The 56,606-nt window shown below is 62.7% G+C and carries 53 protein-coding genes and 1 tRNA gene (1 of these 54 running past the window's edge); 28 read left to right on the forward strand and 26 right to left on the reverse strand.

Annotated elements, in window-relative coordinates:
- Positions 1–76 precede the first annotated feature (76 nt).
- Positions 77–730, reverse strand: a complete 654-nt coding sequence (locus tag ABF757_RS05610; RefSeq protein WP_415481289.1) for a ribonuclease D — start codon at positions 728–730, stop codon at positions 77–79.
- 237 nt (positions 731–967) lie between these two features.
- Between ABF757_RS05610 and rlmB the strand changes: the two genes are divergently transcribed.
- Positions 968–1,774 carry a 23S rRNA (guanosine(2251)-2'-O)-methyltransferase RlmB gene (gene rlmB / locus ABF757_RS05615; RefSeq protein WP_415481334.1) on the forward strand — a complete coding sequence of 269 codons (807 nt, stop codon included), beginning with the start codon at positions 968–970 and terminating at the stop codon, positions 1,772–1,774.
- Here the strand turns inward: rlmB and ABF757_RS05620 are convergent.
- From ABF757_RS05620 to ABF757_RS05630, 3 genes are read right to left on the reverse strand one after another with little or no spacing between them, the layout of a single operon-like run.
- Positions 1,738–3,108, reverse strand: coding sequence for a purine-cytosine permease family protein (locus ABF757_RS05620; protein WP_415481290.1), 1,371 nt, complete (start codon positions 3,106–3,108; stop codon positions 1,738–1,740). The two genes, rlmB and ABF757_RS05620, sit on opposite strands and share 37 nt — an antisense overlap.
- Positions 3,109–3,160: 52 nt before the next feature.
- Entirely contained in the window at positions 3,161–3,979 is an 819-nt protein-coding gene (locus ABF757_RS05625; RefSeq protein WP_415481292.1) for an SDR family NAD(P)-dependent oxidoreductase, read from the reverse strand.
- Between the two features lie 7 nt (positions 3,980–3,986).
- Positions 3,987–4,262 (reverse strand): hypothetical protein, encoded by a 276-nt coding sequence (locus ABF757_RS05630; RefSeq protein ID WP_234395278.1) that lies wholly within the window; start codon positions 4,260–4,262, stop codon positions 3,987–3,989.
- Between ABF757_RS05630 and gmk the strand changes: the two genes are divergently transcribed.
- The 4 genes from gmk (at position 4,159) to ABF757_RS05650 (ending at position 8,987) form a co-directional block, all read left to right on the forward strand.
- Entirely contained in the window at positions 4,159–4,761 is a 603-nt protein-coding gene (gmk, locus tag ABF757_RS05635) for a guanylate kinase (RefSeq protein WP_415481335.1), read from the forward strand. The genes ABF757_RS05630 and gmk overlap by 104 nt on opposite strands.
- Positions 4,762–4,767: 6 nt before the next feature.
- Complete coding sequence (rfaE1, locus tag ABF757_RS05640) at positions 4,768–6,213, forward strand: D-glycero-beta-D-manno-heptose-7-phosphate kinase (protein WP_415481293.1); 1,446 nt, start codon at positions 4,768–4,770, stop codon at positions 6,211–6,213.
- Positions 6,214–6,218: 5 nt separating this feature from the next.
- Positions 6,219–7,421 (forward strand): AGE family epimerase/isomerase, encoded by a 1,203-nt coding sequence (locus ABF757_RS05645; protein ID WP_415481294.1) that lies wholly within the window; start codon positions 6,219–6,221, stop codon positions 7,419–7,421.
- Between the two features lie 66 nt (positions 7,422–7,487).
- Positions 7,488–8,987, forward strand: a complete 1,500-nt coding sequence (locus tag ABF757_RS05650; protein ID WP_081773590.1) for a replicative DNA helicase — start codon at positions 7,488–7,490, stop codon at positions 8,985–8,987.
- Between the two features lie 69 nt (positions 8,988–9,056).
- On the opposite strand, the gene ABF757_RS05655 is transcribed toward ABF757_RS05650, so the two are convergent.
- From ABF757_RS05655 to ABF757_RS05670, 4 genes are all read right to left on the reverse strand, one after another.
- On the reverse strand, positions 9,057–11,537 hold the full coding sequence (locus ABF757_RS05655) for a mechanosensitive ion channel domain-containing protein (protein ID WP_415481295.1): 2,481 nt from the start codon (positions 11,535–11,537) through the stop codon (positions 9,057–9,059).
- Between the two features lie 108 nt (positions 11,538–11,645).
- The gene (locus tag ABF757_RS05660; protein ID WP_199897888.1) at positions 11,646–11,789 is read right to left on the reverse strand and encodes a hypothetical protein; all 144 of its coding nucleotides are present in this window, start codon (positions 11,787–11,789) and stop codon (positions 11,646–11,648) included.
- Positions 11,790–11,890: 101 nt separating this feature from the next.
- Positions 11,891–12,667: an ABC transporter ATP-binding protein gene (locus ABF757_RS05665; RefSeq protein ID WP_415481296.1), complete on the reverse strand. Its 777-nt coding sequence runs from the start codon at positions 12,665–12,667 to the stop codon at positions 11,891–11,893.
- Positions 12,668–12,691: 24 nt separating this feature from the next.
- The gene (locus tag ABF757_RS05670; RefSeq protein WP_025861527.1) at positions 12,692–13,477 is read right to left on the reverse strand and encodes an MlaE family ABC transporter permease; all 786 of its coding nucleotides are present in this window, start codon (positions 13,475–13,477) and stop codon (positions 12,692–12,694) included.
- 210 nt (positions 13,478–13,687) lie between these two features.
- Between ABF757_RS05670 and radA the strand changes: the two genes are divergently transcribed.
- The 3 genes from radA (at position 13,688) to ABF757_RS05685 (ending at position 16,772) form a co-directional block, all read left to right on the forward strand.
- Entirely contained in the window at positions 13,688–15,076 is a 1,389-nt protein-coding gene (gene radA, locus ABF757_RS05675; protein WP_415481297.1) for a DNA repair protein RadA, read from the forward strand.
- Between the two features lie 70 nt (positions 15,077–15,146).
- Positions 15,147–15,220 (forward strand) — tRNA-Gly (locus ABF757_RS05680).
- Positions 15,221–15,413: 193 nt separating this feature from the next.
- Complete coding sequence (locus ABF757_RS05685; protein WP_025861528.1) at positions 15,414–16,772, forward strand: amino acid permease; 1,359 nt, start codon at positions 15,414–15,416, stop codon at positions 16,770–16,772.
- Between the two features lie 53 nt (positions 16,773–16,825).
- On the opposite strand, the gene ABF757_RS05690 is transcribed toward ABF757_RS05685, so the two are convergent.
- On the reverse strand, positions 16,826–17,521 hold the full coding sequence (locus ABF757_RS05690) for a YoaK family protein (protein ID WP_415481299.1): 696 nt from the start codon (positions 17,519–17,521) through the stop codon (positions 16,826–16,828).
- Between the two features lie 525 nt (positions 17,522–18,046).
- Between ABF757_RS05690 and ABF757_RS05695 the strand changes: the two genes are divergently transcribed.
- Positions 18,047–18,478, forward strand: a complete 432-nt coding sequence (locus ABF757_RS05695) for a DUF2501 domain-containing protein (protein WP_415481300.1) — start codon at positions 18,047–18,049, stop codon at positions 18,476–18,478.
- A 242-nt stretch (positions 18,479–18,720) separates the two neighbouring features.
- On the forward strand, positions 18,721–20,658 hold the full coding sequence (acs, locus tag ABF757_RS05700) for an acetate--CoA ligase (protein WP_415481302.1): 1,938 nt from the start codon (positions 18,721–18,723) through the stop codon (positions 20,656–20,658).
- A 60-nt stretch (positions 20,659–20,718) separates the two neighbouring features.
- Here the strand turns inward: acs and ABF757_RS05705 are convergent, their stop codons facing one another.
- Positions 20,719–21,063: a DUF1653 domain-containing protein gene (locus ABF757_RS05705; RefSeq protein WP_234395253.1), complete on the reverse strand. Its 345-nt coding sequence runs from the start codon at positions 21,061–21,063 to the stop codon at positions 20,719–20,721.
- Here ABF757_RS05705 and ABF757_RS05710 point away from each other — a divergent pair.
- On the forward strand, positions 21,062–21,580 hold the full coding sequence (locus ABF757_RS05710; protein ID WP_415481336.1) for a hypothetical protein: 519 nt from the start codon (positions 21,062–21,064) through the stop codon (positions 21,578–21,580). The genes ABF757_RS05705 and ABF757_RS05710 overlap by 2 nt on opposite strands.
- Before the next feature lie 47 nt (positions 21,581–21,627).
- Here the strand turns inward: ABF757_RS05710 and ABF757_RS05715 are convergent, their stop codons facing one another.
- On the reverse strand, positions 21,628–22,590 hold the full coding sequence (locus tag ABF757_RS05715) for an SAM-dependent methyltransferase (RefSeq protein WP_415481303.1): 963 nt from the start codon (positions 22,588–22,590) through the stop codon (positions 21,628–21,630).
- Entirely contained in the window at positions 22,587–22,973 is a 387-nt protein-coding gene (locus ABF757_RS05720) for a DUF423 domain-containing protein (RefSeq protein WP_415481304.1), read from the reverse strand. Before ABF757_RS05720 ends, ABF757_RS05715 begins: the two co-directional genes overlap by 4 nt.
- A gap of 151 nt (positions 22,974–23,124) precedes the next feature.
- Here ABF757_RS05720 and ABF757_RS05725 point away from each other — a divergent pair, with 151 nt between their 5' ends.
- From ABF757_RS05725 to ABF757_RS05735, 3 genes are all read left to right on the forward strand, one after another.
- Positions 23,125–23,718 (forward strand): cob(I)yrinic acid a,c-diamide adenosyltransferase, encoded by a 594-nt coding sequence (locus ABF757_RS05725; protein WP_415481305.1) that lies wholly within the window; start codon positions 23,125–23,127, stop codon positions 23,716–23,718.
- Between the two features lie 297 nt (positions 23,719–24,015).
- Positions 24,016–24,678: a hypothetical protein gene (locus ABF757_RS05730; RefSeq protein WP_415481306.1), complete on the forward strand. Its 663-nt coding sequence runs from the start codon at positions 24,016–24,018 to the stop codon at positions 24,676–24,678.
- Positions 24,679–24,743: 65 nt separating this feature from the next.
- Entirely contained in the window at positions 24,744–25,229 is a 486-nt protein-coding gene (locus tag ABF757_RS05735; protein WP_415481308.1) for a hypothetical protein, read from the forward strand.
- Positions 25,230–25,247: 18 nt separating this feature from the next.
- On the opposite strand, the gene ABF757_RS05740 is transcribed toward ABF757_RS05735, so the two are convergent.
- The 4 genes from ABF757_RS05740 to cysQ all read right to left on the reverse strand — a co-directional run bounded on the left by ABF757_RS05740 (position 25,248) and on the right by cysQ (position 29,203).
- On the reverse strand, positions 25,248–26,690 hold the full coding sequence (locus ABF757_RS05740; RefSeq protein ID WP_415481309.1) for an FAD-binding oxidoreductase: 1,443 nt from the start codon (positions 26,688–26,690) through the stop codon (positions 25,248–25,250).
- Positions 26,691–26,782: 92 nt separating this feature from the next.
- Positions 26,783–27,340, reverse strand: a complete 558-nt coding sequence (locus ABF757_RS05745) for a hypothetical protein (protein WP_415481310.1) — start codon at positions 27,338–27,340, stop codon at positions 26,783–26,785.
- Positions 27,337–28,347, reverse strand: a complete 1,011-nt coding sequence (locus tag ABF757_RS05750; RefSeq protein WP_415481311.1) for an L-threonylcarbamoyladenylate synthase — start codon at positions 28,345–28,347, stop codon at positions 27,337–27,339. Before ABF757_RS05750 ends, ABF757_RS05745 begins: the two co-directional genes overlap by 4 nt.
- An 85-nt stretch (positions 28,348–28,432) precedes the next feature.
- On the reverse strand, positions 28,433–29,203 hold the full coding sequence (cysQ, locus tag ABF757_RS05755; protein ID WP_415481312.1) for a 3'(2'),5'-bisphosphate nucleotidase CysQ: 771 nt from the start codon (positions 29,201–29,203) through the stop codon (positions 28,433–28,435).
- A 116-nt stretch (positions 29,204–29,319) separates the two neighbouring features.
- Here cysQ and ABF757_RS05760 point away from each other — a divergent pair, with 116 nt between their 5' ends.
- Positions 29,320–30,792 (forward strand): leucyl aminopeptidase, encoded by a 1,473-nt coding sequence (locus tag ABF757_RS05760; RefSeq protein WP_415481313.1) that lies wholly within the window; start codon positions 29,320–29,322, stop codon positions 30,790–30,792.
- 90 nt (positions 30,793–30,882) lie between these two features.
- Here ABF757_RS05760 and ABF757_RS05765 read toward each other — a convergent pair whose 3' ends face one another.
- The 8 genes from ABF757_RS05765 to ABF757_RS05800 all read right to left on the reverse strand — a co-directional run bounded on the left by ABF757_RS05765 (position 30,883) and on the right by ABF757_RS05800 (position 40,441).
- Complete coding sequence (locus ABF757_RS05765) at positions 30,883–31,329, reverse strand: DNA polymerase III subunit chi (RefSeq protein WP_415481314.1); 447 nt, start codon at positions 31,327–31,329, stop codon at positions 30,883–30,885.
- Between the two features lie 161 nt (positions 31,330–31,490).
- On the reverse strand, positions 31,491–32,627 hold the full coding sequence (locus ABF757_RS05770; RefSeq protein ID WP_415481338.1) for a S1C family serine protease: 1,137 nt from the start codon (positions 32,625–32,627) through the stop codon (positions 31,491–31,493).
- A 448-nt stretch (positions 32,628–33,075) separates the two neighbouring features.
- Positions 33,076–35,640 carry an ATP-dependent helicase HrpB gene (gene hrpB / locus ABF757_RS05775; RefSeq protein ID WP_415481315.1) on the reverse strand — a complete coding sequence of 855 codons (2,565 nt, stop codon included), beginning with the start codon at positions 35,638–35,640 and terminating at the stop codon, positions 33,076–33,078.
- Between the two features lie 170 nt (positions 35,641–35,810).
- On the reverse strand, positions 35,811–36,719 hold the full coding sequence (locus ABF757_RS05780; protein WP_415481316.1) for a hypothetical protein: 909 nt from the start codon (positions 36,717–36,719) through the stop codon (positions 35,811–35,813).
- 122 nt (positions 36,720–36,841) lie between these two features.
- A complete protein-coding gene (gene hslO, locus ABF757_RS05785) occupies positions 36,842–37,834 on the reverse strand; it encodes an Hsp33 family molecular chaperone HslO (RefSeq protein ID WP_415481317.1) in 993 nt (330 codons plus the stop codon).
- 80 nt (positions 37,835–37,914) lie between these two features.
- On the reverse strand, positions 37,915–38,232 hold the full coding sequence (locus tag ABF757_RS05790) for a hypothetical protein (protein WP_025860942.1): 318 nt from the start codon (positions 38,230–38,232) through the stop codon (positions 37,915–37,917).
- Positions 38,232–39,236, reverse strand: coding sequence for an ornithine carbamoyltransferase (gene argF / locus ABF757_RS05795; protein ID WP_025860941.1), 1,005 nt, complete (start codon positions 39,234–39,236; stop codon positions 38,232–38,234). The genes ABF757_RS05790 and argF overlap by 1 nt, the downstream gene beginning before the upstream one ends.
- Complete coding sequence (locus ABF757_RS05800; protein ID WP_415481318.1) at positions 39,233–40,441, reverse strand: aspartate aminotransferase family protein; 1,209 nt, start codon at positions 40,439–40,441, stop codon at positions 39,233–39,235. The genes argF and ABF757_RS05800 overlap by 4 nt, the downstream gene beginning before the upstream one ends.
- A gap of 364 nt (positions 40,442–40,805) precedes the next feature.
- Here ABF757_RS05800 and ABF757_RS05805 point away from each other — a divergent pair, with 364 nt between their 5' ends.
- The 12 genes from ABF757_RS05805 (at position 40,806) to ABF757_RS05860 (ending at position 53,250) form a co-directional block, all read left to right on the forward strand.
- On the forward strand, positions 40,806–41,582 hold the full coding sequence (locus ABF757_RS05805) for a RecX family transcriptional regulator (protein ID WP_415481319.1): 777 nt from the start codon (positions 40,806–40,808) through the stop codon (positions 41,580–41,582).
- A 23-nt stretch (positions 41,583–41,605) separates the two neighbouring features.
- Complete coding sequence (locus ABF757_RS05810; RefSeq protein WP_025860938.1) at positions 41,606–42,091, forward strand: CHAP domain-containing protein; 486 nt, start codon at positions 41,606–41,608, stop codon at positions 42,089–42,091.
- 134 nt (positions 42,092–42,225) lie between these two features.
- The gene (locus ABF757_RS05815) at positions 42,226–42,480 is read left to right on the forward strand and encodes a twin-arginine translocase TatA/TatE family subunit (protein WP_025860937.1); all 255 of its coding nucleotides are present in this window, start codon (positions 42,226–42,228) and stop codon (positions 42,478–42,480) included.
- 95 nt (positions 42,481–42,575) lie between these two features.
- Positions 42,576–43,196 carry a methylthioribulose 1-phosphate dehydratase gene (locus tag ABF757_RS05820; RefSeq protein ID WP_415481321.1) on the forward strand — a complete coding sequence of 207 codons (621 nt, stop codon included), beginning with the start codon at positions 42,576–42,578 and terminating at the stop codon, positions 43,194–43,196.
- Positions 43,193–43,738 (forward strand): 1,2-dihydroxy-3-keto-5-methylthiopentene dioxygenase, encoded by a 546-nt coding sequence (locus ABF757_RS05825; RefSeq protein WP_415481323.1) that lies wholly within the window; start codon positions 43,193–43,195, stop codon positions 43,736–43,738. The genes ABF757_RS05820 and ABF757_RS05825 overlap by 4 nt, the downstream gene beginning before the upstream one ends.
- Positions 43,739–43,751: 13 nt before the next feature.
- Positions 43,752–44,501, forward strand: coding sequence for an acireductone synthase (gene mtnC, locus ABF757_RS05830; protein WP_415481325.1), 750 nt, complete (start codon positions 43,752–43,754; stop codon positions 44,499–44,501).
- Positions 44,498–45,439, forward strand: a complete 942-nt coding sequence (locus ABF757_RS05835) for a bifunctional riboflavin kinase/FAD synthetase (RefSeq protein WP_035370898.1) — start codon at positions 44,498–44,500, stop codon at positions 45,437–45,439. Before mtnC ends, ABF757_RS05835 begins: the two co-directional genes overlap by 4 nt.
- A 139-nt stretch (positions 45,440–45,578) precedes the next feature.
- Positions 45,579–48,482 (forward strand): isoleucine--tRNA ligase, encoded by a 2,904-nt coding sequence (gene ileS, locus ABF757_RS05840; protein ID WP_415481326.1) that lies wholly within the window; start codon positions 45,579–45,581, stop codon positions 48,480–48,482.
- Positions 48,479–48,994: a signal peptidase II gene (lspA, locus tag ABF757_RS05845; RefSeq protein WP_025860933.1), complete on the forward strand. Its 516-nt coding sequence runs from the start codon at positions 48,479–48,481 to the stop codon at positions 48,992–48,994. The genes ileS and lspA overlap by 4 nt, the downstream gene beginning before the upstream one ends.
- A gap of 55 nt (positions 48,995–49,049) precedes the next feature.
- Entirely contained in the window at positions 49,050–49,580 is a 531-nt protein-coding gene (locus ABF757_RS05850; protein WP_025860932.1) for a DUF3035 domain-containing protein, read from the forward strand.
- A 34-nt stretch (positions 49,581–49,614) separates the two neighbouring features.
- Positions 49,615–51,600 carry a DNA mismatch repair endonuclease MutL gene (gene mutL, locus ABF757_RS05855; RefSeq protein WP_415481327.1) on the forward strand — a complete coding sequence of 662 codons (1,986 nt, stop codon included), beginning with the start codon at positions 49,615–49,617 and terminating at the stop codon, positions 51,598–51,600.
- Positions 51,601–51,717: 117 nt separating this feature from the next.
- Positions 51,718–53,250 (forward strand): complex I subunit 4 family protein, encoded by a 1,533-nt coding sequence (locus tag ABF757_RS05860; RefSeq protein ID WP_415481328.1) that lies wholly within the window; start codon positions 51,718–51,720, stop codon positions 53,248–53,250.
- Positions 53,251–53,482: 232 nt separating this feature from the next.
- Here ABF757_RS05860 and parE read toward each other — a convergent pair whose 3' ends face one another.
- Positions 53,483–55,507 (reverse strand): DNA topoisomerase IV subunit B, encoded by a 2,025-nt coding sequence (gene parE / locus ABF757_RS05865; protein WP_415481329.1) that lies wholly within the window; start codon positions 55,505–55,507, stop codon positions 53,483–53,485.
- Between the two features lie 72 nt (positions 55,508–55,579).
- On the reverse strand, positions 55,580–56,101 hold the full coding sequence (locus tag ABF757_RS05870) for a hypothetical protein (RefSeq protein WP_415481330.1): 522 nt from the start codon (positions 56,099–56,101) through the stop codon (positions 55,580–55,582).
- Positions 56,102–56,482: 381 nt separating this feature from the next.
- On the opposite strand from ABF757_RS05870, the gene ABF757_RS05875 reads away from it, so the two are divergent.
- Positions 56,483–56,606: the 5' end (the start) of an Ig-like domain-containing protein gene (locus tag ABF757_RS05875; protein WP_415481331.1), read on the forward strand. It continues 428 nt past the right edge of the window; the window shows 124 of its 552 coding nt (coding positions 1–124); the start codon lies at positions 56,483–56,485; the stop codon falls past the right edge of the window.

The raw sequence follows: 56,606 nt of genomic DNA on the forward strand, positions 1-56,606 counted from the left end.
GTATGGGTGAGGGGGCGGGCTGGGTCATGAGTTATGCAGTTCGCTTACACGCAAAAGGCGGGGGGCGTGAAGGTTTTCATGCCCGGTGCGCGAAAATATCCGGCTCGTCATAGCCCAGACCGTCCAGTCTGGCCCGGCTGGGCAGGAAGTCGAAACAGGCCTGTGCCAGTTCGCGGCGCTCTTCTCGTTCCAGCAGGGCTTCCAGCCGTGCCCATAGCGCGTGCAGGTGCAGCACATCCGAGGCGGCATAGGCAAGCTGTTCGGGTGTGAGGGTGGGGGCACCCCAGTCCGAACTCTGTTGGTGCTTGCTCAGATCCACCCCGAGCATTTCCCGGCACAGGGCCGCAAGGCCATGGCGCTCGGTAAAGGTGCGAACCAGCTTGGCGGCAATTTTGGTGCAGATAACAGGGGCAACCGTAATCCCCAGCGTATGTTGCAGGATACCGACATCAAACCGGGCAAAATGCATGATTTTTGTCAGCGCCGGGTCGGACAGAACCCGCCTGAGGTTGGGGCAGGCATAGCCGGTGCCGCCAAGGCGGGTGGGGATAATCTGCACCAGATGGGCCTTGCCATCCCCTGCGGAAAGCTGGACAAGGCACAGCCGGTCGCGGTGGGGGTTGAGCCCCATGGTTTCGGTATCCACGGCAACGGAGCCGGAAAAGGTCAGCCCGTCAGGCAGGTCGTTCTTGTGCAGGGTAACGGCATTGTCCGAATAAGCTGAGGTCATGGCCCGCTCCCCGGTTGCGTGGTGTCGTCTGGTGTCTGGCCGGTGCCGCTGGGGCGGGGCCTCTGGTCATTCCGTGGTGAATGGGCACCGAATACAACCCGCAACGCGGCTTGTCCATTCCTGCCGCCTCTTCGGGTTTACCGGCTTTCGGGCAAACACGGGTGGGGGGATAGGCGAAAGCCCCGCACATGCGCTAGGGGAGAGAGCAGAATGACCAGAAAACCGGACACCTCATCCATGCGTTCTCCCCGCCCATCCCGGCCTGCGCGCCGCTCCCGTTCTTCAGGCTCGGCCGGTGGGGGCCGTGGTGCCGCGCCGGGAGGTGGGCTGTGGCTGTTCGGCACGCATGCGGTTGGGGCGGCGCTGGCCAACCCGCAACGTGTGTGCGACCGCCTGCTGGTAACGGAGGCGGAGCACCCTGCCGTGCAGGAGGCCATGCAGGCCGGGGGGCTGCGGGTCGCTCCTGAAGTGGTGCAGCGCGTCCGGCTGGATGACCTGCTGGGGCCAGACGCGGTGCATCAGGGTGTGGCGCTGCTGGTGCGCCCACTGGTCTCGCCCGCGTTGGATGAGGCGCTGGAGCGCCCCGGCCCGGTGCTGGTGCTCGATCAGGTAACGGATCCACGCAATGTGGGGGCTATCCTGCGTTCGGCGGCGGCGTTCGGGGCGGCATGTCTGGTGGTGCAGGACCGTAACGCCCCGGAGGAAACTGCCGTGCTGGCCAAGGCCGCATCCGGTGCGCTGGAAACGGTGCCTATCGTGCGTGAGGTCAATCTCTCCCGCGCTATCGAACAGTTGCAAAAGGCGGGCTGCTGGACAGTCGGGCTGGATGCGGGCGGCGGCGTGCTGGATGGTGCCGCGTTTGAAAACCGGCGCGTGGCGCTTGTGCTGGGCGCGGAGGGGCGCGGCCTGCGGCGCCTGACGCGTGAAAGCTGTGATGAAATCGCCGGACTGTACATGCCCGGCGATATGGAAAGCCTGAACGTATCGGTTGCGGCAGCCGTCGGGCTTTATGAACTCGCCCGTTTGGGGCGGCTGAGCGCGTAACCCGCAAAAGCTGCGAAAAACCCGACATAATAGCCAATATCGGCCCCGCCCATCCACGCGGCTACGGGGCCGGTATACAGGCTGCTGGTGGAAAACAGGCCGATGGTCAGCACGGTAATGACCACAAACAGCGTGGCCCCGCGTGTCCAGCCGGGCGGGACGGCGTGCACCGTGCGGTCGCCCAGATACCAGTCTGCCAGCACAATGCCGATCCACGGCGCTATCCAGTAGAGGGTTACCAGCAGGTAATCGGTATAGAGCGTGGTGTAGCGACCGGCTCCGGCTACGGCCAGCGCATAGCCCAGCAGGGCTGTCAGCACGGCGGCGGCCACGCGCGGGATGTGCAGCCCGGCTGAAATCAGGCTGTAGCTTGCGGTGTTGTCGTTAAAGGAATTGCCGGTGATAGACGATAGCGCAATGGCCGCAAGAGCCACCCCGCCCAGTGGCCCCATGGCCTGACGTAGCGAGGCAATAACCGCTGTGGGGGAGGGGTCAGCAACGCTACCCGCGCAGATCAGCCCAAGAATCTGGAAGGGAATGGCCGAGCAGAGCAGCCCCGCCAGTGCCAGCAGCACCACTTTGGTAGGGCTGGAGCGGGCAGGCAGATACCGCGTGTAGTCCGATGAGTAGGAAGCCCAAGACAGGTTGAAGCTGACCAGAATACCCACCGCCAGCATGAATGTGCCAAGGCTTACGGCATGGTGCGTGGCCAGTGGTGCCTGCCCGCGCAGCGCGAATACAATGCCTATCAGGGTAAACACCACCAGCAGCAGCCCCCCCAGATATTTCTGCAAGGCCTGCACCATGTGGTGCCCGTAGATGGAGGCCACCATCTGCACACCGGCCAGCACGGCCAGCGCCAGCCAGAACGGTGTGTGCAGCCCCATGGCCAGCAGAAGGGTCAGCAGAGCAGTGGCAGCGGGCACGTTGTTCACCGCGTCCCAACCCACGCAGTAAATCCAGTTCAGCAGAGCGGGCGGGCGCACGCCCAGTCGCCCCAGAGCCCGGCGCGAGGCCTCCATCTGTGTCAGGCCGGTGGGTGGGCCGATGGCAGCGGCCAGGGCAACAGGCAGTGCTCCGATCAGGTTGCCCAGCAGCACGGCGGCCACGCCCGCGCGGAAATCCAGCCCGAGGCTGACCAGCAGCGCGCCCGTTACCCAGCCGCCGGGGCCGAGATTGGGAGAAAAATGGCTCCAGAACACCCGGTCCATTTTCATGGTCTTGAGCGCATCCGGCACGGGCTGGCTGACGGAGGCCGCCGAAAGTTCCTCCATCCAGCCCCTGTGGGGCGTATTGGCGGCAGCCTGAACGGGTGGGGGAGTATCCTGAGTCATGCGTGGTTCCACAAAGCGCGAGGAGCAGAGGCCCGGCGTGGCCGGTTTCGGTTCAGGAAAGGTCGGGCTCGGGCATGCTGCCCGGAGCGCCCGTGGGCTGGCGCGTGTAATAGGCCTCAGCCACGCGGGGGGGCAGAAGGTCCATCAACCGTGAGCCCGCCGCCAGCCAGCGCGGAAAGGTAATGCGCCGCTCGTTGCGGCCCAGCCCACGCAGGATACGATGGCACGCCGTGTTAACGTCTGTCAGCCCCGGCATGGAAAAGCGGTTGCCCGCGACCATGGGTGTATCCAGAAAACCACAGACGACAGAGCTGAGCAGAATGCCCTCGCGCCGTGCGCTGGAGCCGCTGGCGACCATAAAGCGGTCCACCGCCGCCTTGGCCGCGCAATAGGCAGGCGTGCCGGGAAAAGATACAAGCCCCGCGACCGATGAAATGGCGCAGATCCGCCCGCGCAGGCCATCGGGCTGGCGTGGTTGACGGCGCATGACATCCATGGCGGGCAGCACGGTGTTGAGCACGCCCATCAGGTCGGTTTCAAAAATCCGGCGCACCTGTTCGTGGGGTTCATGCGGGGCCTGTATCGTGGTGCTGGGTTTGCGGGTGCCCCCGGTAATGCCCGCACAGGCCAGAACCAGATTGAGCGGCCCCGCCTGATGCACCCATGCTTCGATACGCGCGCGGTCCGTTACATCCGCCAGAAGGGTGGAGACCTCGGCCCCTTTTGCCTGACAGCGTGCGGCGGTGTCGTTCAGGCGTTCGGCGCAGCGCCCCCCCAGCCAGAGCCTGCGACCGGGGCGCGCAAGCGTGAGGGCCAGCGCCTGACCCAGTCCAGAGGAAGCACCGGTAATAAGGGCAGAAGGATGGAGCATTGAAAAATCAGTCTTCAGCATCGTGTTGCGGGCTGTGGCGCAGCATGGCGGCTTCTGGCATGAAGGGGCAAGACCGGAAGCGCAATACGGTGGCATACCGAGGGAGCATTGAGGGGAGCATGGAAGGCGGCATGGTGGAAAACGGAGCAGACTGTCCGGCAAAAATAAACCGCAGGGGTGTGTGTTTTGTCATATCCGCACCCTCAGGGGCAGGAAAATCGACGATTGCCAATGCCTTGCGGGCTTCGGACACACGACTGCGGCATTCCGTATCCGTGACCACGCGCCACCCCCGGCCGGGCGAGAAAGAGGGTGTGCATTACTACTTCCGCAGCATGGAACAGTTCGAAAACATGGCCGCGGCGGGCGAAATGCTGGAATGGGCGACCGTGTTCGGGCGCGGCTACGGCACCCCCCGCGCTCCGGTGGAGCAGACGCTCGCTGCCGGGCATGACATGGTGTTCGACATCGACTGGCAGGGGCACCAGCAGATCAGGCAGGCGCTGCCGGGCGATGTGGTGAGCCTGTTCGTGCTGCCGCCTTCCATGGCCGAACTTGAACGCCGCCTGCATGGCCGGGCCTCAGACCACCCGGACGAAATCGCCCGCCGCATGGCCGCCGCGCGTGACGAAATTTCGCACTGGCGCGAATTTGACTACGTGATTGTCAACACCGAACTGGACCGCGCCATAGCCGAGGCCCGCGCGGTGCTGACAGCCGCTCGTCAGGCGGTGCCCCGTCAGGCTGGGCTGGTGGATTTTGTCGGCACCTTTGGGGTCTGAAATCTGATGGATTTTTCCACCATTACCGTCCTGTGCGTGGGCGATGTCATGCTCGACCGTTTTCTATACGGTCGCATGGAGCGTATCTCGCCCGAAGCGCCAGTGCCTGTGCTCCTGCTTGATAACCGGCGCGAAATGCCGGGCGGTGCGGGGAATGTCGCCAGCAACATTCTCTCGCTCGGCGGGCGGGCGGTGCTGGTAGGGCTGACCGGACAGGACGAGGCCGGGGCCACACTGCGCGGCGCGCTAGCTGACAGGGTGGGCTTGCAGGATGCAACCTGCGCCAGTGCCGTGCGCCCCACAATCTGCAAGACCCGTTTTATCGCAGCACACCAGCAGGTGGTGCGGGTGGATGAGGAAAGCCGCACCCGGCTTGCCACGCAGGAGGCTCAAAGCCTGTGCGCTGCCATAAGTGCTCATATGGCGCAGGTGCAGGCGGTTGTGGTGTCGGATTACGGCAAGGGGGTTTGTGCGCCCGCTGTGCTGGAGTACCTCTTCGCGCAGGCGCGGCAGTTTGGCGTGCCGGTTTTTGTTGACCCCAAAAGCACCGATTACAGTCTGTATCGCGGGGCTGCGTGCATTACCCCCAATGCGCGTGAACTGGCGGCGGCCTCGGCCATGCCGGTTGAGAGCGAAGCACAGGTGGAAGCCGCTGCCCGCACGGTTATGGAACAGGCCGAGGCACAGGCCATTCTCGCAACCCGTTCTGAAAAAGGCATGATGCTGGTGCGGCGTAATGGCCCGGCCCTGTCCGTGCCAGCGCGCGCGCGTGAAGTGTTCGATGTCTCTGGTGCGGGGGACACCGTTATCGCCACCATGGCGCTGGCGGTGGGCTCGGGCATGAGCTTCGAGCAGGCCATGCGTGTGGCCAATGCAGCCGCGGGCGTGGTGGTGGGTAAGCTCGGCACGGCCACGGCGGATATTGGCGAGGTCCTGCGCGAACTGGATGATCAGGAGGCACCGGGCGAGGGCGAAGGGGCCATGGCTCCGCTGCTTTCTCTCGAGGCCATGCGCGCGCAGGTGGATCGCTGGCGGGCGCGGGGGCTCAAGGTCGGCTTTACCAATGGCTGTTTTGATATCCTGCATCCGGGGCATGTCAGCCTGCTGGCACAAGCCCGTGCCGCGTGCGACAGGCTGGTGGTGGCACTGAACACGGATGCCAGCGTGCGCCGCCTGAAAGGCGAGACCCGCCCGGTCAATACGCTGGAGGCGCGCGCGACCGTTATGGGGGCGCTGCGGATGGTGGATGCCGTTGTTGCCTTCGATGCCGATACGCCGCTTGAAACAATCCGTGCCCTGATGCCCGATGTGCTGGTGAAAGGGGCGGATTACACGCCTGAAACCGTTGTCGGGGCGGATCTTGTTCTGGGGGCCGGAGGGCGGCTGGTGCTGGCTGATTTGCGTCAGGGCCATTCCACCACGGCCATTATCGGGCGAGCCCAGACTCCGTGACGGGCATGGGTAACGCCCCTTCTGTATCGTCGCAGGGTGGGGAGGCGGCGCTCAGAGCCGTGCATGCGCGCTTTACCGACTGGCTGTTCGGGCAGGCGCTGCCATTCTGGGCAGATACCGGGTGCGATGGTGTTGCGGGCATGCCAGCAGCCCTTGGCGCACAGGAGCATCTGACCTGCGAGGGGGTGCCCGCGCACCCGGCTTTCAAGCGGGTGCGGGTGCAGGCCCGCCAGCTTTTTGTGTTCTCATGGGCGGCCCTGCGTGGCTGGCCTGAAGCCCGTGCTCGGGCCGATGCTCTTTTTGAGTTTCTGCTCAGGGCGCGTCGGGCCGATGGAGGCTGGGTCTGCCGCCTGACGCGCTCGGGCGAGGTGCTGGACAGCACGGCGGATCTGTATGATCTGGCGTTCGTGGTGTTTGCGCTGGCGTGGTACGCAAGGCTGGATGGCGTGGGTGAGCCCCCCGTGGCTCTCGCGCGTGAAACCCTGCGCTGGATCGAAACGGAAATGCCCCGGGCAGAGGGCGGGTTTTTGAACCGCCTGCCTGATGAGGGCGGAGCATGGCAGCAGAACCCGCACATGCACCTGTTTGAAGCCGTGCTGGCCCTGTACGATGCCACAGGGCAGGCCGATGACCTGACACTGGCCCACAGGCTGCATGATCTGTTCAGAACCCGTTTTCTTGACGCCACAACCGGGTGTCTGGGCGAGTATTTTCAGGCAGACTGGGCTCCGGCAGCGGGTGAGGCCGGGCAGTGGACAGAGCCGGGGCACCATTTTGAATGGGTGTGGCTGCTCCACGCCTATACCGCCCGCAGCGGGGTCGAAACCCGTGCGGAGGCCGACAGCCTATACCGCTTTGCCCTCGCACATGGCGTGCAGGGTGATACGGCGCTGGTGCGCGATGCGGTCAGCCGCAATGGGCAGGTGCTCAGCAATGCCGCGCGCCTGTGGGTGCAGGGCGAGGCCCTGCGCGGTATCCTCAGCCATGACGCACAGGGTAATGTCTCGCTGGCTGCCCGCGTGGGTGAGAACCTGCTTGAATACTATCTGCACGGCCCCAAAGCCTGCCCCAGCGCGCAGGCCACATGGACAGACCAGCTTGACGCGCAGGGCCAGCCTGCGGCCGAGCGTATTCCCACCAGTTCCCTGTATCATATCGTCACCGCGTATGATGAACTCGATCGGGCGGTGCGTGAGGGGGGGGGCTGAAAAGACCCCCGCGTAATGACGGCGGACTCTTACGGGGTGCGCGGGAAATCTGCTATGGTTGCAGGCATGAACACGACCGAAGCCGACCAGCAGAAAGAAGAAGGGCCTCTGGCTCTTGGCCTGCGCCAGCCCCCCGCCAACATAGAAGCCGAGCAGGCGCTGCTTGGCGCCTTGCTGACCAATAACCGTGCCTATGACCGGGTTTCGGACTTTCTGGCCGCCGAGCATTTCGCCAACCGGGTAAATGGCCAGATTTTCGAGGCCATAGCCCGACGGGTTGAAGCCGGGCAATTGGCCGACCCCGTAACCATGCGGGCCGAGCTTGAACATTCAGGCGTGCTGCAAAGCGTTGGCGGCATGGGCTACATGGCCAAGCTTCTGGGCTCCATGGTGGGTATCATCAATGCGGGTGACTATGGTCGCGCCATTCATGATGCGTGGATACGCCGCCAGTTGATCGATATTGGCGAAACCGTCGTCAACAACGCCTTTGGCATATCGGGCGGGCTATCCGGGCCAGACCAGATTGAGGCCGGGGAAGAGGCCCTGTTCAGGCTTGCCACCGAAAAAGGCAAGGAAGGAGATTTTGTCTCGTTCAATCACGCACTGGCCGGTGCGATCGAGGTTGCGGCAAAAGCCTTCGAGAATGATGGCCATGTTACGGGCCTGACCTCGGGCCTGCGGGATATGGACAAAAAAACCGGTGGTCTGCACCCCTCCGATCTGCTGATTCTCGCAGGGCGTCCCGCCATGGGTAAAACGGCGCTGGCAACTAAAATGGCCTTTTCCGCCGCCCGCGCCATTATGGAAGACAGCTCCGACAAGGGCGGTAAGCCTAAAGGCAGTGTCGCTATTTTCTCGCTCGAAATGTCGGCCGAACAGCTTGCCACCCGTATCCTGTCTGAACAGGCCGAAGTTTCGGGTGAGCGGATTCGACGGGGTGATATCGGGCAGAAGGAATTTGACCGCTTTGTGCGGGTCAGCCACGAGCTGTCATCCCTGCCACTGGTGATTGACGATACCCCCGCCATCAGCCTTTCGGCCATGCGCACACGCTGCCGCCGGCTTAAGCGCACGCAGGGGCTCAGTCTTGTTGTGGTGGACTATCTCCAGCTCATGCGCCCGTCAGTCGGCACCCGTCCTGAAAGCCGCGTGCTGGAAATTTCTATGATTACACAGGGGCTCAAGGCCATTGCCAAGGAGCTTGAGGTTCCGGTGCTGGCGCTGTCCCAGCTCTCGCGTCAGGTTGAAAGCCGCGAGGACAAGCGGCCCATGCTGTCGGACCTGCGTGAATCCGGCTCGATCGAGCAGGACGCCGATGCGGTGATGTTCGTCTACCGCGACGAATATTATCTCCAGCAGCGCCAGCCCAAGGAAACAGCCTTTGATTCCATGGATAAATATCAGGCGGCTATGGAAGACTGGCAGCGCCGTATGGGGCTTGTCCATAACAAGGCCGAGCTGATTCTGGAAAAACAGCGTCATGGGCCTACCGGCACCATCAATCTGTTTTTCGAAGGCGAATACACACGCTTTGCCGATCTGGACACCATGCACGACCATTAAGGGCGTGCCCTGTAAGCCCTGTCTGTAGCCATGCTCTACGCAAGACTACTGACAGGGTAAGGGTGTTTTTCAGCTCGATGGTGTTTCCGTGTCGCGCACCAGCAGTAACTGCCGTGATGCGACGGCAATTCCCTGTTCATGAAAAGCCTGCCAGAGCGCGCGCAGGGCTACGGGTCTGGCCAGCTTGATTGTCAGGTCGGCCCGTGCGGTGGCGGTGCCGGTCAGCAGCACGGAGCCATCTTCCACCGAGGTCATGTCCACCGTAACAGGGGCCATGCCATCCACCGCGTCGCAGGCGGTCAGTGTATCGGCCATAACCTGCATGGCCCGGTCGAGATCGGAGGTGAACGGCAGGTCGAGTGTTACAGTAAACACGCCGGGTTTCTGGGCAGCCGTTGCGTTCTTGACCGCAGAGGTAATGAACTGCGAGTTCGGCACGATCATGATGGATTTGTCGTCCAGCAGGATATCGGTGGAGCGTACGCTAATCCGTCCGACCTTGCCCGTTACCCCGGCGATCGTCACCGTATCTCCAACCGAGACAGGGCGCTCAGCCATGAGGATGATACCGGAGACGAAGTTCTGCACAATGGATTGCAGGCCAAAGCCGATCCCCACTGACAGGGCGCTGACAACCCATGTCAGGCTTTTGACCGTAACCCCCAGCACCGACAGCATGGCCAGCCCGATGAGAATCCATGCCGAATAGCCCAGAATGCCAAGAATGGATGCCTGAGCGCCCGTATCCAGCCGGGTGGTGGGAAAGAATTTCTGGCTGAACCAGCTTTTGACCAGATTGATGACATAGTGCCCGGCAATCAGCAGCCCGACACAGAGCAGAACGGCGTTGAGCGAGACAAAATGTGTGTCGGCATTGGTCTGGCCATTGAACAGGAAACCAAGCTGCGTCCAGACCTGCGAAGGGTCGAACCCGCCGCCCGAACTCGCGACAGCAAACAGCACTACCAGCAAAAGCAGGTTGACCGCGCCGGGAATAAGTACGCTGATCTGGTTGACCAGCCGCGCCGGTATGCCAAGTGCTGTCAGGCGCTGGCCCAGACTGCCATGCGCGCATAGTGTTGTAGCGCAGAGCGTGCTGGACAGGAGCGAGACCAGCAGCAGGCCCGCCAGCGTGATGCTCATCATGCTCAGCCAGGAGATGATGGTATAGGCCAGCGGAATATAACCCGAAAACACCGCCAGCCAGCAGACGATTGCAACCGTCATGGCCAGACTGCGCAGCAACTGCGCAAGGGGCGGGTTGTCTTCGTCTTCCGTATTGGCCGTTACCCGCAACTCACGCGGGATGGCAAACAGTAGCGGGCTGACAGCCAGCGTAAAGGCAGCATCCATCAACTGCACGGAAAGCAGGGATAGGCCGCTATGGGTATCCATGTAACGCAACGCGCCGCGCACAAGCATGGCCCCGGCCAGCCATGCAGGGAACAGGCGCAGGTTTCTGGCCAGTTCGTCGGGTATGGTGAAAACCCGCCATTCCTTCGCGCGGGAAAACAGGCACCAGCCCAGTTCCAGCACAAAACCGCATAAGGGGGCCTGTGTCGCCACCATGTCGGCCAGAACAGCCAGATCACCCTGGGCTGCCGGGTTGTCGAAAGACAGGATATTCCACAGGATCTGGCACGAAAAACCCCATGCCGCCGTGGCTATGGCGGCGCAGGCGAGGGTAGCGGTAATCGGGCGCAGGCGGCCAAAAGGCACAAAGCGACTCACCAGCCTGCGCACAGGGCCGTGGCAGCACAACCACATCGCCATAAGCAGGGCCGTACCCGCAATCCCCCCTAGCGTGATGAAGACGCGCGAGCCGCTAAAGGCAACGCCTGTCAGGGCTACGGTCTGTTGGGCCAGTTCATGCAGGTGGGTGCTGTCCTGCCGGAACGCCCCCGCCAGACCGGACCAGAAATTGATACCCAAGGGTGAGGGAAAACGCTGCCAGAGTGTCGCCTGCTGAATGGCGCTCCCATGCTGGCGCAGAGCGCTGATAAGCTGCTGGGCTTCGGCCTGATACAGCTTCAGCCGCATCATGCGTGCATCCACCTCTTTTTGGCGGCGTGTCAGCGTGTTGCGCTGCTCGGTAATGGAGGCGGCCTCGGCTGGGTCGCCCGCGGCTGGGGGCTTGCCCAGAATGTCCAGAAAATTCTGGTACATGGCGTGGTAGGGCTTCAGCCGTGTCATCAGTGTATCGGCCTGCGTGGCCACAGCCGTTGCCCGTTGCAGCAGGGCGGCCAGATCGGCGGAAGTATGGCCCGTATCGTGGTCCTGCAGGCCGGTATCGTAAATGGTGCGGATTTCCGCTTCCATGTCGTCCAGCGTCTGGTCAGGTGCGCTGTTTTCCGCGCGGGCGATAAAGGCGCTGGCCAGCCCGCCGGGCACATTGCCGCTGGCTGCGGGCTGGGTGGGGTTGGCCGTATCGGTGCGCGCTGTGGCTGTGGCAGCGTGGGCCTGCTGCCCATGGCCCGCAATCAGGGCAAGAACCAACCCTGCAAGCAAGGGCAGACGGCGCAGGGAGGAGAAAAAAAGCTGATGGCGCATTGGGCTGTCGTAGCTCCGCTTTACCGTATGCCTTGCGTGGCTGCCTCGTGCGTGAACCTCCCGAAAGAAAGGGGAATGATGTCAGGGAGTTTCAGGCCGGGCGGCGGGTCAGGTGCCGCTGTTCTGGATATGAGCGCGGAACCCCAGTTTTTCCAACTGAGCGGGGGAGGTAATGTGGCGGGGGGTCGAATGGAACATCCCGCACGCGGAAAGGCCCAGCGCACAAGCCAGTAACAGGACTGCACGTTTCATGATGTTGTCTTTCTCCACGGTTGAACGGGCCGTTTCTCTTTCGTCTTTCTATCTCACCCGCACGCAGCGCGGGCAAGCCAAGAAGTGCGCCTGCGCGCCCGCTAGCGCCGCAGTTCCATGGTGATAGGCCCTTCGCGGCGACCGTGGGTGAACTGGTCTACATACGGGTTGCCGCTGTCCATCAGGGTGCTGGCGGCCCCCTGCCAGACCAGTTGCCCCCGATAGAGCATGGCCGCCTGATCGCCTATGCGCTGGGCGGAGGCCATGTCATGCGTAATGGCTATGGCGGTGGAGCCGAGCGTTTTGACGCAGTTTACAATCAGCCCGTCGATAACGGCCCCCATAATGGGGTCCAGCCCGGTTGTAGGTTCATCAAAAAACAGCATGTCAGGCCGGGCGGCGATAGCGCGTGCAAGGCCTACGCGTTTTTGCATGCCCCCGGACAGTTCCGCCGGATAGAGGTCTCCCACCGAAGGATCGAGCCCGACTTGCGCCAGAATGCCACCAGCCTCGCTCCGGGCATTGCGGCGTGACAGGCGCTTGCGCGCCAGCAGCCCGAAGGTGACATTTTCCCATACGGGCAGGCTGTCAAACAAGGCGGCGTTCTGGAACAGCATGCCTATTTCGCCACGTAGGCTTTCGCGGCGGCTGTCCGGGGCGGTCAGGATATTTTCGCCGTCGATTTCAATACTGCCGGAATCGGGGGTCATCAGTCCCAGAATGCAGCGCAGCAGAACGGATTTTCCAGAACCTGAACCGCCGATGATCACGCATGAGGTGCCCTGCGCCACATCCAGCGTGACACCATCGAGCACCTTTTTGCTGCCGAAAGACTTGTGCAGGTCGCGGATACGGATTTTCGGGGGCGCATCTGTCATGCGGGGCGGCGGTCCTTATGGTGTTCAGTGCGAGAAAAACAGGTCCGTTATCAGGTAATCGAAGGCCAGCAGCAAAATGGAGGCCGCGACCACGGCGGCTGTGGTGGCGGAGCCCACACCTTCGGCCCCACCCTTGCTGTTATAGCCATGGTAGCAGCCCATGAGGGTTATCAGAAACCCGAAGAGTGCCGCCTTGACCAGCCCGACCGTAACATCCTCGGTTTTCAGGGCGTTGAGTGTGGCGGTAATATACGCAGTGGCGGAAAAATCGAGCTTGACCACCGCCACCAGAAAACCCCCAGCAACCCCCAGCACGTCGGCTATCAGCACCAGCAGGGGCAGGGCGACCAGCCCGGCCAGCAGCCGTGGGGCCACCAGATATTTCATGGGGTTGGTGGACAGGGTATCCAGCGCATCAATCTGGTCGGTCACGCGCATGGTGCCAATCTGGGCCGCCATGGCCGCACCCACACGCCCCGCGACCATAAGCCCCGCCAGAACCGGGCCCAGTTCACGGGTAACGGCCAGCACCACAATACCGGCAATGGCACTTTGCGCATGATACTGGGCAAAGCCCGTATAGGATTGCAGGGCAATCACCCCGCCCGAGAACAGCGCTGTCAGTGCTACCACAGGCAGTGAGAAAAACCCGGTTTCGAGAAAACTGCCCCAGAACACCCGCCCGTAAAAAGGCGGGCGGACAATATGCGACAGGCCCGAGAGAGCAAAGAGCGTGATCGCCCCTGTTGCGCGGAGAAGGGAAAGGGTGGCGCGGCCTATACCGGCCACGAGATCAAGCGCCATATCCATGGATCGGGGCTGTCTGCTCCTGCGCGTGTGGGTGGGTGCGGTATCGCTCTGCTGGCCTAGCGTGGATGGAGGGGGTTCGTCAAAGTGCCTGTGCGCGTCATGGGGCGTGGGCTTGAGTTTGTTCCTGTTTTATTCCATTTTGTGCTGGGGCGGATAACAGCCGCGCCATGCCGTGCCGGGCTGTGCCGCGCGGAGTAGCAAGGAGTGGCCGTGGCCAAAAAACCAGCCCGTCAGTACGGATGCACCGCTTGCGGGGCCGTGCATGCCAAATGGGCCGGGCAGTGCGATGCCTGTCAGGAATGGAACACCCTTGAGGAACTGCCAGTGGAGCCACTGGCGGCATCTTCCGCCGCGCGGGCCGTGCCGGGGCGGCGTGTCAAGCTGGAGGCGCTACAGGGGGTCGTACAGCCACCGCCGCGCGTGCGCTCAGGCATTGCGGAGCTTGATCGCGCACTGGGCGGTGGGCTGGTGCCTGCCTCTGTCGTGCTGGTCGGGGGTGATCCGGGTATTGGCAAATCCACGCTGCTGTTGCAGGCGGCCAGCCGTCTGGCCGAGCAGGGTGAGCGGGTTTTGTATATTTCGGGCGAAGAGGCGGTGGATCAGATCCGCCTGCGCGCCCGGCGGCTGGGGGTGGAAGGTGCGAAGCTGGAACTGGCCGCCTCCATCAACGTGGCTGACATTATCGCAACCGCCGAGGCAGAGGCCGATGTGCGGGTGGTTGTAATCGATTCTATCCAGACCATGTGGCTGGAAACGGTGGAAAGTGCGCCGGGCACGGTTTCGCAGGTCAGGGCCTGCGCGTTTGAACTGATCCGCTCGGCCAAGCGCCGGGGCTTTTGCCTTATCCTTGTGGGGCATGTCACCAAGGAAGGTGCACTGGCAGGCCCGCGCGTGCTTGAGCACATGGTGGATGCCGTCATGTATTTCGAGGGTGACCGTGGGCACCAGTTCCGCATTTTGCGGGCCGCCAAGAACCGTTACGGCGCAACGGATGAAATTGGTGTGTTCGCCATGACGGATCGCGGGTTGGAGGAAGTCAGCAATCCTTCAGCGCTGTTCCTAGCCGAGCGGCGCGGCAATATTGCGGGGTCTGCCGTGTTTGCTGGGCTTGAAGGCTCACGTCCTGTCCTGCTGGAAGTGCAGGCCCTGCTGTCGCCCAAAGGGGGAGATGGTGCGCCCCGCCGTGCCGTGGTGGGGTGGGATAGCGGGCGGCTGGCCATGCTACTGGCCGTGCTGGAAACACGCTGCGGGCTGAAACTTTCGGGCATGGATGTCTATCTGAACGTTGCCGGAGGGCTGAAAGTGGCCGAACCGGCGGCTGATCTGGCTGTGGCTGCCGCACTGGTTTCAGCCGCGACTGGCGTGCCAACCAGCCCCGGTGCGGTCTATTTTGGCGAAGTCGGGCTTTCGGGAGAGATCCGTCAGGTTGCGCAGGCAGATTCCCGCCTGAAGGAAGCTGCCAAGCTGGGCTTTACACAGGCTGTTCTGCCGCGCCGGGTTGCACGGGGCAGCGCGCCTGCCCGGCCGCCTGAAGGGTTGACCCTGCGCGAGAGCGGGCATGTGTCTGATCTGGTCAGCCCAGACGCGCAGGGTGAGTAAGCGGGAAAATACACCCTTCGGATTGCCAGTCCGCTGATCCGGGGTTATAAGGCAGCCACTGGTTCGCCACGCGGATGTAGTTCAATGGTAGAACGGCAGCTTCCCAAGCTGCATACGGGGGTTCGATTCCCCTCATCCGCTCCAGTTTCCCCCCGATTCTGATGACGTGCCGGACAAGACCATGCACTGGGCATGGTTCTGCCTCGTGGCGCTGTCTGTCCCCTTTGTGTTCGGCAGGGCCGGTGCGCTTTGGATATTGTTCCGTTTCAAGTATGATCGATCAGTTCGATCACGCAGGGACACTATAGAGATCGGGCGACAGTAAAGGATTTTCCGCATGGCACAGGCAAAGACCGCACAGCCCGTCAAATCGGGCGCGGGTCTTCGGAACCGGCATATCGCTATGATCGCCCTTGGCGGCACGATTGGCGCGGGGCTGTTTGTTGGGAGCAGTGCTGCCATAGTAGCCACGGGGCCAGCGGTGCTGCTGGCCTATCTGGGCGTTGGCGCGCTGGTTATGCTGGTTATGCGGATGCTTGGCGAAATGGTGGTGAACAACCCGCGTCAGGGGTCGTTTGTGGCCTATATCCGCATCGCCCATGGCGACAGGATCGGTTTTACCGCTGGCTGGCTTTACTGGTTTTTCTGGGTGGTGGTGCTGGGCAGCGAGGCGATAGCAGGGGCCATTCTGTTGCAGGACTGGGTAAACCTGCCGGTCTGGCTACTGGCCCTTATACAGCTGGCCGTGCTCAAGGCGATCAATTTTGCTGCACCACGTGTTTTTGGCGAATGTGAGTTCTGGCTTTCCGGTGTGAAGGTTTTCAGCATTCTCGCCTTTGTGGGGCTGAGCCTTTTATATGTGCTGCATGTTTTCGGGCCGGGTGTTTCGGTGCGCGATAATCTTGTGGGGCATGGCGGTCTGGTACCTCATGGTTTGCTGACGGTGCTGTCCATCGTCCCAACCATTCTGTTCAGCATGATGGGGGCGGAAATTGCTACCGTCGCAGCGGCGGAATCCAGTGAATCAGAAAAAAGCATAGACCGCGTTACGCGTAGTCTGGGGCTGCGTGTAACGCTGTTTTATGTTCTGGCTGTAGGCATGATCCTGATTGTGGTGCCGTGGGATACGATTATTTCCGGCCGGTCGCCTTTTGTCGCGGCCATGGACCGTATGGGCGTGCCCGGTGCCGGGCTGATGATGCGCGTTGTGGTGCTGAGCGCCATTCTGTCATGCATGAATTCCAGCCTGTATATTACCTCGCGCGTGCTGCGTGAACTGGCTGAACAGGGCGATGCCCCCGCACCGCTGGGCCGCTGTGCTGCATCCGGTGCGCCGCGTCTGGCCATTACGGTCAGCGGTCTGGCGGGCGCTCTGGTGGCGTTTTCCTCCATTCTCGCGCCGGATACGATTTTTGCCTTTTTGCTCAGTTGCAGCGGCGGCGTGATCCTGTTGATCTACAGCCTGATCGTGACAGCCCATGTCGTCACCCGCAAAGCCGCCGAGCGTGCGGGGCAGGGCCGTTTTCGGCTGCCGCTTTTTCCGCTCACCAATTACGCTACCATTGCAGGGGTTGCGGTTGTATTCGGGGCCATGCTGTTCAATCCGGCCGAGCGTATGACGGCTGTGGCCTCGCTGGGCACATCAATTGTGTGTTTTGCTCTGGCGTCGTTCTTCATGCTCCGCCGCGCGGACTGAACCCACCGGCGGCTTCTACCCGAATGAGGGGGAGCCGGTGTGGCCGGGTCGGCTCAGGGAATGCTGATCCGGTCTAGACGCACAACCAGTGGTAACCGCCCTACCAGCAGCACCACTCCCGCCATCATGATGATGAAGGCTGTCAGGGCGATACCCTGCGCAACGCTATGGGCTGAAATCAGCGTGCCCATGACCGCGCCGAAAAAAAGCGCGCCAATGGCTGCGGCCCTGCGCCAGCTTCCCCGGTTGTCTCCGCCCGCTGCGGAACTGTTATGCGCCAGCCCGTGTAAAACAATGGTTGCGGCGGGCAGTGTCATGTCCGGCAGGCTGGCATGGCGCGTGGCGGAGGTCTGCACCCCCATGGCGAAAGCCAGAAGCCCCAGTGTTATATAAGGAGCGCCCGGCGGTGCCGCAGACCAGATCCACGCTGCCAGTGCAATCAGGCTGGCCACGCCCAGCAGCATGTCTCCAATAATCAGGCGCTGGTGCCGCCTGCGCCGGACAAGGCGGCCCCCCAGCACGGCTCCGACATAAAAGCAGCCGATAGCTTCCAGCCCGGACAACACAATGGCCTGCGATGTGGCGATGTTGACTGCAATCAGGATGATGCTTGCAGTCATGTAACCCGCGAACATTTTCAGATGCAGCAGGGAAATGGCGTCCAGCATGCCCATCGCCATCGTGACGAGAATGATCGCTACAACCAGACGGGCATCATGCCCTTTTTGGATTGGGGGAGTGTGTTCCATTGATACAGAAATAGGGTGAGTGGATCGGGTAAGTGAAACGGATAGCATTAATTGTTATAACGCAGAACATGCCTTCTGATGGGGGCAGCCATGACCTCCTGCCCGCTAACGGGAGGACAAAAGACGGGGCAAAGGCTTCATCACCAGATCGTGATACGCTTTGAAAGCCCTGCGCAAGGGGGTGTGCAACAGGGTGTTGACCATGCGGGAAAGGGGTTCCGGCGGGGATGGACATGCTGTTTTATCAGGTGGATAGACCACCCCACCCGTCAGTGTCTGTTGTGTGTGAATGCAGAAAAAACAGACAGGTTAACGAGCTTTTGCGTTTTTTCATTCAGGGCCCTGCGCGGTATCCGCTGCCGCAGACATGTGCCGCCTGCGGTGTTGGTGTTTTTGCGCGACACTGCCCGGCGGCATGGCGATAGGCGCGTGTGGTCTGCCATGTTTTTTGTGCGCCCGGCGGCTGCTTGATCTTTGTGCGGATTACGGGGCAGTTTGGCGCATATTCCGCTAGGGAGATTCTTGATGAAACTGACAGCCGTACGTGCCCTGTCGGCGCTGGCCCTTACCACCTCTCTCCTGGCTGGCGCTCCGGTGCTGGCTCACGCGCAGGAGCTGAACATTCCCGTCGTGCGTGGGGGGGACACGTCCTCTCTGACCACTGTTGACCCGTCCGATCAGGTCGCGGCCATCAACCCTGCTGAAAATGCCGGGCTGCTGAACTACTGCGTGCAGAACGAATATGTCGATTATGACGACGGGTTCCGCGTCCTGCAGGAATACGTCAAAAAGACCAATGCCGTGCCTGAAGGGGCAGACGGCAACATGTTCTACGCCATTGGCACTGCTGGCCAGCTGCGCGTGAACAACAAGACCTATTCCATCGCTACGGCAACGCTGCCTATCCGCCAGTCAACCTGCAAGGTTGTGCTCGCACGGGCCAAGGCGTCTCTGTAAGGCGTTTTTTTCCGCCAGTTCCATTCTGTTTTTTACAGCCTCTTGGGGGCGCGAAAAACAGGGTGAAATGCCGGAATATCGGGTAAAATCTTCAAAGGCCAGCCGCGTTTCGCGGCTGGCCTTTGTTGTATTACCGAAGTTTTAGGTTCCGTTATGCAGGGAGGTACCTTTACCAGCCGTGCCCCGATGTGATCAAAACGCCAGACCTGAACGGTTGAAACAAAAAACAAGAAGGACAGGGCGTGGTGGACAAGGCTGCATATCCGGCTTTAGGCGCGGTTTCCGATCAGTATCGGCAGAATGTTCTGGAAGCGGAACGCGACCCGGAAGCGTTCTGGCTAGCGCAGTCGCGCCGCCTTGTCTGGCATAACGAACCCAGCCATGCCTCCCGGTCTGATTTCACGGGCGATGTCCGTATTGCCTGGTACGAGGATGGCCGCCTGAATGTGGCTGAAAACTGCCTTGACCGTTACCTTCTGACGCAGCCTGACAAGGCAGCCGTTATCTGGGAAGGGCAGGAGGACGGGCATCGCACCGTTCTGACCTATCGCGAATTGCATGCCCGCGTATGCCGTCTGGCCAATACGCTGCGCCGTCTGGGTGTCAGCAAGGGAGACCGCGTTGCCATCCATCTGCCCATGGTGGTGGAAGGGGTGGTGGCCATGCTGGCCTGCGCGCGTATCGGGGCCATTCATGTGGTGCTGTTTGGCGGTTTTTCGGCTGAAGGGCTGGCCGAGCGCCTGCGTGACAGTCAGGCCGTGCTGGTTATTACAGCAGATGTAGCCCGCCGGGGTGCCAAGCTGATTCCGAGCAAAACCACCATGGACGAAGCATTGGTCGCCTGCGGTGCGGACAGTGCCGTACGCACCGTGCTGGTGGTGGCCGTAACGGGGGCCACGGTACCCATGCAGGCCGGGCGCGACCTGTCTTACGAGGCGGAAGTCGCGCTGGAAATGCCCGATAGCCCGGTGGAGGTCATGGCCGCCTGTGACCCGCTGTTCTTGCTGTATACATCAGGCAGCACGGGGCGCCCCAAGGGCGTTGTGCATAGCTCGGGTGGCTATCTGGTCTGGGCAAGCTTTACGCATGAGACTGTGTTTAACAGCCAGCCTGACGATATTTTCTGGTGCACGGCTGATACAAGCTGGATTACCGGCCATACCTATGTGGTGTACGGCCCGCTGGTGAATGGCGGCACCATCATGATTTATGAGGGCCTGCCCTCATGGCCCGCCCCCGGTCGCTGGTGGGATGTGATCGACCGCAATGGGGTGACTGTTTTCTATACCTCTCCCACGGTTATCCGCGCCGCCATGCGGGAGGATGATCATGTGGTGGAAAGTCGCTCGCTGGCCAGCCTGAGGGTACTGGGTACGGTTGGCGAGCCCATCAGCCCCGAGGCGTGGCAGTGGTTCCATGACAAGGTGGGCCGCAACTGCTGCCCTGTGGCTGACACATGGTGGCAGACCGAGACCGGTGGCGTCATGATAACGGCCAGCGCGGGCAAGGTGCCGGGGCGGCCGGGCGCTGCGGGTCTGCCCCTGCCGGGTGTGCATGTTGAGCTGCTGGCCCCCGCCGGGGCCGGTCAGGAACAGCCGGTTGTGGAAGGGGCGGGCGAAGGGCTGTTGTGCCTGTCGTCCTCATGGCCCGGTCAGGCCATGACGCTGTGGCAGGACCATGAGCGTTTCCGCCAGACCTATTTCACGACCTGTCCGGGGCGGTATTTCTCGGGTGATGGCGCGCGCCGCGAGGCCGATGGCTATATCTGGATTACCGGCCGGGTGGATGACGTGGTGAATGTTTCCGGCCACCGGATTGGCACGGCGGAAATTGAAGATGCCATCGCTACCGACCACGAGGTGGTGGAAAGTGCCGCCGTGGGTATTCCGCATGACCTCAAGGGGCAGGGGCTGGTGGTATACGTGGTCCCGCGTGAAGAAGGCGTGCTGGATACGGCGCGTGTACGCAAGGTCGTGGCCGATAGCGTGGGCCGTTATGCCGCCCCCGAAAAGGTCTATGTCGTGCGAGATCTGCCCAAGACCCGTTCAGGCAAGATCGTGCGGCGGCTTTTGCGCAAGATCGCGGCGGGGGAACTGGAAAATCTGGGCGATCTTTCCACCCTGTCCGACCCTGACTGCGTGCAGGCGCTCATCAGTCAGGTTGCTGAACAGCAGGGCTAAGTCCTGTTTCGGCTCTGGCCCGCTGTCAGGTGGGCCGGAGTTGCTGGACAGGCTGGGTCTTCAGGATGCGGTGCTGTTTTCCAGCAGGGCAAAACGGGGTTGGCCGTTGACTGTCTGCATCCACATGGCCAGTGGGCGCACCCAGTAAGTGCCGAGCGTCTCGCTGCGGTAGGTTACCAGCCATTCTTCCGTCTCGCTGTGCCGACCAGTGCACAGAACCGTATATAATCCCCCCTTGTAATGCCGGTACAGGCCGGGCTGCGGGTGCGCGGGCATGCTGTCATCCGCCGGGGGGGCGGCGTGTGCTGATGGCGTGGCCGGGGTGTGATCAGGGCTGGTCATGGCGGCTTCTTCCGTGTTCTGTATGTCTATAGGCAATGAAAGGGTGGGGGCGCGAGTGATCATGAGGCATCTGGGCTGTTTCGTGCGTTACGGTAGCCGTGCTGCCCGGCTGGGCAGGATAGGCGGGCTCCTGCTGACTGTCATCGGGGTTTTCCATGGTCTGGCCTGTGCTGCGTCCCATACTCGTGGTGGCGTGGTTGTAACACTGAGCGCCCAGCCCGGTACGAGGCTGGATGCACAGGCCCGCGTGCTGGCAACCGAGGATATGGCCGCTGCCGCCCGGCATGGCGAGGCACCGCTGGTACTGGTGGGCACAGCCTCGCTTGCGCTCAAGGGCAGCGGGGCAGATGCGCTGTTCGTGCAGGTGCAGTCCGCCAGCCTGTGCGGGTCTGCGGGGTGCTCTACCGATGTATATCTGCAAAGGCAGGGCCAGTGGGTGAAGGTGCTGGATTCCGTCAGTGGGCCGGTTGAAATCCTGCCCACCGGCCATGGTGGCATGAAGGATATTCTGGTCGATGGGTCTGACCGGTGGATATGGAAAAACAACGCCTATGTGGACACGCTCGCCCTACAGGAGTGAGCGTGAGCCACGAATACAGGTGCGGTTTACTCTGATGCGGGCTGAGGCTACGCGTTCCAGCCCGGCAGGGGGCTGACACCGTCTCTGGCCGCCGTGTCTGACCAGAAAAACGTCAGCTCATGCTTGTTATGGGCCAGATGTGCGAGCGCACCGCCGGGAATGGCCTCGAAGGCACTCACGGTTTCATGGTCTGTCTCGCCCTGAAATTTGACGGTCAGCACCATGTTGCGGGTCTGTTCCGTATCAATCCAGCGCTGGGCCAGCCGTAGCAGGCGCTGCGGGTAGGCGATGATATCGGAAAAGACCCAGTCAGCTTTTTCAAGCGCTGCAGGCTCAAGACCGAAAGCACTGGCCTGATGGAAGCGCACGTTTTTCATGGCGGCTACGGCCGGGGCGAGGGGCGCGCGGTCAAACGCATCCACCCGTGCGCGCAGACTGGCCAGCGCCCATGTCCAGCCGCCGGGGGTCGCACCCAGATCGTAGCAGAGCGTGCCGGGATCGGGCCAGCGGCCCAGACGGGTGCAGGCTTCCCATAATTTCAGATAGGCGCGTGAGGGCGGGCCGGTGCGGTTTTCCACAAAACGGGGCGCACCATTGGGGAACGGGCTGGTTTTGCGTGCCGAAAACAGCAGGGTTTCGGGGTCCAGCAGGGTCCATGCTCCCAGCGGGCTGGACGGGGGTAAAGCCGGAAAGACCAGTGGCGCGGCCTTGACCGGGGGTAGGCGCTCTTCCACCAGTCGCGCACGGCCAAAGCAGGTGGCGGCATACAGGCTCCAGTTTCGCTGGCGTGCGCGGAGCGTGTCCGCCGCCTCGCGGATGGAGGCAATGGCAACACATTCGGGCTCCAGCCAGATATCCAGCGCCCAGGGCGAATACACGGCAGGCTGACTGGAAAGGGCTAACTGCCCGTGCCAGCGCTCCACCGTGACGCCACGGCGGCTCAGGTCTTCGGCCAGTGTGTCTTCAAGCCCTTCCGCAGCCAGCCAGGCGCCACCTATGGTCGTGCTCATGCGCCGCGCGCCCAGGCGAATGCAAGACACAGCCATGATGCAATCAGCATGCTGCCGCCTGTGGGGGCAACGTGGCCGGCGTGGTGGCCCGTGAAGGCGGTATAATAAACCGCGCCGCAGAACAGGAGCGTACCCAGCAGAATACCCGCAGTGCCGAGACGCAGCAGACGTGAGGAGAAGCGCTCCGCACCCAGCCCGAGGCCGACAAGGGCGAGGCCCTGCCACATCTGCATTTCCATGGCGCCATGGGCCATGGTGCGGCCACCGGTGGCAAAGGCGGTTTCAGGCAAATGCGCCGTAAGCGCGCCCATGATCACGCCACAGGCGACGACCAGCGCGCCACATGTGCGAAACAGGCGGGGAGGGAAAGCGGAGTGTGTCATGCGGCCCATTCTATAGTCGCGCAGGGGGCGGACGGCAAAGGGGCGTTGCATCCATGGGTTGCGCTATGCGTCCGTTAGTATTGTTTTCTGCCACAGGGCGGGGAATGCTGGTGACAATAGATGGCAGGACCGCAGGAAGGAACAGGACAGCATGAGTATTCGGATAGACAGGGTGGTGACACGCGGCGGCGATAGCGGGCAGACCTCTCTGGGGGATGGCTCGCGTGTGGGAAAGGACAGCCTGCGCATAGAGGTGCTGGGCGCGTTGGATGAGCTTAACGCGGTACTGGGGCTGGTGCGCGCGCATGCCACCCAACCCGGCGGGCAGGCAGAGACACGGGTGGAGGAAGAACTGGCCACCTTACAAAATCTCCTTTTTGACATGGGGGCGGAACTCTGCGTGCCGGAAGGGCCGAAAACCAGCCGCGTGAAACCGGTTGCAGAGCAGGTGGTGATTGAACTGGAAAGCTGGATTGAACGCATGCGTGCGGATCAGCAGCCTCTGAGCGGGTTTGTGCTGCCGGGCGGTGCGCATGCGGCCTGCTGGGCCCATATGGCCCGCACCCAGACCCGCCGGGCCGAGCGGCAGCTTGTGGCGTTGGGCCGACATGAAACACTCAACCCCGTATTGCTGAAAATACTGAACAGAATGTCTGATTACTTTTTCGTTCTTGCCCGTTATTTCAATCAGAACGGGCAGTCTGACCTGCTATGGCAACCAAGAGTATCATCCACCGCGGAATAAATCCGCGGTTTTGCCACAGAAACCTGCATATTGCGCTTGGATAACACATCCGGGCGTGGTATCAGTGCACAGCAACAGGTTAAAGATGCTTATTTGGCTCTTATCTCGCTGTTGACCATTTCTTTTTTACAGATCGTTCACCGACTCTCTTGTAGGAGTAAGGCGGTTTTTTCGGAAACCCTGTGTGTGGTCTGATGTATTGCCTGTGCAAATTGATACGGGAAATGGCAGCGGGTAGCCCGTTGAGCATTTCTGTTTCATGTAACGTGATAAAATAAGAACGTGACATTCAGATTGATGAATACTTCTCCTTTTCTTTCTTCTTCCACATCCGACCAACAGCATGAAGATGGGCTGGAAGAAGCCAGCATGCTCAATGCGCTCGAACGGCTTGGCCAGTCCGCCCGTGCGCGTCCCGCAGCCCGTCAGCCTGTGGAGCCCACGGGCAAGCGGCGGCGTTTCGTGCGTGATGGCGAGGTTCAGGTCGAAAAACACACGCTTGGCCGCACCGCAGCCCCGCGTACGCTGGCAGAGCCCCGGCCCGGTGGCGGCAATGCCCGCGCCGTGCATTTTTCCGATGAGGATAACGGCGAACTCACGCGCCTGCGCCGCCACCTGGCGGAAGAAAAACTGCGTGCGGAAGAAGCAGAGCGCCAGTTGGCCGAAACACAGGCCACCCAGCGTGGCTTGATGACCCGTGCCGGCCATGCCGATGTTCTGGTGCGTGAACTCAAGGAAAAACTGACAGAGCGCGAGACGCATCTGGGCCGCGCCGCGCGCGAAATCAAAACCCTGCGTGAAAAGCTGGAAGTGGCTGAGGCCGAGGTCGAGTTGCTGCGCACGCGCGCTGAACGCCAGCCAGCCCCGGCTCCGGCAGCCCCGGCGGCGCGGCGTTATGAACTCTCCGTTGAGGAAGCAGAAAATGGCGGCCCCCAGCCCGTCAAATGGTGGAAAGACTGAGCCGCGCATCTCTGTGTGCGGCGGTTCCGCCTGCCTGTGTATAATGGCTGTTTCAGAGGGCTGACATGAGCGAAGAGCGTCAGCTTTCCTCAGGCATGGCAACATTCGGCTTTGCCGTGCTGGTGCTTGATCTCGCGGTGGGCATTGGCTTTGTGCTGGTGCCGCTGATGATCGTCGGTTTTCTGTCTCTTCTGCGTGATGTGTTTGGTGTGCTGCTGCTGCCTTTCAGCTTTCTGCTGGGGTTGGCGGGCTGGTCTGCTGACCAGAAAACCCTGCACGCCATGCAGACTGGCTTTCTGCCCGATGGCAGTGCGCATATGCTGCGTGCAGGCAGTATTATCCTGCTTCTGGCGGTATCAATCCTGTGTTCAGTAATGGCAAGCCGCCGTGTGGGGCAGTCTGTCTGTGTCGAGCGCTGGCTTGCACCCTGCCTGACAGGTATTGCCGCATGGCTGGGCGGGGGCACTCTGGCCCTTGTGCTTCTGCCTGCCTTCTTTTTGCAATGCGCCGCCCTGCGTTACCCCGGCCTGCGGATTGCAGGCGCGCGGTAAGCTGGTGCGGGGCCGCGTTCAGGCGGCGGGAAAGATCTTGCCGGGGTTCATCAGTCCTTCAGGGTCCAGCGCGTTCTTGATACGGCGCATGCTTTCCAGTTCGGCCCCACCACGCCATGAAGGCATCATGTAGGTTTTAAGCTGCCCCACGCCGTGTTCGGCAGAAAAGGAACCGCCAAGGCGGCGCACAATTTCCGCCACCGTATCCATGATATCGTGATCGCGCGCACTGAAAGCCGCTGCATCCATCTGCTCGGGCTGCACGAGATTGAAGTGGATGTTGCCATCCCCGATATGCCCGAACGGTGCGACCCGAATACCCGGAATAAGGGCCTCGCACGCGGCGGTGGCGTCTGTAATCAGGGTGGGAATGGCCGCCAGCGGTACGGAAACATCGTTCTTTACAGAGGCCCCGGCGCGTTTCTGGGCTTCGGCATGTTCCTCACGCAGCATCCATAGCGCGTTACGCTGGGTTTCGCTTTCCGCCAGAACGGCGTCTGTTACCAGCCCGCTTTCCAGCGCTTCTCCCAGCACATCTTCCATCAGGCTACGTAGGCCCTCGCCCGCGCGGGGGCTGGAAAGCTCGACCAGCGCGTAGGCCGGGGCGGGTTCTGCAAGCGGTAGGCTTGCCCCGTCAATGAAGCGGTTGACCAGCCCCATGCTGGTGCCAGACATGAATTCAAACGCCACCACGGCAGCAGGGTCCTGCTTGCGGAAAGCGCCAAACAGCGCCAGCGCGCCCGCAGCACTTTCCACAGCACACAGGGCTGTTTCGCGCGCACGGGGGGCGGGCTGGAGCTGGATAACCGCACCGGTAATGATACCCAGCGTGCCTTCCGCCCCGATCAGTAACTGACGCAGCGCGTAGCCCGTATTGTCCTTGCGTAGCCTGCGCATGAGGTCCAGCACGTTGCCATCGGGCAGAACGGCTTCAAGCCCCAGAGCCAGTTCACGGGCATTGCCATAGCGTACCGTGTTGTTGCCCCCGGCATTGGTGGCCAGAATACCGCCGATATCCGCCGAACCTTCGGAGGAAATGGACAGGGGCAGGAAAAGCCCTTCAGCCGCGGCGGCATCCTGTGCGGCCTTGAGTGTCACGCCGGCATCTACCGTCATGGTCAGGTCTGCGTGGTCGATCGTATGCACACGGTTCATGCGTGTGGTGGAAATGACAACCGCCCGGCCGCTGTCATCCGGGGTGGCACCGCCTACCATGCTGGTATTGCCGCCCTGCGGCACCATGGGCACGCCGTGGGCATGGCATAGGGCCACGGCCTTGGCGCATTCCTCGGTCGTGGCGGGGCGCAGCACTGCGGCGCAGCGGCCATGGTAGAGCGCCCGCCAGTCCGTGCAGAAAGCGGCTGTGTCCGTTGTGTCCGTCAGCAGGCCAGAGGGGCCGAGCAGGGCCAGAAGCGCCTGATGGAGCGTGGAGGGAAGAGAGGTTTCAGGCGTGCCGGACATGGCGGTGCGCTTCCTTTGCAGGGCCGGAAAAAATGGCGGGTGGGCAGGGTATCGGGGCTGGGGGTTCAGGCTGATGGCAGGCGGGTTGCCGCTCAGCCAAATGTGCGCTGTGCGCTATGGACAAAAGGCAGGGGGCTGGGCCGGAGGGTATGGAATACCTCGGTGCCAGCAACCCCTGCCAGCAATCCGGCCATCAGGGCCGCCACGATCATGAGTGGTTTGGGATTGCGGGCGGTGGAAAGCTGCATGGCGGCCAGATGGGTCTGGAGCTCCGCGCGGGACTGCTGGGTCAGGTAAAGCTGGGCCTTGAGGGATTCGTTCTGGGCGGTGATGGAGCGCAGGTCACGATCCAGCCGGTTGATGCTGTCGGCCATCTCCCGCAGCTGGGTGCGGTAGGAATCGGGCATTTCCTGTTTTTCTGCCCGGGCACGGGTAGTGGAGCTTCTGCGCCGCTCCGTTGGCTGGGCGCGGGACGGGTCTGCCGAGATGACCTGAAACAGGTTCTTGAGCGCGCCACCCGTGGTGCTGTTGCGCTGCGCACGGCGGCGCAGGGTTTCCAGTGCCGCGACAGCCTGCCCCTGCTGCTCTTCCAGAACAAGTGCGAGAATGTCTGAAAGGAGTTTGACCTCCTTGGGGTCCAGCTCACTCATGGCAGGGTGTTTTCTTTCGGGTTGGCGGAAGAGGGACGGGGGGCGGCGGCACGGGTCAGGCGGTCCTGTATGGCCAGCCCCAGTCCGTGAGCAGGGATAGGCTGTACGGCTATGCCGCGCAGATGGCGCGCTGTGCCAGCATGGTCGAGCGCACGCAGGCCCGAAAACAGGCGGGCTGCGGCTTCTTCAAGATTGCCGCTTTCGCTCAGGTTCCAGAGCATGGCGGCCGGGCTGGAGCCGTCTTGCGGGCCAAAGGCCAGCAGGGCTTCATCCGCGCGGGGGGTGTGTACATCCAGCCGCACCGGCAGGCCGGGGGCGTAGTGCGAGAGCATGCGACCGGGCGAGAGCGGGGCGGCATCGCTCTGTGTTGCGGGGCGGAGCAGGGGGCCGCACAGGGCCTCCAGCGCTTCCACCGTTACGCCGCCGGGCCTGAGCAGGCAGGGCCGATCGGGCTGGGAAAGATCAAGCACCGTGCTTTCCAGCCCAATGGCGCACGGCCCACTATCCAGCACTGCGTCAATCCGGCCATCGAGTTCTTCAAGCACATGGGCGGCATTAGACGGGCTGATCCGCCCGGAACGGTTGGCCGAAGGGGCCGCTACAGGGCGGCCGGTCTGGCGCAGCAGGGCGGCGGCAACATCCCCACGGGGTACGCGCACGGCCAGTGTGGACAGGCCATCTGCCGCGAGGTCGCTAACCGTGCAGCCTGCCGCGCGGGGCAGAACCAGCGTGAGCGGGCCGGGCCAGAACGCCTCCGCCAGCCTGCGGGTGAGCGGAGAGGCCTCGACCTGCTCAAACGCGGCATCGGCATCGGCAAAATGGCTGATGAGCGGATTGAAACGGGGGCGGTTCTTGGCTTCAAAAATACGTGCGACGGCCTGCGGCTGCGTTGCATCGGCACCCAGCCCGTAAACTGTTTCCGTGCCAAAAGCCACAAGCCCGCCTTCACGCAGAAGGCGGGCCGCCGTGGCAATGCCGGTTTCGGTGCTGTCCAGACGCAGGGTCATGAGTCTTTCGGGCTCTTACGCTCAGCCGAACCCTGTGGCCGCCCCCGGTAAAAAGGCGGGGCGGGGCATAGGGCAGCAGCGTGGATCATAGCGATCCGGTACAGACAAATGGCGGATTTTTCCAGCCTGATTTGCCGTAAACGAGGGGCGAGCCATCCAGAAGCGTTATCTGACCACCTGCGGCTTCCACAATGGCCTGTGGGGCGGCGGTGTCCCACTCCATGGTGGGGCCAAGGCGGGGGTAAAGATCAACCAGCCCTTCGGCCACGCGCACGAACTTTACGGCAGAGCCGATATTGCCCAGCGAGGCGATGTTGCGGCCATTGAGATATTCCGCCAGCCGCACGTCATCCGCATGGTGGCGGGAGGCAAGAACGCTCAATCCCTCGGCCGGGGCCTTGCGAACATGAATGGCCTGTTCGCCCCGGCTGTCGCGCCGGAACGCGCCCAGCCCCACGCCGCCCCAGTAGGTCTGGTGGTAGGCGGGCAGAGACATGGCACCCAGAAAAGCCCGCCCATCGCGCACAAGGCCGATATTGACGGTAAAATCATCCCGTCCGGCGGCAAATTCCCGCGTGCCGTCCAGCGGGTCCACTAGCCAGTAGGTAGGGGCCACGGCTGTTTGCATTCCTGCGGCTACTTCTTCTTCCGCAACAACGGGAATATCCGGCGTGGCGGCGCGCAGGCCGCGCAGGATATGCGCCTCGGCGGTGGTGTCCGCTTCCGTTACGGGAGAGGAATCGGTTTTGGTCTGGGTTTCAAATCCCTTGGCGCGAATGGCGCGGATGAGATCTGCGGCTTCTTCCACCAGTCTGGTGGCCAGGGCCAGAAGCTCGGACTCTGTATGGGCGTTCATGCAGGCACCATACGCCAGCTTGAGCGTGGCGTCATGTCCCGTAGCACTATTGCCAAGCCCGCGAGGGGGACTTACGCAGAAGGGAACCCGTTTTGCTGGAATGATCGGTAGAATTCATGCTTCAGATTTCGTTCTCCTCCGAAATACGGCCCGTGGGCGGTAGCCTTGCCGTTCTGGTGCCACAGGGTGAAACCCGTCCGGCGGTTTTCACTGAGCTCGATACAGCCCTGTCCGGCGCCCTGTCCCGTGCGGCAAAGGCCGAAGGCTTCAGCGGCAAGGAGGGTACGAGCTGTGTCGTGCTCGCCCCCTCGGCGGCGTTTGAGCGCATTGTGCTCGTGGGGCTGGGCAAGACCGAGGATGTAGATGCTTTTGCCGCCGAAAAGGCTGGCGGGACTGCGGCCTCGCTCCTTGGCCGGGCTGAAAAGGCGACACTGGCCACGGGCGATCTGTCTGGCGCACTGGCAGCCCATGCCGCATTGGGGGCGGTGCTGGGGGCCTACCATTTCGGCCTGTATCATGGCGCGCCTGAAGCGCTGGATAACCACAAGCTGCAGGCCCTGTCCGTGCTGACCCCTCATGCGGCGGATGCAGATGCGCTCTGGCCGTCCCTGTTGGCGGTGGCGCGCGGTGTGGTGCTGGCGCGCGATCTGGTGTCGGAACCGGCCAATGTGCTCAATCCCGTTGAATTTGCCGAACGCGCCCAGACGCTGCGTGCCCACGGGCTGGAAGTGGAGGTGCTTGACCGCCCCGCCATGGAAAAGCTCGGCTTTGGCGCGCTGCTGGGAGTTGCTCAGGGCAGTGCCAATGAGCCGCGCATGGTGGTCATGCGCTGGAATGGTGGCAAGACCGATGCCGCGCCGCTGGCTTTCGTGGGCAAGGGGGTGACGTTTGATTCGGGCGGCATTTCCATCAAGCCTGCGGCCGGTATGGAAGATATGAAGTGGGATATGGCCGGTGCCGCTGCGGTTACCGGGCTTATGGCCACTCTGGCGCTGCGCAAGGCTTCGGTTAACGCGGTTGGCCTTGTCGGGCTGGTGGAAAACATGGTTTCCGGCACCGCGCAGCGGCCGGGCGATGTGGTGCGTAGTGCTTCGGGGCAGACGATCGAGGTGCTGAATACCGATGCCGAAGGGCGGCTGGTTCTGGCCGATGTGCTGTGGTACGCGCGGGACCGTTTCGCCCCCCGCCTGATTGTCGATCTCGCAACCCTGACCGGTGCAATCATTGTCGGCCTTGGGCATGAATATGCGGGGCTGTTCTCTAATGATGAGCCGCTGGCCTCGGGTCTGGCCGATGCCGGGGCCTTCACGGGTGAAAAGCTGTGGCGCATGCCGCTGGGCAAGGCGTACGATAAGCTGCTGAAATCCGATATCGCGGATATGCAGAACATCAGCGGTGGCCGTGCGGGTGGCTCCATTACGGCGGCCCAGTTCCTCAAGCGCTTTGTGGGCGAAACCCCGTGGGCACATCTGGATATCGCGGGTGTTGCATGGGACGACAAGGCCCGTAACGGCCAGCCCAAGGGAGCAAGCGGCTTTGGCGTGCGCCTGCTCGACCGTTTTGTCCGCACGGGTTTTGAGCAGAACTAACTGACCGCGCGTTTCCGTGCTGGGCCTGCCTGTTGCGCAGGCCCAGCATAAAGGGCGGTTATCAGGGGGGGATTAAAGCGGGTTTAGGCGTCAGCCACCGCGGGTCCAGCCCTGTGCTTCCTGCTTCCAGTAGGTAGGCGTATGGCCTGCCGCACGGGCAGCGCTCCAGCGTTCGCGTGCGGCGGTTACGGCTTGCGGGTCCTGTCCGTCAAACAGGTCGAATACGCGGCTGAAAGCCGCAAAATCGGGGCAGGTCCGGTTTTCCAGCAAAAATAGAAAACGTGCCTTGTTTGGGCTGTCTTCGCCCGTTGTCAGCCATATCGGGTGCAGATCGGGGCAAAGCGCGCCTTCGCTGCCATGGGGCAGCCAGCGGGGCGTTGCAACCTGCCACAGGGCTTTGTCCAGTTCCTGCAACAAGGGTTTGGCTGCGCACCACACGACTGCTTTTTCGCCTGCTCCCAATGTGCGTGTCAGCAAAGGGGGCAGGGCTTCCGTAACGCCGGTGCGTGTCAGGTGGTAAAAACCGATCTGTGTCATCCTGCCTCTATAACAGCCTGACGCATGCGCGGGAAACGCGAAGCCGCAAAGTGGTGGCTCTTGGCCGCTTTAGGCGCGCCTGTGATGCGGGCAGGCTGGCAGGATACGTCATGGCTTACGGATAGCCAGAAGCCATGTGGGATGCAGGAACCTGCGCGGGGTTAGTGCGGGTCGGTATCCTCGGTCGGCGGACGGTGGCCGACAAGGGCCTGTAACTCAAGTGGCTGCCCGTGGCGCAGGACGCTCAGGGTTACGGTTTTACCCGGTGCCGCTGCCGCTATGGCGCGGATCATGAAGCGGGCGGTTTCCACCCGTTCGTCATTCAGACGGCTGACGATATCGCCCCGGCGTAGCCCAGCATGGGCGGCGGGGCTGTCGCGGTCCACTTCTGTTACCTGCGCGCCTAGTGGGCTGGTGTTATCCTTGAGGGTTGCCCCTAGCCAGCCCCGGTCCATATGGCCGGTTTTGCGCAGGGTTTCCACAATGGGTCGGACAATCTCAGAAGGAATGGAAAACCCAAGCCCCACGGACCCACCCGTGGGGGAGACAATGGCCGTATTTAGCGCCACAACCTGTCCGGCCATGTTAAAGGTCGGCCCGCCTGAATTGCCGGGGTTGATGGGAGCATCAAGCTGGAGAAAATCATCAAACGGGCTGGCCCCGATATCCCGTCCCCGCGCAGAGACAATGCCTGCTGTCACGGACGAGCCAAGACCAAACGGGTTGCCCGCAGCCAGAATCCAGTCTCCCACCTGCACAAGGCGGCTGTCACCCCACTGGGCGTATGCCATGGGTTTTGGGCTGTTGATTTTAATGACGGCAATATCGGTCAGCGGGTCGATACCCACAGGTGTTGCGGTAAATTCCTGCCCGTCCATGAGCGAGACCGTAATACGGTCCGCATCAGCCACCACATGCCCGTTGGTGACGATGCTGCCATCGGGGGCGATGATAAAGCCTGAGCCCGCTTCTAGCAGGTCGTTCCAGTGCTGGCGCATGCGCTCACGGTAGCGGTGCTCAAGGGGCGTGCCGCGCACGGAAGAGGGCAGCTTGTGCTGTGTTTCCGATTCGCGTGTGACGGCAATATTGACCACCGTAGGGGCGATCCGCCGCACCAGTGGCGCAAAGCTGAGAGGGCGGGATTCTACCAGCGGTACAGGCGGGGGTTCTTTAGAGGCCGGGCTTGCAGGCTGCGGGTCTGTGGCGAGGGTATCCGCTGCGTGCGCTGAGCCGCCCTGTGCCAGCAGGCTCCATGCCAGACCACAGGCCATGCCGCCCCGTGCAAGCCTGCGGGCCATACGCTGCGCCACCACATGGCGCCGGGGTGGGCATGCGGTTTTGCCGGGAGGGGGCAGGCTGGGCAGTGCGGGCAGGCTAGGGGCCTGTGTCATGCGTGGGGCGGTACGAAACTGAACATGGTCTTGATTTTTGAACCCGTTTGCCCGGCACATGCAACAGGGATCGTGTTTCTACCCATGTTTTCATGCCGTTGTGGCCCCAACGCCAGAGTAGCAGGCAGGGTAGGAGCGGGGCGCGTTCACCAATGAGGCAAGGGGCGTTAGTTCACCGGGTTTGTTTGTTGGGGTCGGGGGTGTGCTGTGGCAGGCATGGGCACAATACCCTCCGTCCCGGTGGGGCGTTACTCTTGCGGACCAAGCCTGTGCGGGTACAGCAGGGCCGTGCTTTTGGCCGCCATACCCTGTGGCATAGTCCAGCAGCCATGACCCCGCCGCGTGTTGGAGGCCGCTACGGACGGCGGGTTTTTGTGGCGGGGGCGAGGGCCGGGTTTTCGGGCCATTCGTGGCGGGGGTAGCGGCCGCGCATGTCGCGCCGCATATCCGCCCAGCCGCCCTGCCAGAATCCCGCCAGATCCGCCGTGATAGCCTGTGGCCGCCCGGCGGGGGAGAGCAGCGCCAGCCGTAAGGGAATGCGTCCACCCGCCAGAAGCGGCGTGGTGCTGGTGCCAAAAAACACCTGCGCGCGGGCCGAGGCCACGGGAATGGGCTGGGTATAATCCACCTCCGCTCGGCCACCGGGAAAATTTAGGGCGGTGGGCAGTTCCCTGTCCAGCCAAGCGGTATGGGCATAGCCAAGCCAGCCGCGCAGTAGGGCAGCGGTATCGAGCGCTTTCAGCCCGGCCATGGTTGTGCAGCCAACCAGAGCCGGTGCCAGCCATGTTTCGGCACTTTTAGCCAGCGCAGCAAAGGAGAAATCCGGCCAGTCCGTCATGTCTGAGGGCATGGGGGTGGAGAGGGCGCGCGCCAGTTCAACGCGGGCCTGCACCTGCCCCCCTGCGCCTGTCCAGTCGAGGGCGGTTGCGAGGTTGGCGCGTGCGTGCTCGAGCAGCAGGGTTGCTGCTTCCTCGGGGCGGACTTTTTCGGTGCGGTCGCGCAGCACAAGGTTGCCAATACGTGTGCGCCTGCGCGCCATAATGGCCCCACTGGCTGGGTCCAGCGCGGTTTCTACCTGCTCACGCGTGCGGGCCAGCACGGCAGGGGGGAGGGCATCGGGGTCGAGGGGGGCTGCCAGACGGATTTCCGCCGTGGTGCGCAGGTGCAACCCGGCCACGGCCAGCAGCCGCGCGGTGGCTAGCGTATCATCCCGGCGCAGGCGGGCATTGCCGCCATTGGCCATACGGAAACTGCCGATCTCGCCCCGGCTCAGGGCTATGCGGTCCACAAACCCGGCAGCCAGCAGGGCGGCGGCATCACCGCGTGCTGGCAGGTTATGCGGCAGTCCCAGCCGGGCGCGGAAACGCCCCGAGGCCTGACGGATTCGGGCCAGCGCGGCTCTGTCCGCCTGTGGGTCGTCCCCGCCAGCGATCAGGTCCAGGCGCAGGCTGATATCCGCCGGAGGGATAGGCGGTGGGCCACCCCGAGCCGCCATACGTGGGCGTAGTGGGTCGCGTTCTTCCAGCAGGGCGGCCAGATCAGCCGCAAGAGCGGCTTCCTCCGGGGTGGAGGCGGCCAGTAGCATGGCGGCCAGCCGTGGATGGGTGCCAAGCCCCGCCATGGCGCGGCCCAGTGGGGTCAGGCTCTGGTTTTCATCCAGCGCGCCCAGCAGGCCAAGCAGTTCGCGCGCGGCAGCCAGTGCGGAGCCCGGCGGCGGGTCTGGTAATGGCAGGGGCGTGTCGGATTGGCCGAGTGTTGCCGCCCACAGGCTGGTGGCCAGAACGAAGTCTGACAGGTCGGCCTCAAGAATTTCCGGCCGGTCATGCTGGGGCATGGCGCGTTCGGTATGGGGTGTCCACAGGCAGTAAGCGGTGCCGGGGGCCTCGCGCCCGGCGCGGCCCGTGCGCTGGCGGGCGGCAGCTTTTGAAATCCGCAGCGTTTCCAGCCGCGACAGCCCCGCTCCCGCGTCAAACCGGGGGGCGCGGCGAAAACCGCAATCCACCACGACCCGCACACCCGGTACGGTCAGCGAGGTTTCGGCAATGGAGGTGGCCAGAATAACCCGCCTCTCGCCCGCATTGCCGGGCTGGAGCACGCGGGCCTGTTCCGCGGGGTGCAGTTCTCCATGCAGGGGTAGGACCGTCACGGCGCAATCGGCCAGCAGTTGTGCCGTGCGCCTGATTTCTCCCGTGCCGGGCAGGAAGACCAGAATATCGCCCTGCGTTTCAGCCAGTGCCCGCCGCACACCCGCCGCCGTGACCGTAGGAATATCGTGCAGGGTTGCGATATCCTTTGTGGCGTGGTGCACGCTCAGCTCATGCATGCGGCCCGAGCTGGTAAATACCGGCGCGTTCATTAGCGTGCTCAGGCGTTCGGTTTCAGCCGTGGCGGACATGGCCACCAGACGCAGGTCCGGGCGCAGGCTGCGTTGCAGGTCTAGGCAGAAAGCCAGCGCCAGATCCGCATCCAGCGAGCGTTCATGGATTTCGTCCAGAATAACGCAGGCAACCCCTTCGAGCATGGGGTCTGATAGCAGGCGGCGCAGGAACAGGCCTTCGGTCAGCACTTCTATGCGCGTGTGTTCGGATATGGCGCTGTCCACCCGCGTGCGGTAGCCCGCGAACAGCCCTACCGTTTCGCCCCTGAGGGTCGCAATGCGCTGGGCAGCGGCACGGGCGGCCAGCCGCCTTGGCTCAAGCATGATGATACGCTCGTTCTCGCCCCGCCATGGGGCTGCGGCCAGAACAGGCGGAATAGAGGTTGTTTTACCCGCGCCGGGCGGGGCGACCACAACCGCGCTGGCAAACTGTCCCCCCGCGGGGTCCGTGGCCAGATGCGCGTAGAGCGCTGGCAGGATTTCGCGTACAGGCAGGCCTTCCGCGATGGAGAACGGGTCGGACGCGGAGGAGAGTATAGGCATGAGCGTGTTATGGCGTGCCGCCAGAGCGGGCGCAATGGCGGGCCCGCGTGGCGCTTGTCAGGGCAGCCCGGCCAAAGGGGGCTGGCGGGGATTTAGGCCGTGCCGCGCAGAAGCCTTGTGGGGCTCCGTGCGCGGGAGCTTGCCTGCGTGGGAAAAGCAGGGCTGTTGGGTTACTGGCTGCTTTGCGTGCTTTTGCCGGGCAGGGTCAGAAAACCCGCCTTGGGGGACTGCACGCGCGTCTTTGCGGGCTTGGTGGCGGTGGGTGTTGTGTCGTCCCCGGTCGGGAAAATGGGGTTGGGTTCCGCATCCTGCGCACTGGTGGCCGGGGTGGCAGCGGGCTGGGTCGGTAATGTTTCGGCTGCTGCTGCGGGGGCGCTGGTCTGAGCCGGTGCGGCAGGCAGGGCCTGTGTGTCGGTTTTTGTGGCGCTGGGGGCTGGCAGGGGCGTTGCGGTGTCATCCTGCCCGTTGAGAGACTGGGTCTGGATTGCGCTGCCCATGGGGGTGCCACCAGCATCCACCAGCCATTTGCTGAGCGAATGATGAACCTGATACTCGAACTCCACATTGAGTGTCTGCATCATGTCGCGGGTGACGGCGTACAGATTGGCCCGGCTTTCCACATTGCCTGAAGGATCGGGGTGGAGCGACTGCGATGCCTGCGCGGAGGCTGAGGCAACGCGGTGGCCATCGGCCGCTAGAATATCGAGATGAACCCCTACATTCCCTTTCAGCGTGCCGCCGGGCAGATGCAGGATGGAGGCGCGGTCGATCACGAAACGGGCCGTATTGGTGGAATCGGTCGCGCCGCGCGCGCTCAGCCTGTCCTGTGCCATCTGGCGTATGGCCTGTAGCGGCGGGGTGGGGGATTCAGGTCCGATATTGCCTTCCACCGGGTGGGCGGCGGTGCGGTCAACAATCGCGAGCGAGGAAACATTGAGGTTCATCTGGCCTAGATAGTCGTAGCGCAGGGGGGCGAACTGGGTTGGTTCGCTGTTCTGGGCGCAGCCAGCCAGCAGGGCGGGAAGCAGCACGGCTGTTGCCACCATGGATGAACGGAACAGATGGGGAAACGGCATCATGACTCACACTCTGGAACAGCCGGATTACGGGCAGATGAACCACCAGCGCCCGACCTAGTCAGGCGCTGCTCTCATTAGGTGAGCGAGTGTGCGACAGGGGCGGGGTGCGGTCAACGGGCGTATCAGCGCCCGACGGCAATGCTCTGGCGCGGGAAATGGAAATCCTTGTTGCAGAACTCGCAGGTCATGACGATGGTGCCGTTGTCCTGACACATGTGGTCAAGATCATCCTCAGGGAAGCGCTCCAGCACATCAATCAGCCGTGCCCGCGAGCAGCGGCAGCCAAAGGCGAGGGCGCGCGGCTGGTTTACATGCAGGTTCTGCTCATGAAACAGGCGGTTGAGCAGATGGGGAGAGGACAGCCCATCATCCAGCACTTCCTGATCGCGCAGGGTTGCCGCCAGAATGGTCGCGGTTTCCCAGCTTGCATCATCGGGGCTTATCAGCAGGTTTTCGTCCGTGCTGTCATCCACGGCTGAGGTAGCTTCGGCATCCGACTGTGCACCGCCTTCGCCCGCGATACGCTCAAGCACCAGCCCGCCCGCGCGCCAGCCCGCATCAGTCATGGCGCAGGCCAGCATGACCTGACAGGCATGCTGCTCACTGGTGTTGAAATAATGGGTGGCCATGGCGGCAAGGTCATCGCCGGCTATGTCCACAATCCCCTGGTGGCGCTCCATTTCCGCGCCCTGATCAACCGTCAGGGCCAGATAACCATCGCCCAGCAGGGCGCGGTCGGTGGGGTTAGGGGTGGTGGCGAGCAGGTTTTCAAGTGCTTCGTTATCAGTACGCACATAAAACCGCAGGGCACCGGAGTTGGTGCAGTCAGCCACCAGCATGGAAACCGGGCCATCGCCCTTGATCTGGAGCGAAAACGAGCCCTGAAACTTCAGGGCCGAGGCCAGTGCCGCCACCAGAGCCAGCGCCTTGCCAGCAAGCTGCGTGACCGGGGCCGGGTTGTCATGCCGGGTCAGCAGGGCATCGGCCAGTACGCCAAGCCTGATCAGGCGGCCGCGTACCGGCTGCCCCGCCAGATAGAATGGCGTAACACCGCCGGGCACCACAAGGTCGGGCACATCGGGGCGGTCGCGATCAAGAAAAGCCGGTTTTTCCATGGAGTAAAGTCAGGCCCTGCATAAGCATGAAACGGAGAAAACGCGCAGTGGCAGGGCCCGCAAGGCCCCGCCGCCATGGGTCAGATGTTCGAGGAAATATCCAGTTCCAGTTTTTCGAGCTTCTGTTCCAGAGCGCGCTGATCAGGGGCGGAAAGGTCCAGAACCGAGGTCAGACTGCCCAGAAATGCCTTGCGGCAGGCATCGTGCTCGGCATCAAGGTCCTGCGTGCGGCCGCACCCTGCGAGGCAGTCGAGATAGCTGGCGCGCAGCGGGGCGAGCTTGTCCGCCGCAACGGGCAGGCCTGCCAGAATGGCGTCCAGACTGCTTTCCACCCAGCCGGGGGCGTTGGGTGTATCTTCCGTTGTGGTGGGGGAGGCGGCTCTGTCTACACCATTCATCAGCCTTGTTCCTTGCCGAAAGAAGTCCAGTTCGCGCCACCCAGCGCCCAGGCCAGTATGCCTTTCTGGGCGTGCAGGCGGTTTTCGGCCTCATCAAACACAACGGAATGATGGCTTTCAAACACCTCCTGAGTGACTTCCTCCCCTATATGGGCAGGCAGGCAGTGCATGAACAGGGCCTGCGGTGCGGCAAGCGCCATCAGTTCGGTGGTGACACGGTAGGGCTCAAGCCGTTCGGCGCGCGCGCTGGCTTCGGCTTCGGAGTCGGACATGCTGGTCCATGTGTCGGTCACCACGCAGTCGGCCCCGTCCACGGCGGCACGGGGGTCGGCGGTCCATTCCACCTTGCCGCCTTCGCGCAACGCCCAGTCCAGCACATCCTGCGGCGGCTTCATGCTCACCGGGGTTGCAGCGCGCAGCGTAAAGCCAAAACGCACAGCCCCTTCGATCAAGGATACCAGCACATTATTGCCATCGCCTGTCCAGGCGAATGTGCGGCCTTTAACCGGACCACGATGTTCCTCAAAGGTCATGACATCGGCCATGATCTGCACCGGGTGGGAGTTGGGTGTCAGGCCATTGATGACAGGCACACCGCTCCAGCGGGCCAGATCATGCAGGTTTGACGTATGGCCGGTACGCAGTACGATGGCATCCACAAAGCGGGAGAGCACGCGGGCGGTATCGGCAATGCTCTCGCCCCGCCCGATCTGCATTTCCTGTGGGGACAGCACCACCACATCCCCTCCGAGCTGGCGCATGCCCACCTCGAACGAAACCCGGGTGCGGGTCGAGGGCTTGGACATGATCAGCCCCAGTTGCCGCCCGGCCAGTGGCTGGCGCGGGTGCAGCGGAAAGCGCCGCCCCTGCTGCATGCGCTTCATGCCTGCCGCCGTGTCGATAATCTGGCGCAGGGTGGCCGTGTCCAGATCCTTCAGGTCAAGGAAATGGCGCGGCGGCACGGAGTTGAGGGAGGGCGGAACAATGGAGGCGACGGCGCTCACGGTGTAGGCTCCAGAACAGTCTTGATGGTCGACCTGTCTTTCAGGGCGGCGATGGCGCGCGCCAGACAGGCCACGGCGTCACGACATTCGGTTTCGGTTACGGTCAGGGGCGGGACAAGCCGCAGGACGTTATCGCCCGCTGTAACGCACAGCAGGCCAGCATCCTGTGCCGCGTCCTGCACATCGCCCACGGGTGGCACGCAGCGCAGGCCCAGCAGCAGGCCAAGGCCACGGCGCTGGTCGAAAATTTCCGGTGCATCGGCCACAACCGCGTCCAGCAGGGTGTCCATCAGGGCGGCGCGTTCACAGACCTGATCAAGAAAACCCGGGGCGAGAATGACATCCAGCACGGCGTTGGCGGCGGCACAGGCTAGGGGGTTCCCCCCGAAGGTCGTGCCGTGCGTGCCCGGTGTCATGCCTGCGGCGACTGCCTGCGTGGCCAGAATGGCCCCGATGGGAAAGCCGCCGCCCAGCCCCTTGGCCGTGCTCATGACATCCGGGGTGATCCCGGCCCACTGGTGGGCAAACAGGCGGCCGGTGCGGCCTACGCCAGTCTGCACTTCATCAAGGACCAGCAGCACACCGGTTTCATCGCACAGGGCACGCAGGGCGCGCAGGTAAGCCGGATCAGCCACCTTGATCCCGCTTTCGCCCTGTATGGGCTCAAGCATGATGGCGGCGGTGCGCGGGGTTATCGCGGCGCGGACAGCTTCGATATCGTTGAAAGGCACATGCGTGAAACCGGAAACCGGCGTGCCGAAGCCTTCAAGATATTTGGGGTTGCCGGTGGCGGACAGCATGGCCAGCGTGCGGCCATGGAACGCGCCGTCCATGCAGATGATGTCGGTACGTTCAGGGTGGCCGGCCAGAAACTGCGCCCGGCGCGCCATCTTGACCATGCCTTCATTGGCTTCAGCGCCAGAATTGCAGAAAAACACGCTATCAGCGAACGTGTTGGCCACAAGCCGTTCAGCCAGTTTTTCTGCCTGCGGAATGCAGAACAGGTTCGAGACATGGATAACCCGCCCCGCCTGTTCGCTGATGGCCTTTACCAGAGCCGGGTGCGCATGCCCGATTGAACTGGTGGCGATACCAGCGGCAAAGTCCAGAAATCGTCGTCCGTCCGATGCGTACAGCCATGCGCCCTCTCCCCGCTCGAAGGCGAGATCGGCGCGTTTGTAGGTTGGCATGAGCGGAGAGATCATGAGACTGGTCTTTGCTTTGAGTTGAGTGTTGAACCCGGTTGGTGGCCATGAAAACGATGATGCAAAACGAAAAGCGCCCGCTGCCTGAAAATGGAGCGGGCGATCCGTTACACTTTTGTATCATGGCGCTTTCAACAGCAGAGAGTCAAATATCTGGCTTAAAATTCCTGCATGCGCGGCATGCGTCAAAGGCGGGAGCGCCTGAAGGGCAGGGCAGGATTGCGTGTGGTTTCAGCGCTTTGGAGTGTTTGCCTGACAGCAGGGGCGCGCTAGGGTGTGTAGCATGACCCGCGCGCGCTCTTTGGGCACACAGGCCCGCAGGAAGGCTTCTCCAGGCAGGGGGGAACCGGCTAGGGCCGCTGCTGTGCCCCCTGTCGTGCCCCCCGCGCCAGACCGTGCGGCACTGCGTGAGGCCGCACTGGCGCATCTGGCCCGTTTTGGCACAACCCGGCATGGGCTGGAGCAGGTGCTACTGCGGCGCGTGGCTCGCTGGCGTGCACGGGCCACGGCTGCCGGGGCGGAAGGTGCAGAGGAACAGGCGCAGGCGCTTACCGCCGTATGTACGGAAATTGCACAGGAAATGGTGAGCCTTGGCGCGGTGGATGATGCCGCCTTTGCCCATGCCCGTGCGCGCAGGCTGGTGCGCACGGGGCGTTCCAGCCGGGCTATAGAGGCGCATCTGGCGGCCCGGGGTGTTGCGGCTCCTATCCGGGCGCAGGCCATGCAGGGTGATGAAGCGCAAGAGCCGCTCGAGGAGGGCGTAGGCGCACAGGGTTATGGCCAGACGGGGTATAACCGTGGCCTGTCCGCCACCGAGCGGGAGTTGTGCGCGGCTCTGGTGTTGGCGCGTAAAAGACGCTTGGGGCCGTTCGCTAGTGCGGTGCAGGAAAGTCATGCCGCTGATAGCATGGATGACAGCACGCCCGCTGATGAGTGGGGGAGCGAGGTGTGGGATGAGGACGAATCTCCTCGGCCAAGGCGGGTTGCAGCCGGTAGGCGGCGGGCGGATGCTGGAGGGGTACACCGGGCGCTGGGCGTGCTGGCACGGGCCGGGTTCGCACGCGATACGGCAGCCCGCGCGCTGGATATGACACGGGAGGAGGCGGACGAATGGCTCGAACGACTGAAGGCCGAATCGTAACCGCGCTTGCGGGGTGGCGTGTCATGCTGTCCGTTTTTCGGCGGGCGGGGGTTCTGGTGCCGCTGCTTATGCTGGCCGCTTGTGCAGGCGGCAGTTCGGGCCGCGTGAGCGGAAGCTGGAATGGCTCCGTGCAGTGCGCGCCTTATGCACGGGAGCATTCGGCGGTCAATCTGCGGGGCGATGCCGCTTTGTGGTGGAACAGGTCGCGCGGGATTTATACCCGCTCATCTGTCCCGCATGAGGGCGATGTGCTGGTGTTCCGCGCAACAGGGCGGCTGCCTTCGGGTCATGTTTCAGTTGTGCGGCAGGTCAGAAGTAGTCGGCTGGTGCTGGTCGATCATGCCAACTGGGAGCCGGGACGGGTGACGCGTTCGGCCCCTATCGTGGATGTTTCGCCGCGTAATGACTGGACGCGTGTGCGCGTGTGGTGGGCACCCTCCCGCGCACTGGGTAAAACCGTCTATCCTGCGTACGGCTTTATAGAGCCGCCATGGCAGGGGGGAAGCTGAGCCCAGCCCATGCACAGGGCATTAAGGAAGGGCTTGCATGAACGGGCATTCGCCCTCATGTACACAGTGGAGTTTTTTGGCGTGGCTGCGCTGTGGGGTAAACAGGCGGGCTGACGGGCCAGGGGGAGCGTGAAATGGGTAGTCTGAGCATCTGGCACTGGCTGATTGTGCTTGTTGTGGTTCTGGTTGTGTTTGGCGGTGGCGGCAAGATTACGACACTGATGGGCGATGTGGCCAAAGGCATCAAATCGTTCAAGAAACACATGGCGGATGACGAATCGCTGGAGGAGCAGGCTGCCACGCGCAATGCGGGCGGGCATATTGCCCCCCCGCCCGTGGCGACTGCTGCCGAAACGCGCGCTCCTGCCGATCAGTCCACCCCGCGCTGAAACACTGCCCTGCTGAGGCATGAAGCCGCGCTTTTTCAGGGCGTGGCACCATGCGTGGCGGGCTGTTTGCGCGACCTGCGAGTTATGGAACAGAAATGAGTGACAACACGCCGGATCTGGCTGCGGCTGCGCGCGATATCGTGCAGGCGGGCCAGAGGCTTGATGCCCGTGGCTGGGTGCCTGCAACAGCAGGCAATATCAGCCGCCGTCTGCCGGATGGGCGGATCGCCATTACCCGCTCGGGATGCCATAAGGGGTTCTTGAGTGAGCAGGACGTGATTACCGTTGATCTGGCTGGCCAGCCGCATGATGCGGGCAATCGCCCCAGCGCGGAAACCCTGCTGCATTGCCAGATCTATCGCCTGTTGCCTGATGTTGGGGCGGTGCTGCACGGCCATTCCGTTGCGTCTACCGTGCTGTCCATGATTGAGCCATCGCCCCGGATTCTGCTGAGCGATTACGAAGTGCAGAAGGTGTTTGCCGGGCAGGACACGCACGAGGCCACGGTGCCTGTGCCGCTATTCCCCAATGATCAGGATATTGCCCGGCTTGCCCGCGAAGTGGAGCCCCATGTGGCGGACATGCCCGCAGGCTACATTATCCGCGGCCATGGTGTGTATGTCTGGGGCCGTGACATGGGCATGGCGCTGGCACGGCTGGAAGGGCTTGAGTTCCTGCTGGCCTGCGAACTGGAAAGAAGGAAACTGAAGGCATGAGCAGCCTGAGCGTTTATGAGGACGGGCAGCCCGGCACGCCTGTTCTGCAGACTTCCGACCCCCATGAAATCGCAAGCCTGCTGGCCCCCATGGGTGTGCGTTTTGAACGCTGGGAAGGCCCGACCATTCCGCCCAAGGATGCAGCCGAAGAGGCCATTCTTGAAACCTACCGCCCGTGGCTTGACCGGCTGATGGGCGAGACAGGGGCGGGTTCGGCTGACGTGCTGCGTATGAACACGCAAACCCCCAACCTTGCAGCCCTGCGTGAGCGGTTTTTGTCCGAGCATATCCATAGCGAGGACGAGGTGCGGTTTTTCGTGCATGGCGGCGGACATTTCGTGCTGCATGTGGGTGGGCGGATTTATGATGTGGGCTGCACCCAGACAGACCTGATCTCCGTTCCCGAAGGCACGCGGCACTGGTTTGACGCCGGGCCGGAGCCCGATGTGGTGACGCTGCGTATCTTTACCCACAAGGAAGGCTGGGTGGCCCGCTATACGGGCGATGAGATTGCCCGCCGGTTTCCGTCCTACGCGTGTTGAGCGAGCATCGACCATGACTTTGCAGGCCCCTGAGCAGACCGTTCCGCCGCGCGTGGTGCTGCTGGATATCGAAGGCACGACCCTGCCGGTGTCCTTTGTGCACAATGTTCTGTTTCCCTATGCAAGGCAGCATCTCGCTGCCCTGCTGGCCGACCGTGCTACTGACCCGGTGGTGATGCGCGCCGTAGCGCAGATTGGCGAACTGGCCCCCGGCGTGCCCCCGGCTGAACAGCTTGCACTCTGGATGAATGAAGATGCCAAGGTAGAACCGCTCAAGACCCTTCAGGGCCTATGCTGGGATGGTGGCTACAGGCAGGGCGAACTGGTGGCGGACCTGTATTCCGATGTCGTGCCCTGCCTGCGTGCGCTGCATGCGGCGGGTGTGGTGCTGGCGGTTTATTCCTCGGGTTCCGAACCGGCGCAGCGGCTGATTTACGGCTATACGGAACAGGGGGATGTTACCCCGTTGTTCAGCGCCTTTTTTGACCTGCGCGTGGGCGGCAAGAAAGAAGCGCAGAGCTACCGCAATATTCTGGCCGAAACAGGCTGGCAGGCGGCGGATGTGCTGTTCCTGTCCGATGTCGAGGCTGAGCTGGACGCCGCATCAGAGGCGGGGCTGCGGGTCTGCCAGATTGCCCGTGTGGAAGATGCGACGGTGGCAAGCCAGCGTCACCCGGTTTGTGCTGATATTGCGCAGGCTGTGGAGCGTTTTGGCCTGTCTGGCACCGTGCAGGGTGAGGCGGAAAGGGCTCAGTCGTGCTGACAAAGGCCCGCCTGTATACGGACTGGCGCAATATCCCGCCTGAGGCCCATGGCTGTGCGGCTGCACTGGGTAATTTCGATGGCGTGCATCTGGGTCATGCCCATCTGGTCAACACCGTCTATGCCGCGCGCCCCGACCTGCCGCGTGCGGTGGTAACATTCGAGCCGCACCCGCGTGAGCTGTTCCGCCCGCAGGACCCGCCTTTTCGGCTGACGCTATCCGATGAGCGGTTGGCCGCACTGGAGGCGCTGGGCGTGCGCCATGTGTTTCAGATTCCCTTTGATGCCGCCTTTGCGGAACTGACCGCGAGCCAGTTCGTGCGCGAGGTGCTGCATGAAGCGCTGCATCTGAAGCATGTGGGCTGCGGACCGGATTTTGCCTTTGGGCACAGGCGCGGCGGCACTGTGGCGTTGCTGGGCGAGCAGGCGCTGGCTCTGGGGATCGGCTGCACGCAGGTTCCGGCTCTGGCGGATGCTACGGGGCCGTATTCCTCAAGCCGGGTGCGTATGCTGTTGCAGGATGGCTACCCCGAGCGCGCAGCAGCCGAGCTTGGGCGGGCATGGGCTATCCGTGGCGAGGTCCAGCATGGTGACAAGCGTGGGCGTCTGCTGGGTTTCCCTACCGCCAATATTCCGCTGGGGCGGCATCTGGAGCCCGCGCGTGGGGTCTATGCCGTAACGGTGCGCCTGCCCGGTGGGCAGTCGGTTTTCGGGGTGGCCAATATCGGACGCAGGCCCACCATCAACGATGGGCAGGAAAGCCGGCTGGAAGTGCATCTGTTTGATTTCGAGGGCGACCTGTACGGCCAGACCCTATCCGTGGCCCTGCATGCCCTGTTGCGTGGCGAGCAGCGTTTTGACGGTCTGGACGCGCTCAAGGCCCAGATCGCGCGGGATGCGGAACAGGCCCGCCACCTGCTGGGGAACACCCTCTCCTGATTGTCGCACTTGACCCTGCGGGTTTCCTTTTTGATAAGGGAATGCGCGCGCTGGTCGGCATATGGAAATCTGTAGCCCGCTCCCGCGCCAGGCATTTCGCCCGCGCCCTGAACCTGAACTGAAGTGACCCCTGCCGCTCATGACCAAAACCGCCAGCGACCCGGATAAGACAGACCTCGCCGATCAGTATCGCGATACGGTGTTTCTGCCGCGTACATCCTTTCCCATGCGCGGTGGCCTGCCCACGCAGGAACCCGAATGGCTGAAGCACTGGCAGGAAAGCGGGCTGGATGCGCGGCTGGCGGAGCAGGCGCAGGGGCGTCCGGTCTTTACGCTGCATGATGGCCCGCCCTACGCCAACGGCAACCTGCATATCGGTCACGCCCTGAACAAGATCAACAAGGACGTTATCAACCGCGCACACCGTATGGCGGGTTACGCCGTGCGCTACGTGCCGGGCTGGGACTGCCACGGCCTTCCTATCGAATGGAAGGTGGAAGAAGGCTACCGCAAGGCCAAGCGCGACAAGGACACGGTGCCCGTGCTCGAGTTCCGGGCCGAATGCCGGGCCTATGCGGGCCACTGGCTGGGCGTGCAGATGGAGGAATTCCAGCGTCTGGGCGTGCAGGGCGAGTGGCATAACCGTTACGCCACCATGGATTTTTCCTCCGAGGCAGCCATTGTCGAGGAAATCGGGCGTTTTCTGCTCAATGGCGGGCTGTATCGCGGCCTGCGCCCGGTCATGTGGAGCCCGGTTGAAAAAACCGCTCTGGCCGAAGCCGAAATCGAATACCACGATCACACTTCCACCACGATTCTGGTGGCGTTTCCGGTCATTCATGACCCCACGCCCCTGCATGCGCTGACCGATGTATCGGTGGTGATCTGGACCACCACGCCATGGACCATTCCGGGTAACCGCGCGCTGGCGTTCGGGCCGGACATTACCTACGTGGTGCTGCGGGTGGATGAAACGGGCGAGGGCGCTACGCTGGTGCCCGGTGCCAAGGTGCTGGTGGCTGAAGCGCTGGTGGATTCTTTCTGCCGAGAGGCAAAGGTCGAGGCCCATCACATCGTCTATACCCTGCCCGGCAGCGCGCTGGAGGGGGCCATCTGCGCCCACCCGCTGCGTGGTGCGGGGTATGATTTCGATGTGCCGATGCTCCCCGGCGAGTTCGTAACGACCGAGGCAGGCACCGGGCTTGTGCATCAGGCCCCCGCCCATGGCGAGGATGATTTCCAGCTCTGCCGCGCCTATGGCATCGAAGTGCCGGAAGTAGTGCTGGCTGATGGCACATACGCGCCGTGGGTGCAGGGCTTTGCCGGTGTGCATGTGTTCAAGGCAGCCGATGTGGTGTGCGAGGCACTAGCCGGTGTCATGGAACGCGCCAACAGCACGGGTGCGGCTCCCAGCGGGCTGGTAGGGCGTGGGCAGATTGTCCACTCCTATCCGCATTCATGGCGTTCCCGTGCGCCCATCATCTACCGTGCCACGCCGCAATGGTTCATCCGCATGGATGGGGATAGCGCGCTGCGTGAAAAAGCGCTTGAGGCGCTCGAGGATGTAACCTTCGTGCCCGCGCAGGCCCGCAACCGCCTGACTTCCATGGTGCGTACCCGTCCGGACTGGTGCATCAGCCGCCAGCGCGCATGGGGCGTGCCAATTGCCGTGTTCGTGGAAAAACGCACGGGCGAAGTGCTGCGCGATGCAGAGGTCATGAACCGTGTGGTCGAGGCGTTCCGCTCCGAAGGGGCGGATGCCTGGTACAGCGCCCCGCCCGAGCGCTTTCTGGGCGAAGGCCGTAACCCTGACGATTACGAACAGGTTTTCGATATTGTCGATGTCTGGTTCGAAAGTGGTTCCACCCATTCCTTCGTGCTCGGGCGTCCGGGGCTGAGCTTCCCGGCTGATCTGTATCTTGAAGGTTCGGACCAGCATCGCGGCTGGTTCCAGTCCTCGCTGCTTGAAAGTGTTGGCACACGGGGTGTGGCGCCGTTCCGCGCATTGGTGACCAATGGCTTCGTGCTGGACGAGCATGGCCGCAAGATGTCCAAGTCGCTTGGCAATGTCGTAGCCCCGCAGGATGTCAATGACTCGCTGGGAGCTGACGTGCTGCGCCTGTGGGTCATGAATTCCGATACCAATGACGATCTGCGGATCGGCAAGGAAATTCTCAAGCAGCAGGGTGAGCTGTACCGCCGCCTGCGCAACACGCTGCGCTGGCTGCTGGGTGGTCTGGACGGCTTTAACGAGGCCGAAACCCTGCCGTATGAGCAACTACCCGAGCTGGAACGCTGGGTGCTGCATCGTCTGTCCGAGCTGGGCGGGCTTGTGGCCCGTGCGGTGGAAACGCATGAATGGGTGGGCGTCTATCCGGCGCTGCACGGTTTCTGCACGACCGACCTTTCGGCCTTCTATTTCGATATCCGCAAGGACACGCTGTATTGCGATGGCCCGGCCACGCCCACACGGCGCGCAGTGCGGACAGTGCTTGATATCCTGCACCGCTGCCTGAGCACATGGCTGGCCCCGGTTCTGGTCTTTACGGCGGAAGAGGCATGGTGTGCCCGCTTCGGGCGTGAAAACAGCGTGCATGAACAGGCGTTCATGGACATGCCAGTGGAATGGAACGACCCGGCACTGGAAGAACGCTGGACCCGTGTGCGTGCGGTGCGGCGTGTTATCACCACCGAAATCGAAGGTGCGCGCCGCTCCGGGCAGATTGGCTCTTCCCTGCAGGCGCAGGTTGAACTGACCCTGTCGGAAGAGGAAGCAGCTCTGTTCGCTGGCGTGGACTGGGCTGAACTGGCCATTGTGTCGTATGTGGATGTTGTGATCGACCCCACCAGCTCCTCGGTTTACGTGGATGCCGATGAAGGGGGCACCCTGCATGGAGCCCCCGTGGTGAGCGTGGCTGCGGGTGAGAAATGCGTGCGGTGCTGGAAAGTCCTGCCTGAAACCGGGGCTGACCCCGAGCATCCGGGGCTGTGCCTGCGCTGCGCCAGTGTCGTGGCGGACAGCAAGGGGCTGGAGCGCGCGTGAGCGGGCGTCCTTTCATGCTGCGCCCGGCTGGTATCGGGCTTTTAGTGCTGATGCTCGTGCTTTCGGCTGATCAGCTCAGCAAGTTCTGGATTCTCTACGGGCTTGATCTGCCCGCACGGGGGTCGGTACCGGTGCTGCCGTTCCTGAACTTTACCATGGTCTGGAATCATGCCGTGACATTTGGCATGTTTTCGAGCTTTGGCGGGGCAGGGCGGATTGTGTTTTCGGTTATTGCGCTGGCTGTTGTGGCGCTGCTGGCCGTGTGGATGTTCCGCACGCCCAGCAAGCTTACGGCGGCCTGCGTGGGGGCCGTGGCCGGTGGGGCCGTGGGCAATGTCATTGACCGGGTGCGGTACGGGGCGGTGGTTGATTTTCTGCATGCCCATGCTTTTGGCTGGTCATGGTATGTGTTCAACGTCGCTGATTCCGCTATAGTGTGCTCTGTCTGTGTGCTGCTGGTGCAAAACTGCCTTTCGGGCAGTGCGGCCAGTCAGGCCGACAGGACACCGTGAGATACAGCCAGCCCGCGCAGTGTCGGGGCTTTTCAGGATGAGTAGAAGGCAGATGATGGTGCGGCGTGTTTCAACCCTGATTTCTCCGGTGCTGCTGCTTGGTAGCTGCCTTATGCTGAGCGGCTGCTCCGGCAACGAGGCCGCACGGGCCTTTGGTCTGGAGCGCAGCATGCCTGACGAGTACACGGTCACGACCCGTGCACCGCTGTCCATGCCGCCGTCAGATGAACTGACCAAGCCCACCACAAAGGGCGATGAGCGCAGGCAGGACGAAAGCGAACGCCTGCAGGCGCTTGAAACCATTTCGCCCGATGTGGCGCTGCGTGGCTCCACCGGCGATACGAGCGAAGGTCAGTCCATTCTGGTGAACGAGGCGACCGCAGCATCCGATGTGCCGGATCAAGGTGAGCTTGGGGCTGCGGGTTCGGGCTTTATCGAGCAGCTTATGTTCTGGAAAGGCCATAATGCGGGCTCCGTGGTGGACACCAACGAAGAAAACCGCCGCCTGAAAACCAATGCAGCGCTTGGCAATCCGCCCACGCAGGGCGTGACACCGACCCAGAAGGCCAGCAAGTCCGGGTCGTGACACGGCGCCTGTCCTGAAAGGCCCGTCTGTTTTCATGTCTGCTGACGATATTTTTGCCGCGCCGCCGTCCTCTGCTCCTTCTCAGGAGGGGCAGGGGATTGTACGGCGTTTGTCCGAGGTTGTGGTCAACCGGATTGCTGCGGGCGAGGTCATTGAGCGCCCGGCGGCGGCGTTGAAGGAACTGGTCGAAAACGCCATTGATTCCGGTGCCCGGCGTGTTGATATCGCGCTGGAAGGCGGTGGTATTGATCGTATGATCGTCACCGATGATGGCTGCGGTATGAACGCGGCCGATCTGGCGCTGGCGGTGGAACGGCACTGCACGTCTAAACTCCGTGACGATACGCTGGTGCAGATCACCACTTTGGGTTTCCGGGGTGAAGCGCTGCCCTCCATAGGGGCTGCCGCGCGGCTGAACATTACCTCCCGCCCGCAGGGCGAGAGCGGGGCATGGCGTATCCGGGTGGAAGGTGGGCGGGTAACGCCTCCGCACCCCGCCTCGGGCGCGCCGGGCACCAGTGTGGTGGTGGAAGACCTGTTTTTTGCCACTCCGGCCCGCCGTAAATTTCTTAAAAGCGCGCGAGTGGAAGGGCGTCATGCCGAAAGCGTGGTGCGGCGGCTGGCTCTGGCTGCTTTCGACACCGCTTTTCGTCTGACGCTTGATGGCAGGCTCGTATTTGATCTACCAGCCCAAACCCTGCAGGCGCGGGCCGCGGCCCTGCTGGATGCGGCGGAGGCCAATGGCCTTGTCAGTGTCAGCGGCGAGCGTGAAGGCATGGTGCTGTCGGGCTTTATCTGCCCGCCTTCGGTACACCGGGCCACGGCGGCAGGGCAGTTTATGCTGGTCAATGGCCGCCCGGTAGTGGACCCGCTGCTGCGAACGGCTGTCCGGGTTGCGTATCGCCGGGTGATCGAGCCGGGACGGCACCCGGTGGTTGCACTCTCCCTGAGCGTGCCGCAGCAGATGGTGGATGTGAATGTCCACCCCGCCAAAACAGAACTACGCTTTGCGGATGAAGCCGCCGTGCGCTCATTGGTGATTGGTTCCATACAGCGAGCGCTTGAGCATGGAGCCGGTGTGGCGGGTGTGCGTCCGGTTCTGTCTTCGGGCCTTGGGCGGCAGGCCCGCATCTGGTATCCGCCCGAAAACACGGCTGGGCCAGCGGCTCCGGCGCCAGAGCTTCCGGTGCAGGGGCATTTGGCGGCACAGGCACCACGGGCAGGTGGCGCCCCGCCGTTTACGGGTTTTCCCGCGAGCGGTTTTGCCGAAAAACGTCTGGGTTTTGATGCGCCGCCCGCAGCCCGCATGATCCAGCCTGCGGCTCCTCTCCCAACTTCGCCGCATGAGGCCGGAGCCCCACCGGCCGAGATGCCCGAAGCTGCTGAGAGTGGTGGCGATACGATCGGCCAGCCTGCGGTGCAATATCCGCTGGGTGCGGCTGTGGCACAGGTGCTCGATACCTATATTCTGGCTGTTGCGGCGGATGGCAGCCTTATTCTGGTAGACCAGCATGCGGCCCATGAGCGGCTGACCCATCAGCGGCTTCGCCAGCAGTTCCTCTCCGGGCGGGTGCAGGCACAACGCCTGCTGGTGCCTGATGTCGTGGATCTGCCGCCCGCTCAGGTGGAAAGCCTGCTTGCCGCCACACCATTGCTGGAAAGACTCGGTGTAGAAATCGAAGGTTTTGGCGGCCAGTCCGTGCTGATACGCGCATTGCCCGCCATGCTCGGGGCAACCGATGCAATAGGCCTGCTGCGTGATCTGGCCGATGAACTGGAGCGCGATGAGCACGGCGCACCAGACGAAATGGCAGCACTCGACGGGCGGCTGGATGCGGTGATCGCACGCATGGCCTGCCATGGCAGCATACGGGCGGGGCGCAGGCTGAGTGCCGAGGAAATGAACGCCCTGCTGCGCCAGATGGAGGCCACACCACTTGCGGGCACCTGCTCGCACGGGCGGCCAACCTGGCTGAAACTCAGCCGTGGCGATCTGGAGCGTCTGTTCGGACGCCGCTGATCCGGGGTGTTTTTATCCGTGCAGTTCGGCAGAACGTGAACGGTGGTGCGCTGGTATCGCAGGGTGAAAAGGCGCAGTATAGGGCATTACGAAACAAACCCATAAGGCGGTGAAGTCGTGCAGCCGATCCTCCTCTCGCTGATAACCTATCTTCCGCTGGCAGGTGCGCTGGTGGCCTTTCTGTGCCCCGGCGCGTCTCAGGAGCGGGATCGTGCCGCGCGGTGGCTTGGCCTGTGGACAACGCTTGTAACGCTTGGTCTCAGTGTTCTGCTCTGGGTCGGGTTCGACCCCACACAGCCCGGTTTGCAGTATGAAACACGGCTGGGCTGGCTGGGTGAATACGGCATTACCTACCATACCGGGGTGGACGGTATCAGCCTTGTGTTTGTGCTGCTGACAGCGTTCCTCACTCCGCTTTCGCTTCTGGCGGGCTGGCGTAGCGTGCAGACACAGGGGCGCGATTTCGTGGCCATGCTGCTGATGCTCGAAACAGCGCTGTTCGGCTTGTTTTCCGCGCAGGATCTTGTGCTGTTCTACGTGTTTTACGAAGCAACGCTTATTCCCGGCTCCCTCATGATCGGGATATGGGGTGGGCAGAAACGGGTCTGGGCGTCGCTCCAGTTCTTTCTGTTTACCTTTGCAGGCTCGCTTTTCATGCTGGTCGGGCTGATCACCATGTGGCTCAAGACCGGCACAACCGATATTCCCACCCTGATGCAAACGGGTTTTTCGCAGCCCTTGCAGGGGTGGCTGTTACTGGCTTTTGTGCTGGCCTTTGGCGTCAAACTGCCATTGTTCCCTCTTCATGCCTGGCTGCCCGATGCCTATACCGAGGCTCCCACACCGGCTACGGCCATGATGTCGGGTGTGCTGTCCAAAACCGGGGCCTATGGTCTGCTGCGTTTCGGGGTGCTGATGTTCCCTGATGCAGCACGGGTTTTTGCGCCGTATATTCTGGCGCTCGGGGTTGCCGCCATTCTGTATGCCGCCATCGTGGCCTATGCCCAGTCCGACATGAAAAAGATGGTGGCATATTCTTCCTTCTCGCATATGGGCATGATTGCGGTCGGGCTGTTTACCCTGACAGCGGAAGGGATAGACGGCGCCATTTTCCAGATGCTTTCGCATGGTGTGGTAATTGCCGCCCTGTTCTTCTGTGTGGCTGCGGTAGCATGGCGTGCGGAAACCCGCGACATCGATGCACTGGGGGGCGTTGCCCGGCAGATGCCCATTCTCGCGTTGCTGGCCATGCTGTTTACCATGGCTAATGTCGGCCTGCCGGGCACGGGTTCCTTCGTTGGGGAACTGCTGGTGCTCATGGGGGCGGTGCATGTCTCGCTATGGGTTGCTCTGCTGGCTGGAAGCACCATGATTCTGGGGGCGGTGTATATGCTCTCGCTGTATCGCAGGGTGCTGTTTGGCGGCGTAAAAGGCACGGTGGGCCTGCTGCGTGACCTCACGGCGGGCGAAATGGCCGTTCTGGTGCCTCTGGCCGTGGTAACCCTGTGGATGGGTGTTCACCCCTCAACCTTTACCCGCCTGTTTGACCCGGTGGTTATGCAGGCGGTTCATGGCCATGTAGCCAGTGGGCTGAGTGCTGCGGCACATGGGGGAACAGTGCAGGATATCGTGCATGTAGCCAGCCGCTAGGCTGGGTGCGGCGTGCATAGACCGTAGAAAACGGGTTCTAGCCGCGCTTATCAAGCGGCAGAACTCAGGTCTTGCATCGTGTTGTTATTAATGTGCTTGTCGGTTGGCACCGCAGAGATGCGGGGCATATCGGTGGCAGGCAAAGCCCGGGCATGCTCCCGGATTTTCTCCGCTATATTCTGGTCGTTAGCCAATCCCCCCGCTGCTTTTCCAGCGGGGAGGGTATCGGGCTTCAGATATCGAGCAGTTCGTCCACCGAGCGCGCATGTTCCTGAATAAAGGCAAAGCGTAGCTCGGGTTTGCGGCCCATCAGGCTTTCTACCCGCTGGCGGGTGGTCATGCGGTCTTCCGGCGGCGTTACAACCCGCAGCAGCGTGCGGCGCTTGGGGTCCATCGTGGTCTCTTTCAGATCGGCAGGGGGCATTTCTCCCAGCCCTTTGAAGCGTGAGACATCGATTTTACCGCGCGCCTTGAACTCGCTCTTCATTTTGCGATCACGATCGGCATCGTCCATGGCGTACACACTCTTCGCACCCTGCGTCAGCCGGTAGAGGGGCGGCTGGGCAAGGTAGAGGTGGCCGTTCCGCACGAGTTCGGGCAGTTCGCGGTAGAAGAAGGTCATCAGCAGCGAGGCGATATGCGCCCCGTCCACATCTGCGTCGGTCATGATGATAACGCGCCCGTAGCGCAGGCGGCTGAGGTCGAAAGAGTCGCCCGACCCGCAGCCAAGAGCCTCGATCAGGTCATGCAGTTCCTGATTGGCGCGCAGTTTTTCAGATGTGGCGCTGGCTACGTTGAGGATTTTTCCACGCAGCGGTAGCACGGCCTGTGTTTCGCGGTTGCGGGCCTGTTTGGCCGATCCACCGGCGGAATCGCCTTCCACCAGAAAGATTTCTGTGTCGGAAGCTTGTTCACGCGTGCAGTCCGTCAGCTTGCCGGGTAGGCGCAGGCGGCGGGTTGCACTTTTGCGGGGCGTATCTTTTTGCTCACGGCGGCGCAGGCGTTCTTCCGCGCGTTCCACAACAAAGGCCAGCAGCGAATCTGCCTGTGGCGGGTTTTGTGCCAGCCAGTGGTCAAAGCGGTCGCGCAGGGCGGTTTCCACCAGACGGGCGGCTTCGGTTGTGGTCAGCTTTTCCTTGGTCTGACCCTGAAAATGCGGATCACGGATAAATACCGAGAGCCGGATCGCGCCCATGCCCAGAACATCCTCGGCGGTAATGGCCGAGGCTTTCTTGACCGAACGCTGGTCCCCCCATGCACGCAGTCCTTTGACCAGCGCATTGCGCAGGCCGGTTTCGTGCGTCCCCCCCTGTGGGGTGGGGATGGTGTTGCAGTATGAAACCAGCGAGGCCGCGCCACTTTCCAGAAAGGCGACCGCCCATTCCACCTTGCCGTTTTCCGAGCCATCGGTCGCGGCGGGCAGTGGTGCTTCACCGGCCCAGAACGGGGTGAGAAGAGGCGGGTTGGTGCCAAGCTCATCGGCCAGACTATCAGCCAGCCCGCCGGGGAAATGCAGTACGGCCTCGGCGGGGGTTTCATCCCCCGTGCGGATCAGCGCCGGGTCGCAGGACCAGCGGATGGTCACCCCACGGAACAGAAAGGCCTTGGAGCGGCAGAGCCGGAACAGCCGCGCGGGTGCGAAAAGCTGCGTGCCAAAAATTTCCGGGTCAGGCTGAAAGCTGATCTGTGTGCCACGGCGGTTGGGAGCAGTTCCCACCTGTTCCAGCGGGCTGACAGGCTTGCCCCGGGCATAGGACTGCCGCCACAAAACCCGCTCGCGCGCGATTTCTACATCCATATGCGAGGACAGGGCATTCACGACCGAGGAACCCACCCCGTGCAGACCGCCTGATGTGGCATAGGCCTTGCCGGAAAATTTACCGCCCGCATGCAGCGTGGTCAGAATGACCTCAAGGGCTGAGCGGTCAGGAAAACGCGGGTGCGGATCAACCGGGATGCCGCGTCCGTTATCACGGATGGTCAGGCGGTTTTCGGCATCCAGACGGACATCGATGGTGGTGGCATGGCCCGCCACCGCTTCATCCATGGAGTTATCAAGAATTTCCGCTGCCAGATGGTGCAGGGCGGCTTCGTCGGTGCCGCCAATATACATGCCGGGCCTGCGGCGAACAGGCTCAAGCCCTTCCAGCACCTCGATGGCGCTAGCATCATAGGCTTGAGGTTCCGTGTTCTTCGCGCGGGTGGAAGACGGGCCGGAGCCACCAGGAACGGACGGTGCGGAAAACAGATCACTCATGCACGAAGTCTGTCCCGCTTTAAGGCTGATTCGTCAAGCAGTGGGCGTGCCGGGCACGCCCCTTGCGGCAGGTCAGGCCTTGCGGGTGGTGCGGCGGCGCGTGGGAGCCGTGGGGTGAGACGTGCTGGGCGCTGCGCAGGCTTCAAAGGTGGAAGGCTGGGCGACGTCCTTGCCATCTGCGTAGTTAGCCAGATCCTCGGCGTTTTCGAGGGCCTTTACCTCGTCAAACATGGAAACGCGCTGCTGGCAGAACAGCGTGCCGGACTGCAGGCCCGCATCTTCCTGCACAAGGCCGAGCTGGGTGATGTAGTTGTCGAATTCCTGCTGGCCCTTGCGGCCGTAAACAGAGCGGAAATAACCGTTCAGCTTGGATTCGGCAGCGAGCAGTTCGGGGCGGAACTTGGCTACGAAATCATTGTAGCGGTCCTGCGCGGAGCATTTGAGGGCGGTAACCATCAGCTCGCTTTTCAGGCCCTGTACGCTGAAAGCCTCATGCGCGGGAGAATGGCCGCAGGGGCTGGCGGCGAATGACACGGAGCCATACGCCACGCCCGCGGCAAAAATACCTGCGGCAAGAAGACGGGAAAGGGACATGCGGTACCTCCGACAGATGCGCTTCCACACAACCACAGACCGGGCGGTGCGTATTGGGGCCAGAACAAAACCGAAATAGCATGTCTTTCTGCCGCTTCCTGCTCCTTACAGCAACCGCTCAGGTGCGAGGGTCGGTGCCACAGGAAATGACGGCGGGAAAGACAGGCTGTTTTAGGGCTATCCGCACGGTAAAACAATGCTTGGACACACCAGCCCTGTTGCGAAGGTGCCGTGCGTTGGCGTGGGGCCTCTTTCTTCCTGTCGCGGGATGTTTTAAACAAAAAAACGATCTCTATCGTGTCTCGCGGCGCTAGGTGTCCGGTTGGATGATGGCGGGCCGCGAAAACAACAAGTTCAACAGAAATGAAGCGGAGCTGTGGAGTGCGCTTAAGAGGAATTGCCGGGCTGGTTATGGCCGGTGGCATGCTGGCTGGCTGTGCAACAACCAGTGGGCCGGTTCATGTCGGATCTCCCAATCCGTTTGGTTACATGAAAAAATCAGCGG

The sequence above is a fragment of the Acetobacter papayae genome, from assembly GCF_047721125.1.
GTDB lineage: Bacteria > Pseudomonadota > Alphaproteobacteria > Acetobacterales > Acetobacteraceae > Acetobacter > Acetobacter papayae.

Coding starts and splice junctions, on each gene's coding strand:
- hslO (WP_415481317.1), bottom strand. CDS start 37,834: ATGGAAAAACCGGCTTTTCTTGATCGCGACCGCCCCGATGTGCCCGAC.
- cysQ (WP_415481312.1), bottom strand. CDS start 29,203: ATGAACGCCCATACAGAGTCCGAGCTTCTGGCCCTGGCCACCAGACTG.
- ABF757_RS05850 (WP_025860932.1), top strand. CDS start 49,050: ATGGTGCGGCGTGTTTCAACCCTGATTTCTCCGGTGCTGCTGCTTGGT.
- ABF757_RS05780 (WP_415481316.1), bottom strand. CDS start 36,719: ATGATGCCGTTTCCCCATCTGTTCCGTTCATCCATGGTGGCAACAGCC.
- ABF757_RS05750 (WP_415481311.1), bottom strand. CDS start 28,347: ATGACCCTGCGTCTGGACAGCACCGAAACCGGCATTGCCACGGCGGCC.
- ABF757_RS05745 (WP_415481310.1), bottom strand. CDS start 27,340: ATGAGTGAGCTGGACCCCAAGGAGGTCAAACTCCTTTCAGACATTCTC.
- ABF757_RS05620 (WP_415481290.1), bottom strand. CDS start 3,108: ATGACTCAGGATACTCCCCCACCCGTTCAGGCTGCCGCCAATACGCCC.
- ABF757_RS05820 (WP_415481321.1), top strand. CDS start 42,576: ATGAGTGACAACACGCCGGATCTGGCTGCGGCTGCGCGCGATATCGTG.
- ABF757_RS05715 (WP_415481303.1), bottom strand. CDS start 22,590: ATGAGCACGACCATAGGTGGCGCCTGGCTGGCTGCGGAAGGGCTTGAA.
- ABF757_RS05670 (WP_025861527.1), bottom strand. CDS start 13,477: ATGGATATGGCGCTTGATCTCGTGGCCGGTATAGGCCGCGCCACCCTT.
- ABF757_RS05705 (WP_234395253.1), bottom strand. CDS start 21,063: ATGATCACTCGCGCCCCCACCCTTTCATTGCCTATAGACATACAGAAC.
- ABF757_RS05790 (WP_025860942.1), bottom strand. CDS start 38,232: ATGAATGGTGTAGACAGAGCCGCCTCCCCCACCACAACGGAAGATACA.
- ABF757_RS05645 (WP_415481294.1), top strand. CDS start 6,219: ATGGGTAACGCCCCTTCTGTATCGTCGCAGGGTGGGGAGGCGGCGCTC.
- parE (WP_415481329.1), bottom strand. CDS start 55,507: ATGAGTGATCTGTTTTCCGCACCGTCCGTTCCTGGTGGCTCCGGCCCG.
- ABF757_RS05765 (WP_415481314.1), bottom strand. CDS start 31,329: ATGACACAGATCGGTTTTTACCACCTGACACGCACCGGCGTTACGGAA.
- mtnC (WP_415481325.1), top strand. CDS start 43,752: ATGACTTTGCAGGCCCCTGAGCAGACCGTTCCGCCGCGCGTGGTGCTG.
- mutL (WP_415481327.1), top strand. CDS start 49,615: ATGTCTGCTGACGATATTTTTGCCGCGCCGCCGTCCTCTGCTCCTTCT.
- ABF757_RS05720 (WP_415481304.1), bottom strand. CDS start 22,973: ATGACACACTCCGCTTTCCCTCCCCGCCTGTTTCGCACATGTGGCGCG.
- ABF757_RS05740 (WP_415481309.1), bottom strand. CDS start 26,690: ATGTCCGGCACGCCTGAAACCTCTCTTCCCTCCACGCTCCATCAGGCG.
- ABF757_RS05725 (WP_415481305.1), top strand. CDS start 23,125: ATGAGTATTCGGATAGACAGGGTGGTGACACGCGGCGGCGATAGCGGG.
- ABF757_RS05610 (WP_415481289.1), bottom strand. CDS start 730: ATGACCTCAGCTTATTCGGACAATGCCGTTACCCTGCACAAGAACGAC.
- ABF757_RS05810 (WP_025860938.1), top strand. CDS start 41,606: ATGCTGTCCGTTTTTCGGCGGGCGGGGGTTCTGGTGCCGCTGCTTATG.
- ABF757_RS05690 (WP_415481299.1), bottom strand. CDS start 17,521: ATGGAACACACTCCCCCAATCCAAAAAGGGCATGATGCCCGTCTGGTT.
- ABF757_RS05870 (WP_415481330.1), bottom strand. CDS start 56,101: ATGTCCCTTTCCCGTCTTCTTGCCGCAGGTATTTTTGCCGCGGGCGTG.
- ABF757_RS05825 (WP_415481323.1), top strand. CDS start 43,193: ATGAGCAGCCTGAGCGTTTATGAGGACGGGCAGCCCGGCACGCCTGTT.
- ileS (WP_415481326.1), top strand. CDS start 45,579: ATGACCAAAACCGCCAGCGACCCGGATAAGACAGACCTCGCCGATCAG.
- ABF757_RS05660 (WP_199897888.1), bottom strand. CDS start 11,789: ATGAAACGTGCAGTCCTGTTACTGGCTTGTGCGCTGGGCCTTTCCGCG.
- rlmB (WP_415481334.1), top strand. CDS start 968: ATGCGTTCTCCCCGCCCATCCCGGCCTGCGCGCCGCTCCCGTTCTTCA.
- rfaE1 (WP_415481293.1), top strand. CDS start 4,768: ATGGATTTTTCCACCATTACCGTCCTGTGCGTGGGCGATGTCATGCTC.
- ABF757_RS05735 (WP_415481308.1), top strand. CDS start 24,744: ATGAGCGAAGAGCGTCAGCTTTCCTCAGGCATGGCAACATTCGGCTTT.
- ABF757_RS05815 (WP_025860937.1), top strand. CDS start 42,226: ATGGGTAGTCTGAGCATCTGGCACTGGCTGATTGTGCTTGTTGTGGTT.
- ABF757_RS05730 (WP_415481306.1), top strand. CDS start 24,016: ATGAATACTTCTCCTTTTCTTTCTTCTTCCACATCCGACCAACAGCAT.
- ABF757_RS05625 (WP_415481292.1), bottom strand. CDS start 3,979: ATGCTCCATCCTTCTGCCCTTATTACCGGTGCTTCCTCTGGACTGGGT.
- ABF757_RS05695 (WP_415481300.1), top strand. CDS start 18,047: ATGAAACTGACAGCCGTACGTGCCCTGTCGGCGCTGGCCCTTACCACC.
- ABF757_RS05710 (WP_415481336.1), top strand. CDS start 21,062: ATGAGGCATCTGGGCTGTTTCGTGCGTTACGGTAGCCGTGCTGCCCGG.
- ABF757_RS05760 (WP_415481313.1), top strand. CDS start 29,320: ATGCTTCAGATTTCGTTCTCCTCCGAAATACGGCCCGTGGGCGGTAGC.
- ABF757_RS05665 (WP_415481296.1), bottom strand. CDS start 12,667: ATGACAGATGCGCCCCCGAAAATCCGTATCCGCGACCTGCACAAGTCT.
- ABF757_RS05770 (WP_415481338.1), bottom strand. CDS start 32,627: ATGGCCCGCAGGCTTGCACGGGGCGGCATGGCCTGTGGTCTGGCATGG.
- ABF757_RS05650 (WP_081773590.1), top strand. CDS start 7,488: ATGAACACGACCGAAGCCGACCAGCAGAAAGAAGAAGGGCCTCTGGCT.
- ABF757_RS05800 (WP_415481318.1), bottom strand. CDS start 40,441: ATGATCTCTCCGCTCATGCCAACCTACAAACGCGCCGATCTCGCCTTC.
- hrpB (WP_415481315.1), bottom strand. CDS start 35,640: ATGCCTATACTCTCCTCCGCGTCCGACCCGTTCTCCATCGCGGAAGGC.
- ABF757_RS05655 (WP_415481295.1), bottom strand. CDS start 11,537: ATGCGCCATCAGCTTTTTTTCTCCTCCCTGCGCCGTCTGCCCTTGCTT.
- ABF757_RS05685 (WP_025861528.1), top strand. CDS start 15,414: ATGGCACAGGCAAAGACCGCACAGCCCGTCAAATCGGGCGCGGGTCTT.